Annotated in this window: 54 protein-coding genes; 10 read left to right on the top strand and 44 right to left on the bottom strand. The window is 65.9% G+C overall.

The annotated features are described in order from the left end of the window. From P0086_RS22270 to P0086_RS22315, 10 genes are all read right to left on the bottom strand, one after another. Positions 1 to 274, bottom strand: a 274-nt coding sequence (locus tag P0086_RS22270; RefSeq protein WP_275790057.1) for a hypothetical protein, incomplete at its 3' end; no start/stop codon positions are given. Positions 275 to 398: 124 nt separating this feature from the next. Continuing rightward, positions 399 to 2,018, bottom strand: coding sequence for a GMC family oxidoreductase N-terminal domain-containing protein (locus P0086_RS22275; protein WP_275790272.1), 1,620 nt, complete (start codon positions 2,016 to 2,018; stop codon positions 399 to 401). Between the two features lie 164 nt (positions 2,019 to 2,182). Then, on the bottom strand, positions 2,183 to 2,800 hold the full coding sequence (locus tag P0086_RS22280) for a TerC family protein (protein ID WP_112598421.1): 618 nt from the start codon (positions 2,798 to 2,800) through the stop codon (positions 2,183 to 2,185). 257 nt (positions 2,801 to 3,057) lie between these two features. Further along, positions 3,058 to 4,095 carry an amidohydrolase family protein gene (locus tag P0086_RS22285; RefSeq protein ID WP_112615692.1) on the bottom strand — a complete coding sequence of 346 codons (1,038 nt, stop codon included), beginning with the start codon at positions 4,093 to 4,095 and terminating at the stop codon, positions 3,058 to 3,060. A 32-nt stretch (positions 4,096 to 4,127) separates the two neighbouring features. After that, the gene (locus tag P0086_RS22290; RefSeq protein WP_112598398.1) at positions 4,128 to 4,955 is read right to left on the bottom strand and encodes an ABC transporter permease; all 828 of its coding nucleotides are present in this window, start codon (positions 4,953 to 4,955) and stop codon (positions 4,128 to 4,130) included. Positions 4,956 to 4,981: 26 nt separating this feature from the next. After that, complete coding sequence (locus P0086_RS22295; RefSeq protein ID WP_275790062.1) at positions 4,982 to 5,824, bottom strand: ABC transporter ATP-binding protein; 843 nt, start codon at positions 5,822 to 5,824, stop codon at positions 4,982 to 4,984. Beyond that, positions 5,821 to 6,720, bottom strand: a complete 900-nt coding sequence (locus P0086_RS22300) for a phosphate ABC transporter substrate-binding protein (RefSeq protein WP_275790065.1) — start codon at positions 6,718 to 6,720, stop codon at positions 5,821 to 5,823. Before P0086_RS22300 ends, P0086_RS22295 begins: the two co-directional genes overlap by 4 nt. Continuing rightward, a complete protein-coding gene (locus tag P0086_RS22305; RefSeq protein WP_148188927.1) occupies positions 6,713 to 7,594 on the bottom strand; it encodes an amidohydrolase family protein in 882 nt (293 codons plus the stop codon). Before P0086_RS22305 ends, P0086_RS22300 begins: the two co-directional genes overlap by 8 nt. 44 nt (positions 7,595 to 7,638) lie before the next feature. Continuing rightward, positions 7,639 to 8,628, bottom strand: a complete 990-nt coding sequence (locus tag P0086_RS22310) for an ABC transporter substrate-binding protein (RefSeq protein ID WP_112615684.1) — start codon at positions 8,626 to 8,628, stop codon at positions 7,639 to 7,641. Further along, positions 8,628 to 9,674, bottom strand: coding sequence for an ABC transporter substrate-binding protein (locus P0086_RS22315; protein ID WP_162702503.1), 1,047 nt, complete (start codon positions 9,672 to 9,674; stop codon positions 8,628 to 8,630). Before P0086_RS22315 ends, P0086_RS22310 begins: the two co-directional genes overlap by 1 nt. A gap of 228 nt (positions 9,675 to 9,902) precedes the next feature. Here P0086_RS22315 and P0086_RS22320 point away from each other — a divergent pair, with 228 nt between their 5' ends. Both P0086_RS22320 and P0086_RS22325 read left to right on the top strand, forming a co-directional pair. Continuing rightward, positions 9,903 to 11,126, top strand: a complete 1,224-nt coding sequence (locus P0086_RS22320) for a LysR family transcriptional regulator (protein ID WP_112604495.1) — start codon at positions 9,903 to 9,905, stop codon at positions 11,124 to 11,126. Positions 11,127 to 11,156: 30 nt separating this feature from the next. Beyond that, positions 11,157 to 11,402: a hypothetical protein gene (locus tag P0086_RS22325; RefSeq protein WP_275790073.1), complete on the top strand. Its 246-nt coding sequence runs from the start codon at positions 11,157 to 11,159 to the stop codon at positions 11,400 to 11,402. 33 nt (positions 11,403 to 11,435) lie between these two features. On the opposite strand, the gene P0086_RS22330 is transcribed toward P0086_RS22325, so the two are convergent. Both P0086_RS22330 and P0086_RS22335 read right to left on the bottom strand, forming a co-directional pair. After that, positions 11,436 to 11,621 (bottom strand): hypothetical protein, encoded by a 186-nt coding sequence (locus P0086_RS22330; RefSeq protein ID WP_112604498.1) that lies wholly within the window; start codon positions 11,619 to 11,621, stop codon positions 11,436 to 11,438. Between the two features lie 88 nt (positions 11,622 to 11,709). Then, entirely contained in the window at positions 11,710 to 11,838 is a 129-nt protein-coding gene (locus P0086_RS22335) for a hypothetical protein (protein WP_275790076.1), read from the bottom strand. 268 nt (positions 11,839 to 12,106) lie between these two features. On the opposite strand from P0086_RS22335, the gene P0086_RS22340 reads away from it, so the two are divergent. From P0086_RS22340 to ppk2, 3 genes are all read left to right on the top strand, one after another. Continuing rightward, a complete protein-coding gene (locus P0086_RS22340; protein WP_148180134.1) occupies positions 12,107 to 12,454 on the top strand; it encodes a DUF3302 domain-containing protein in 348 nt (115 codons plus the stop codon). After that, positions 12,454 to 13,611 carry an HlyD family secretion protein gene (locus P0086_RS22345; RefSeq protein ID WP_275790080.1) on the top strand — a complete coding sequence of 386 codons (1,158 nt, stop codon included), beginning with the start codon at positions 12,454 to 12,456 and terminating at the stop codon, positions 13,609 to 13,611. The genes P0086_RS22340 and P0086_RS22345 overlap by 1 nt, the downstream gene beginning before the upstream one ends. A 116-nt stretch (positions 13,612 to 13,727) precedes the next feature. Further along, a complete protein-coding gene (gene ppk2, locus P0086_RS22350) occupies positions 13,728 to 14,552 on the top strand; it encodes a polyphosphate kinase 2 (RefSeq protein ID WP_112615674.1) in 825 nt (274 codons plus the stop codon). A gap of 134 nt (positions 14,553 to 14,686) precedes the next feature. Here ppk2 and arcC read toward each other — a convergent pair whose 3' ends face one another. Genes arcC through arcD form a run of 4 tightly spaced genes read right to left on the bottom strand, consistent with a single transcriptional unit; the run spans position 14,687 to position 19,425 of the window. Beyond that, positions 14,687 to 15,622, bottom strand: a complete 936-nt coding sequence (gene arcC, locus P0086_RS22355; RefSeq protein ID WP_112598380.1) for a carbamate kinase — start codon at positions 15,620 to 15,622, stop codon at positions 14,687 to 14,689. A gap of 2 nt (positions 15,623 to 15,624) precedes the next feature. Then, positions 15,625 to 16,629, bottom strand: coding sequence for an ornithine carbamoyltransferase (locus P0086_RS22360; protein WP_112598379.1), 1,005 nt, complete (start codon positions 16,627 to 16,629; stop codon positions 15,625 to 15,627). Between the two features lie 44 nt (positions 16,630 to 16,673). Then, a complete protein-coding gene (gene arcA / locus P0086_RS22365) occupies positions 16,674 to 17,900 on the bottom strand; it encodes an arginine deiminase (protein ID WP_112598377.1) in 1,227 nt (408 codons plus the stop codon). 52 nt (positions 17,901 to 17,952) lie between these two features. Continuing rightward, complete coding sequence (gene arcD, locus P0086_RS22370) at positions 17,953 to 19,425, bottom strand: arginine-ornithine antiporter (protein ID WP_275790085.1); 1,473 nt, start codon at positions 19,423 to 19,425, stop codon at positions 17,953 to 17,955. A 339-nt stretch (positions 19,426 to 19,764) separates the two neighbouring features. On the opposite strand from arcD, the gene P0086_RS22375 reads away from it, so the two are divergent. Further along, a complete protein-coding gene (locus P0086_RS22375) occupies positions 19,765 to 20,232 on the top strand; it encodes a hypothetical protein (RefSeq protein WP_275790087.1) in 468 nt (155 codons plus the stop codon). An 81-nt stretch (positions 20,233 to 20,313) separates the two neighbouring features. Here P0086_RS22375 and P0086_RS22380 read toward each other — a convergent pair whose 3' ends face one another. Beyond that, on the bottom strand, positions 20,314 to 22,566 hold the full coding sequence (locus P0086_RS22380) for a methyl-accepting chemotaxis protein (protein ID WP_275790089.1): 2,253 nt from the start codon (positions 22,564 to 22,566) through the stop codon (positions 20,314 to 20,316). Positions 22,567 to 22,745: 179 nt separating this feature from the next. After that, complete coding sequence (locus P0086_RS22385) at positions 22,746 to 24,581, bottom strand: hypothetical protein (protein WP_275790092.1); 1,836 nt, start codon at positions 24,579 to 24,581, stop codon at positions 22,746 to 22,748. 297 nt (positions 24,582 to 24,878) lie between these two features. Between P0086_RS22385 and P0086_RS22390 the strand changes: the two genes are divergently transcribed. Then, the gene (locus P0086_RS22390) at positions 24,879 to 25,184 is read left to right on the top strand and encodes a hypothetical protein (protein WP_275790095.1); all 306 of its coding nucleotides are present in this window, start codon (positions 24,879 to 24,881) and stop codon (positions 25,182 to 25,184) included. 179 nt (positions 25,185 to 25,363) lie between these two features. Here P0086_RS22390 and P0086_RS22395 read toward each other — a convergent pair whose 3' ends face one another. The 16 genes from P0086_RS22395 to P0086_RS22470 all read right to left on the bottom strand — a co-directional run bounded on the left by P0086_RS22395 (position 25,364) and on the right by P0086_RS22470 (position 42,940). Continuing rightward, the gene (locus P0086_RS22395; RefSeq protein WP_275790097.1) at positions 25,364 to 26,518 is read right to left on the bottom strand and encodes a fumarylacetoacetate hydrolase family protein; all 1,155 of its coding nucleotides are present in this window, start codon (positions 26,516 to 26,518) and stop codon (positions 25,364 to 25,366) included. A 3-nt stretch (positions 26,519 to 26,521) separates the two neighbouring features. Beyond that, on the bottom strand, positions 26,522 to 28,057 hold the full coding sequence (locus P0086_RS22400; protein WP_275790100.1) for a sugar ABC transporter ATP-binding protein: 1,536 nt from the start codon (positions 28,055 to 28,057) through the stop codon (positions 26,522 to 26,524). Continuing rightward, positions 28,044 to 29,015, bottom strand: coding sequence for a sugar ABC transporter substrate-binding protein (locus P0086_RS22405; protein WP_275790102.1), 972 nt, complete (start codon positions 29,013 to 29,015; stop codon positions 28,044 to 28,046). The genes P0086_RS22400 and P0086_RS22405 overlap by 14 nt, the downstream gene beginning before the upstream one ends. Positions 29,016 to 29,040: 25 nt before the next feature. After that, on the bottom strand, positions 29,041 to 29,997 hold the full coding sequence (locus tag P0086_RS22410; RefSeq protein WP_275790104.1) for an ABC transporter permease: 957 nt from the start codon (positions 29,995 to 29,997) through the stop codon (positions 29,041 to 29,043). A gap of 4 nt (positions 29,998 to 30,001) precedes the next feature. After that, positions 30,002 to 30,772: an enoyl-CoA hydratase/isomerase family protein gene (locus P0086_RS22415; RefSeq protein ID WP_148151012.1), complete on the bottom strand. Its 771-nt coding sequence runs from the start codon at positions 30,770 to 30,772 to the stop codon at positions 30,002 to 30,004. A 5-nt stretch (positions 30,773 to 30,777) separates the two neighbouring features. Then, a complete protein-coding gene (locus P0086_RS22420) occupies positions 30,778 to 31,926 on the bottom strand; it encodes a carbohydrate ABC transporter substrate-binding protein (RefSeq protein ID WP_275790107.1) in 1,149 nt (382 codons plus the stop codon). 2 nt (positions 31,927 to 31,928) lie between these two features. Beyond that, complete coding sequence (locus tag P0086_RS22425) at positions 31,929 to 33,122, bottom strand: CoA transferase (protein WP_112598362.1); 1,194 nt, start codon at positions 33,120 to 33,122, stop codon at positions 31,929 to 31,931. Between the two features lie 30 nt (positions 33,123 to 33,152). Continuing rightward, positions 33,153 to 33,905: an SDR family oxidoreductase gene (locus tag P0086_RS22430; protein ID WP_275790110.1), complete on the bottom strand. Its 753-nt coding sequence runs from the start codon at positions 33,903 to 33,905 to the stop codon at positions 33,153 to 33,155. Positions 33,906 to 33,946: 41 nt separating this feature from the next. Then, positions 33,947 to 35,125, bottom strand: a complete 1,179-nt coding sequence (locus P0086_RS22435; protein WP_275790113.1) for an aldose 1-epimerase family protein — start codon at positions 35,123 to 35,125, stop codon at positions 33,947 to 33,949. 89 nt (positions 35,126 to 35,214) lie between these two features. Next, a complete protein-coding gene (locus tag P0086_RS22440; protein ID WP_275790116.1) occupies positions 35,215 to 36,129 on the bottom strand; it encodes a sugar phosphate isomerase/epimerase in 915 nt (304 codons plus the stop codon). A 22-nt stretch (positions 36,130 to 36,151) separates the two neighbouring features. Beyond that, positions 36,152 to 37,243, bottom strand: a complete 1,092-nt coding sequence (locus P0086_RS22445; protein WP_275790118.1) for a Gfo/Idh/MocA family oxidoreductase — start codon at positions 37,241 to 37,243, stop codon at positions 36,152 to 36,154. Between the two features lie 26 nt (positions 37,244 to 37,269). Further along, positions 37,270 to 38,328, bottom strand: a complete 1,059-nt coding sequence (locus P0086_RS22450) for an ABC transporter ATP-binding protein (RefSeq protein ID WP_275790120.1) — start codon at positions 38,326 to 38,328, stop codon at positions 37,270 to 37,272. A gap of 2 nt (positions 38,329 to 38,330) precedes the next feature. Next, on the bottom strand, positions 38,331 to 39,425 hold the full coding sequence (locus tag P0086_RS22455) for an ABC transporter ATP-binding protein (protein ID WP_275790123.1): 1,095 nt from the start codon (positions 39,423 to 39,425) through the stop codon (positions 38,331 to 38,333). A gap of 4 nt (positions 39,426 to 39,429) precedes the next feature. Continuing rightward, on the bottom strand, positions 39,430 to 40,353 hold the full coding sequence (locus P0086_RS22460) for a sugar ABC transporter permease (protein WP_275790274.1): 924 nt from the start codon (positions 40,351 to 40,353) through the stop codon (positions 39,430 to 39,432). 29 nt (positions 40,354 to 40,382) lie between these two features. Further along, positions 40,383 to 41,243, bottom strand: coding sequence for a carbohydrate ABC transporter permease (locus P0086_RS22465; protein ID WP_112598351.1), 861 nt, complete (start codon positions 41,241 to 41,243; stop codon positions 40,383 to 40,385). A gap of 80 nt (positions 41,244 to 41,323) precedes the next feature. After that, on the bottom strand, positions 41,324 to 42,940 hold the full coding sequence (locus P0086_RS22470; RefSeq protein ID WP_275790125.1) for an extracellular solute-binding protein: 1,617 nt from the start codon (positions 42,938 to 42,940) through the stop codon (positions 41,324 to 41,326). Positions 42,941 to 43,240: 300 nt separating this feature from the next. Between P0086_RS22470 and P0086_RS22475 the strand changes: the two genes are divergently transcribed. Further along, positions 43,241 to 44,257, top strand: coding sequence for a LacI family DNA-binding transcriptional regulator (locus P0086_RS22475; RefSeq protein WP_112615642.1), 1,017 nt, complete (start codon positions 43,241 to 43,243; stop codon positions 44,255 to 44,257). 274 nt (positions 44,258 to 44,531) lie between these two features. Continuing rightward, the gene (locus P0086_RS22480) at positions 44,532 to 44,903 is read left to right on the top strand and encodes a response regulator (protein WP_275790128.1); all 372 of its coding nucleotides are present in this window, start codon (positions 44,532 to 44,534) and stop codon (positions 44,901 to 44,903) included. Positions 44,904 to 44,928: 25 nt separating this feature from the next. Here P0086_RS22480 and P0086_RS22485 read toward each other — a convergent pair whose 3' ends face one another. The 10 genes from P0086_RS22485 to hlyD all read right to left on the bottom strand — a co-directional run bounded on the left by P0086_RS22485 (position 44,929) and on the right by hlyD (position 55,264). Beyond that, positions 44,929 to 45,567 (bottom strand): response regulator, encoded by a 639-nt coding sequence (locus P0086_RS22485; protein WP_275790131.1) that lies wholly within the window; start codon positions 45,565 to 45,567, stop codon positions 44,929 to 44,931. Positions 45,568 to 45,786: 219 nt separating this feature from the next. Then, on the bottom strand, positions 45,787 to 46,545 hold the full coding sequence (locus tag P0086_RS22490; protein WP_112615636.1) for an SDR family oxidoreductase: 759 nt from the start codon (positions 46,543 to 46,545) through the stop codon (positions 45,787 to 45,789). A gap of 94 nt (positions 46,546 to 46,639) precedes the next feature. Beyond that, positions 46,640 to 47,050, bottom strand: a complete 411-nt coding sequence (locus P0086_RS22495; RefSeq protein ID WP_275790132.1) for a cupin domain-containing protein — start codon at positions 47,048 to 47,050, stop codon at positions 46,640 to 46,642. A gap of 106 nt (positions 47,051 to 47,156) precedes the next feature. Next, entirely contained in the window at positions 47,157 to 47,795 is a 639-nt protein-coding gene (locus tag P0086_RS22500) for a response regulator (protein WP_112615634.1), read from the bottom strand. Between the two features lie 214 nt (positions 47,796 to 48,009). Continuing rightward, positions 48,010 to 49,338 carry an ATP-binding protein gene (locus P0086_RS22505; RefSeq protein ID WP_275790134.1) on the bottom strand — a complete coding sequence of 443 codons (1,329 nt, stop codon included), beginning with the start codon at positions 49,336 to 49,338 and terminating at the stop codon, positions 48,010 to 48,012. 164 nt (positions 49,339 to 49,502) lie between these two features. Next, positions 49,503 to 50,090 (bottom strand): TetR/AcrR family transcriptional regulator, encoded by a 588-nt coding sequence (locus tag P0086_RS22510; RefSeq protein WP_275790136.1) that lies wholly within the window; start codon positions 50,088 to 50,090, stop codon positions 49,503 to 49,505. 168 nt (positions 50,091 to 50,258) lie between these two features. Then, positions 50,259 to 51,371 (bottom strand): ABC transporter permease, encoded by a 1,113-nt coding sequence (locus P0086_RS22515; protein WP_112604576.1) that lies wholly within the window; start codon positions 51,369 to 51,371, stop codon positions 50,259 to 50,261. 1 nt (position 51,372) lies between these two features. Beyond that, entirely contained in the window at positions 51,373 to 52,518 is a 1,146-nt protein-coding gene (locus P0086_RS22520) for an ABC transporter permease (protein WP_275790137.1), read from the bottom strand. Further along, the gene (locus P0086_RS22525) at positions 52,515 to 54,257 is read right to left on the bottom strand and encodes an ATP-binding cassette domain-containing protein (protein WP_112598331.1); all 1,743 of its coding nucleotides are present in this window, start codon (positions 54,255 to 54,257) and stop codon (positions 52,515 to 52,517) included. Before P0086_RS22525 ends, P0086_RS22520 begins: the two co-directional genes overlap by 4 nt. Beyond that, positions 54,254 to 55,264 (bottom strand): secretion protein HlyD, encoded by a 1,011-nt coding sequence (hlyD, locus tag P0086_RS22530; RefSeq protein WP_112598329.1) that lies wholly within the window; start codon positions 55,262 to 55,264, stop codon positions 54,254 to 54,256. Before hlyD ends, P0086_RS22525 begins: the two co-directional genes overlap by 4 nt. Before the next feature lie 359 nt (positions 55,265 to 55,623). On the opposite strand from hlyD, the gene P0086_RS22535 reads away from it, so the two are divergent. Next, positions 55,624 to 56,055: an EF-hand domain-containing protein gene (locus tag P0086_RS22535; RefSeq protein ID WP_275790140.1), complete on the top strand. Its 432-nt coding sequence runs from the start codon at positions 55,624 to 55,626 to the stop codon at positions 56,053 to 56,055. Positions 56,056 to 56,065 lie beyond the last annotated feature (10 nt).

Raw genomic sequence — 56,065 nt, forward strand, 5'->3', positions numbered from 1 at the left:
GCTCCGATATTTCCATCGGGCCGGTGTAGGTCTCAAGCGCGGCACCGTCCGGAACGCCGGCGGTGGCGGCATCCGGGAAGCCGGTGGCGGCAGCGGCATCCCCGACCAGGATCACCCCGGGCGCGGGCCCCTCGCCGGCGCCGCCGGCCTGCGCGACCGGGCGCCAGGGTTGTGCAACTGCCGCCGGGCCAGGGACCGCAGTCACCAGGACCGCGGCCACGGCCCCGAAGGCTTTCGCAAGGCGTATCGCGGCAAGGCTGCACGACATCGGCATGAGCTTTCCCCTTCCCCCTGGAAAGCCCGATTGTGTCGCATCTCCGGGCCGGAGGAAAGCCGGCAGGCGCGCCGTGCTCGTCGGCACCGGAACGAGGACGCCGGACGGGCTTTCCGGGTTCCCGCTAACGCGATGCCAGGATGGCCTCGGAGGCCTTCTCCGCGATCATGATCACCGGGGAATTGGTGTTGCCGGAGACGATCCGCGGCATGATCGATGCGTCGACGACGCGCAACCTGCCGATCCCGTGCACGCGCAGTTTCGAATCCACGACCGCCAGCGGATCGTTGCCCATCTTGCAGGTGCCGACGGGGTGGAAGATCGTCGTGGCGATATCGCCGGCGCGGCGGATCAGTTCGTCGTCGCTCTGATACTCCCGGCCGGGCACCACCTCCTCCGGGCGAAACCGGGCGATCGCCCGCGTCTGCATGAGGCTGCGGGCATGGCGGATGGACCTGGCGGCGAGCAGCCGGTCGCCGGCCGTCGAAAGGTAGTTCGGCCGGATCTCCGGCGGCAAGCTCGCATCGCGCGCGGTCATGTGCACCGTGCCGCGACTTTCCGGCCGCAGGTTGCAGACCGAGACGGTGACCGCGGGGTAGCGGTGCAGGGGTTCGCCGAGCCGGTCGGTGCTCAGCGGCTGCACGTGGTATTCGAGATCGGCGGTGGCGACCGCCGGATCGCTCTTGGCAAAGATGCCGAGCTGGCTCGGCGCCATCGAGAGCGGCCCGGACCGCCTGAAGGCATATTGCAGCCCCATGCCGGCCCGGCTGAGGAGATTGTGGTAGAGCTGGTTCAGCGTGCGTGCGCCCTCGATCCTGAAGACCGTGCGGATCTGCAGGTGGTCCTGCAGGTTCTCACCGACGCCCGCAAGCGCGTGACGAACGGGCAGCTCCAGCGCCGAGAGCACCTCCGGCCGACCGATGCCGGAGAGCTCGAGGATCTTCGGTGAGTTGATCGCGCCCGCCGACAGCACCACTTCGCCGAGGGCACGGGCGACGCAGAGCCGCCCGCCGTGGCGGAAGCGCACGCCGGATGCGACCTTGCCGTCGAATTCCAACCGTTCGGTCTCCGCACCGGTCAGCACCCGCAGGTTCCTGCGCTTCATCGCCGGCCGCAGGAAGGCCTTGGTGGTGTTCCAGCGCAGGCCGCCCTTCTGGTTGACCTCGAAATAGCCCGAGCCCTCGTTGTCGCCGCCGTTGAAATCGTCGGTCTTGGCAATGCCGATCTCCTCGGCCGCATCCCGGAAGGCGTCGAGGATCGGCCAGGACAGGCGCTGGCGCTCGACCCGCCACTCGCCGCCGGCCTTGTGCAGGGCGGTGTTGCCGCGGTGGCTGTCCTCCGACTTCAGGAAGTAGGGCAGGACGTCGTCCCAGCCCCATCCCTCGTTGCCGGCCTGCCGCCAGCCGTCGTAGTCGGCCGCCTGCCCGCGCATGTAGATCATGCCGTTGATCGACGAGCAGCCGCCCAGCACCTTTCCGCGCGGATAGTTCAGCACGCGGCCGTTGAGGCCCGGCTCGGCAGCGGTCTTCATCATCCAGTCGGTGCGCGGATTGCCCATGCAATAGAGATAGCCGATCGGCACATGGACCCAGTGGTAGCGGTCCGTGCCGCCTGCCTCCAGGAGCAGGACCCGGTTCCTCGGATCGGCCGAGAGCCGGTTGGCAAGCACGCAGCCGGCGGAACCGGCGCCGACGACGATGAAATCGTAGCTGCCCTCGTCCAGGGGCACTTCATCGCCAAGCATGGTCACGCCGCACCTCCACGTTGTCACAGGCCCGACTGCCGCAAGCGCCGCCGCTGGCGGCGTCATCGCTTCGTTGGGGTCCCCTGGAGGTCGTAGCGCCGCGCGCGATGCGCCGCAAGGGTGCCCCCCGCCGGACCCGGGGAGGCACCGCCTGCGGCTGCAGGTTACATCGCCGCGAGCACGTGCGGCCAGACCTCGACCGAGCCCCGGTAGATCATGTGCAGGGCCACGTAGAGGATGAGCGCCAGACCGACATAGGCGATCCAGTGGTAGCGGTTGAGGAGACGGGCGATGTAGTTGGCGGCGATACCCATCATCGCGATCGAAAGGATCAGCCCGATCACGAGAACCGTGGGATGGTCCCGAGAGGCGCCGGCGACCGCCAGCACGTTGTCGAGCGACATCGAAACGTCGGCGATGACGATCTGGGTGGCGGCCTGGAGAAAGGTCTTCTTGTGGGTGACCGCGCCGTTGTCTTCCTGCTCGTCCGCGCCCGCGGCGGCACGAAGCTCGCGCCACATCTTCCAGCACACCCAGAGCAGGAGGACGCCACCGGCGAGCAGCAGGCCGATGATTTCGAGCAGCTGGACGGTGACGCTGGCCAGGGCGATGCGGAGAACGGTCGCGGCGAGGATGCCGACGAGAATGGCCTTCCTGCGCTGCTCCAGCGGCAGGCCGGCCGCCGCAAGGCCGATGACGACCGCGTTGTCTCCGGCGAGTACCAGGTCGATCATGATGACCTGCAGCAGAGCCAGGAAGCCGGACGATGTGAATATTTCCATGATTCGCGCCTCGAGATAGAATTCGGGATGCCGTGCAATAAGGGCGCCGCCGGGCGTGCGCAAGTGCGGCTCTGCAACGCTTGCGCAGCGATGAGGCCATGATCGCCGCGATCGCCGGCAAGCACGTCCCGACGGTGCGATCACAGGTGGTCCATCAGCCGGCCGAGCCCCCGGCGATGCCGCGCGTTTTCAAGCGCCTGCACACGCCTCCTTCAGGACCGTGATCGGGCCGAAGGTCCGCGGCGCGGCACATGTCATCAAGCGGCGCTATCGGCCGCGCGTGCGGAAAGGCGCCGGTCGAGCCGTGGATAGACCCGCCGCGCATTGCCTTCGAAGATCTTGTAGCGTTGCTCGGCATCCAGGAAGGCCAGCGCGTCGATGTAGCGCTTGGTGTCGTCGTAGTGGTGGCCGGTCTCCGGATCGATGCCCTTGACCGCGCCGAGCATTTCCGAGGCGAACAGGATGTTGTCGGTCGGAATGACCTTGGCCAGCAGTTCCATGCCCGGAAGATGGTAGACGCAGGTGTCGAAGAACACGTTGCCGAGGAGATGTTCGGCGAGAAGCGGCCGCTTCAGCTCCTGCGCCAGCCCCCGGTAGCGCCCCCAGTGATAGGGCACCGCGCCGCCGCCGTGCGGTATGACGAACTTCAGCGTCGGGAAATCCTTGAAGAGGTCGCCCTGGATGAGCTGCATGAAGGCGGTCGTGTCGGCGTTGATGTAGTGGGCGCCGGTGGCGTGGAAGTTGTGGTTGCAGGACGACGACACGTGGATCATCGCCGGCACGTCCAGTTCGCACATGACCTCGTAGAGCGGATACCAGGACCGGTCCGTGATCGGCTCGCCGGACCAGTGGCCGCCGGAGGGATCGGGATTGAGGTTCACGCCGACGAAGCCCAGCTCTTCGACGATCCGCCGCAGTTCCGGTATGCATTCCGAAGGCGCGCGCCCGGGAAACTGCGGAAGCTGGCCGACGGGCGCGAAGTTCTGCGGCAGCAGCGTGCAAACGCGATGAATGAGGTCGTTGCAGACCGACGTCCACACGGCGGAGATGTCCGCCGATCCGACGTGATGCGCCATGCCGGACGCCCGCGGGGAGAAGATCGTCAGATCGCCGCCGCGCTCCTGCTGCTTCTTGATCTGCGGCTGCACGCTTTCGATCAGCTCCTCGTCGCTGATCTTCAGGGAGCCGGGCGACGGCCGTCTCGCGGCATCCGCCAGGCCCGCCAGCTGCCTGTCGCGGAACAGGCCGAGCGCTGCCGGTTCGGTCGTATAGTGTCCATGAATGTCGATGATCATCGTTCAATCTCCTGGCCGGATGGGAAGCCGGCTTACTCGTCGTCGGTGAAGCGCCAGGGCGCGACCCAGTGTTCGAAGCGAAGGGCGATCGTGGTGTAGACGACGCCCATCAGCATCAGGCAGAGGATCGGCACGAACATCGCCGCCGTCTCGAACTGGTTGCCGTACTTGATGATCAGCGCGCCGAGGCCGTTGATCGCGGTGAAGAACTCCGCCACGACCATGCCGATGATGGCCCGGCCGATACCGAGGCGGATGCCCGTCATCATGAAGGGGAGTGCGGCCGGCAGGATGATCTTGCCGAAGATCTGCCGCTCGGTGGCGGCGAACGCGGTGCCGACGTCGATCAGCTGGCTTGCCACGTTGCGAACGCCGCTCGCCGTGTTGATGAGCACCGGGAACACCGCCAGAATGAAGACGATGAAGAGCTTTGCCGGAAAGCCGAGGCCGAACCAGAGGATGACGAGCGGCGTGATGGCCACGAGCGGCGTCGCATAGAGCGCGTTCACCAGCCAGTCCGTCGCCGCATCGACATACCTGTAGCGGCCGATCAGCAGGCCGAGGGCGACGCCTGCGACGCAGGCAAGGATGAAGCCGAGCGTCAGTGTCTTCATGCTGTCCAGGAATGCGGCCAGCAGCTCGCCGCTGGCGATCATCCGGTAGGCCGCGTGGACGATGTCGCTGGGATAGGCCATGAACAAGGGGTTGACCTGTCGTCCTGCGACCTCCCAGATCGCGAGGACCGCGACGATGGACACAAGCCGGACAAGCCAGTAGCGCTTCACCGGGGCACCGGGCTCGAGATCCTCGATGAGATCGTCCGCCGCGACTGCGCCGCCGATCAACGTGTTGCTGGTCATCTCTTCAATCCTCCCGTTCGATTTCGTCAGCTGTTCGCAGGCGCGCTGCGGATCAGGTCCCAGATGTGCGCGCGGATGGCCTGGAACTCGGGGTCGCCGCGCATGACCGGCAGCTCCGGACGCTCGCCCGCGAACGGCAGCGTGATGACCTCCTTCACCCGGCCCGGCTTCGCGGCCAGAACGATGATGCGGTGCGAAAGGTAGATCGCTTCATCGAGGTCGTGCGTCACGAAGAGGATGGTTTTGCGCGTCTGCGCCTGGATGCGCAGCAGCTCCTTCTGCAGCACCTCCCGGGTCTGTGCATCCAGCGCGCTGAAGGGTTCGTCCATCAGCAGGATGGTCGGATCGATGGCCAGTGCGCGGGCAAGGCCGATGCGCTGCTGCATGCCGCCGGACAACTGATGCGGGAACTGTTCCGCCGCATGACCGAGCCCCACGAGCGCAAGCAGCTTCCTCGCCCGCTCCGCCCGCTCGCCCGCGGCCATGCCCTGGAGCTCCAGGCCGAATTCGACGTTCTCCCGGGCCGTACGCCACGGCAGCAGGCTCGGTTGCTGAAAGACGAAGCCGCGGTCGCGGCCGGCGCTCTTGACCTCCTGGCCGTCGACCTTGATGGTCCCGGAATCGTGACGGATCAGCCCCTGGATCGTCCGCAGCAAGGTGGTCTTGCCACAGCCGCTCTCGCCGATCAGCGAGACGACCTCGTTCTCGTAGACGTCGAAGCCGACGTCGCGCAGGACGGGCAGGAACAAGCTTTGCTGCCCGTTGGCATTGCGGATGCGGAAGGTCTTGCAGATGCCGGAGACCGCGAGCTTCACCTTCTGGGCAGGATTGGCGTTCATCACATCCTCTTTCAGGACTATCTGGTTCATCGTCCGAGTTCCCTTGTCTTGTCGTGAAACAGTTCGTCTACGGAGAGGCGGTGATCGATCAGTTTCTGCTCCAGGCAGTGCTCGATGACCGTCTCCAGCGAGTGACGCAGGGCGTCGATGCCGATGGGGTTGATGTCGATCCCGTCCTCGGTGCTGCCGTGGCCGGCGGCCTTGCTGGCCACGAGCATGTCGAAGAACTGCCGGACAGCCTCGGGCCGCCGTTCGATCAGGTCCTGCGATGCCACGACCATGTGGTTGATCGGAATGACCCTGTTCCGCGCGTAGCCCCGCCGGGCATCGCCCTTGGGATCCTCGATCACGGTGATCAGCCGCGGATCGTCCTTGGGCAGGTCGTTGCCCATGATGCCGGCGTCGATCTCGCCGGCCTGCAGCATTTCGGCGACGCTGCGGCCCTCGGGGGCGCGGCGGGCATTCGCCGGGGCGGCATATTCCGCAAGGTGTCCGTCCTCGAAGGTCAGCCAGTCGATCTTGTTCAGGTCGACGCCATACTCGGCCGACAGGATCCCGCGGGCCCACATGACGGTCGTCTGCGAGTAGGAGCGGACGCCCACCGTCCTGCCTTCGAGGTCCTTCGGCCGGAGCTTCGAAAAGTCGGCGTTGCAGACGATGGTCTTGTGCTGGAAGCGCGCCAGCAGCGTGACCGGCAGAAGCCAGATCGGCTTGTTGTAGGCACGCGCCTGCAGATAGGTGACGATCGCCATTTCCGAAATGTCGTAGGCACCCCGCCGGATCATCGGCTTGAACGCCTTGGTGATCGGCACGATGTCCTCGAAGTGGAAGCGTCCCACGGTCCCGGCCGTCGCGTTCTTCTTGACGGGCAGGGTGATCGGATAGTCGCCGAGCGCGACGCGGACGGTGTCGCTCGCATCAGCCATGGCGCGCCTCCGCCCCGGATGTCTCGGAAAGCACCGGATAGAGCCGCTGCGCCGTGCCGCCGAATATCCAGGCCCGGTCTTCGGCGCTCACGTCGGAAAGGGCCGCCCTGGCGCGGTCGAGCAGCGACTTCAGTCCGCCCGGCGAGGCCGGATGGTTGGAGCCCCAGGCGATCTGCGACGCCCCGATGCGCGAGACCAGGAGCGGGAAGAAGTCGGATGCCGACGCGTTCGCCTTCTCCAGCGCCTCCAGCGCACGCACCGTCAGCTTGAAGTAGATGTTCGGATTTTCCGCCAGTTCGAACAACCGCGCCGCATTCGGGAAATCCTTGCCGCCCGAGAGATCCGGCCGCGCAAGATGATCGAGCACGATGCGGATCTTCGGAAAGCGCCTGATGATCGCCTGCAGGTCGTCGATGCCGTCCTGGGTCATCTGCATGCAGACCGGCAGTCCGATCTGCTCCGCGTGCGCCCAGGCGGGATAGGTCTTCGGATCGGTGAACCAGGTCGCCTGTCCGGGCATGGTGCTACCCGTCGTGAACAACCGCAGGCCCGTCAGTCCCCGGGCGATCCACGCGTTGATCTTCTGCACGGCGTCGTCGGCGAGGATGTCGACCGAGCCGACGGCGGTGAACTTGTCCGGCCGGGCGGCGACGGCGTCGATGACGTAGCTGTTGTCATGGCCGTAGCAGGTGGACGCCTGGACGATCGCGGCCTTGTCGACACCGGCCTCGGCCATGTCGGCCAGGAGCTGTTCGTAGGACACCGGCCGTTCGGCCGACCAGTCCGACTGATGCCCGCCGAGCGGCGCCCGCGGATACCGGGCGGTGTCCGTCGAGATAACGTGGGGATGGATATCAATGACGCTGGGACGCATTGTTGCAACTTTCCTGAAGTGTCTGGGGTACGGATCGGGCCGGCTCAAGCGGCGCGCGCCTTGCGGACGTCGAGGAACAGCTCCTCGATCGGCACACGGCGCGGAATTAGCTTCTGCTGGAAGGCATAGGTGACGAGCGCCTCGATCGTCGCACGGTTGGCCTCCAGCCCGTTCGGCAGCGGGTCGTCGCCCACGAACGGCATGATGTCGGCATACTTGTCGCGATCGAGCACGTCGGTCGCCCCGCCATGCAGCTTCGTCAACCACTGCTGCTTGGCCTGCTCGAAGGCATCGAACAGCGCCCCCGCCAGCAACGGATATCTGGCGAGCACGTCGTTGCGCACGACGATGCAGCCGTGGACGGGATAGACGCCGGTCCGCCTGTACCACGCCGCTTCCAGTTCGAGGGCGTTGTCGAACAGCTCCCGGTACACCGGCGCATCCTTGTTGGCCGCTTCCCAGCCCGCGGTCGGCGCGCCGGTGCGGCCGATGCCGGCACGGCTTGCAAAGCCCGCCTGGATTTCGCCGCTCGCCATCATCGAAGCCAGCGACTTTCCCTCCGGCGCCGGCGTGACGTTGGCCGGCAACTTCAGCGAGGAGACGTGCTCCTCGTCATCGACGATCCACTGGATCCTGTCGTTGTCGACCCCGTATTCGTTCATCAGCACGCCGCGCGTCCACACCCCCGTGGTCACCGAATAGGCGCGCACGCCGACCTTCTTGCCCTCCAGGTCCTTCGGCGTCGCGATGCCGGCATCGTCCCGCACCTGGAAGCCGGAGTGATGAAAGCGACGGCTGAGAAAGATCGGCAGCGCCGTGATCGGCACGCCCGCCGCCTTGGCGATGACGTAGGTGGTCGGCGCCAGTTCGCAGATGTCGAACGCGAGATCCCGGACCATGCGGCGGAAGGCGGCGATGATCGGCGAGACCTCGATCTGGTTGATCGCGACGCCGTCGACGGGAATTTCGCCGCTCTTGATCGCCGCCGTGCATCCGTAAGTGGCGACGGCCATCGAAAGTGTGGGAATGCTCATCAATTTGCCTCGAGTAGTTTGGTTGCTTCTTTCGCGAGAGACAGGTCGACGACCGTGTCGAAGGCGAGCTTCTCCTTCTGGATTCCGAACTCGAGGTTCAGACCCTGCATGTAGTCGATCTGCTTTTCGGTCAGGATCAGGTCGGGGCTGTAGGTCCTGTTCTCGCGGGTGAACTTGATCATCATCCGGCCCTGCGCCTCCTCGGAGGCGCCGATGGCGGTCTTGTAGGCCTGCATGAACGCTTCCTCGGCATTGGGATCGTCCATCATGAAGCGGTACATCTTGCAGTAGGCCGCCAGCACGCGGATCAGCCCTTCGCGCTTCTCGTTGATGGCCGTCTGCGAGGCATAGGATCCCTGGTAGGGATACTCCGGAAGATCCGTCCAGAAGTCGGCGACCGCATGCACACCGTATTTCTCCTGCTGGTCGTAGACGTCCGTCATCGCGGGCCCCGCGTCCACCTTGCCGGCGACCACCGACTTGAAGACCGCCGCACTGCTGCCGATGTTGACGAACTGCACCTCGGACGGATCGACGCCGTGCTTGCGCAGCAGCGCCACGACCATCTGGTGCAGAAGCGCCCCCAGCGCGCCGGTCCCGACCGTCTTGCCCTTCAGGTCCTCCACGGTCCTGATCTCGGGGTTGCTGCTGTACAGCGCCTGCGCAATGAGCTGGTTGGCAGCGGCGACGATCTTCAGTTCGGCGCCCTTTTCGATCGCCGGCAGGACCTGCGAGAACCCGGACAGGAGGCAGATATCGCTCTGCGTGCTGATCAGGCTGCCCATCAGCTTCGTGCCGTCCGCCACGTTCGTCGTCGTCGCGTTGACGTTGAATTCCTTCAGGTAGCCGAGCTGGTCGAGCAACGCCTGCAGGACCAGGGTGGCGTTGGAACTCGTGTTGACGATGTTGACGGTGTAGGGCAGGTCGGCAAGGTTCGCCGGCGCGGCCATCAGCGCGGAAAAAGGCGCCGATCCTGCCAGCGCCATGATGCCGCCGCCGAGGCGAAGGACGTTTCTGCGCGAGATATTCAGGCCATCAGTTTTCATATCGCTCCTCCCGATACATAGATTGAGCAGAGGCTTGGGGCCTCGAGATTGCATGCAATCACGGATGTTTTCTCAGCCTGCCGTTGCGGCTCTCCTCAAAGCCGAATGCGGCGGTTTGCCCGGTCAGGCTGCAGCTCCTAGAGGGGAAATGTGGACGAAAAAGACGGGCTTGCAAAATTAAATGGCTGCCCGCAGTTATAAGTTTTGGTTACATGCAGGATTGACGCGATGCCCTCGTCCCAGCCCAATATTCGCCAGCTGCGCGCCTTCGATGCGGCTGCGGAGCACCAGGGCATCAGCCGCGCCGCCGAACGGCTGAACCTCTCCCAGTCAGCGATCAGCCAGTCGATCGCCCAGCTCGAGGCGACGCTCGGAACGACGCTGTTCCAGCGCCGCGCCAATGGCAGCTTCCTCACCCGCGAAGGCGAGGTGTTCCGCATCCGCGTCGCCCGCGCGCTGAGACGCGCCGAGCTGGCGCTGTCGAATGCCGCAGAGTTCAGTCGCGCCGGCAGGGGCACCGGCGAGCCGATGCCGGGCAACGTCACCTCCGTGCAGATATCCGCGCTGATCGCGATCGACGAGCACGGCTCCTATTCGGCGGCCGCGACGGCACTCGGCATCTCCCGGCCGGCGCTGAACAGGCATGCGCGCGACATCGAGACGATCCTGCGACGGCCGCTGTTTTCGCGAACGCCGCGCGGCAAGGCGACGACGAAGACAGGGCACGAGCTCGCCCGCGAACTGCGGCTGTCGATGAAGGAGGTTCACTACGGAATAGAGGAGATCGCGGCCATCAAGGGCGAGAGCCACGGAACGATCGTCATCGGAATCCTGCCGCTCGGCGCATCCCTGCTGGTCTCGCAGGCGCTCGGCCAGTTGTCCCGGGAATATCCGAAGATGAAGGCGAGGATCGTCGAAAGCCCCTTCGAGGCGCTGCTGAACTGGCTGCAGACGGGCGTGATCGACATCATCATCGGCACGCTGCGGCCGACGCCGCTGACCGGCGACATCAACGAGAGCCCGCTGTTTCCCGACCCCTACTGCCTCGTCGCCCGGAAGGATCATCCCCTCTGCGGCCTGAACCAGGTTCGGGAGGAGGATCTGGTCCGGTACGAGTGGATCCTGCCGCGCCAGGACACGCCGCGGCGTGTCGCCGTCGATTCACTTTTCCAGAGTTTTGCCGTGCCGCCGACGACGGTGGTCGAAACGAGCTCGATGGCGCTGACCCGTGACCTGCTGATCTCCGGCGACCGGCTGACCCTGCTGTCGCGCGATCAGATCGTCTTCGAGGACAAGCTGGGGCTGCTGGCCGTCGTGCCCTTCCCGCTTCCCAGTCCGATGCGGGTCCTTGGCACCATCACCCGGTCGGAATGGCTGCCCACCGACCTGCAGAAGAATTTTCTCTCGATCCTGAATACGCTGGCGGAAAAGACCGTGTCGGCGATGGCCTGAGCCCGACCGGCCGGCAATGCGCATCAGGCCATGCAGCGCCTGCGCACGCTCGATCCGGCCCTGCGGCTTTCCACCCTCAACGCCTGGCCGCCGATCCATTGCCCGCAGGATCCGGCACGGTTCGCCGACGGACTGCGGCTGGCCGGCCTGGCTGCGTGGCGCCGGTATTGCGCACAACTCGTCCACGCCGCCGCGCGGCTGGTCTTCGCTGGATTGAGGGGAAAGAAGACGACACCCCGGCGCAAGGGGGGGGATCAGCGCGGCCGCGCGGGCTGAAGTGCCCGATGCCCGGCCGCGCCCGTTCGTGATCTACTGCTTGACCAGTTCCTCGAGTTCCTCCCGAGACAGGCACCGATCCTGCCGATCACCGGCTTGGGTCTGGCAGAACCTGAACTCGGACAAATGGGGCAAATTCAATGCCTGCTTGACGGTGAGCAATCCCAGCGGCACCCGGCCGCCGGCAACCACCGCCGATACTTCAATGACTTGACGCATTTTTTCCCTCCCTGGGCTTGCGAGAGCATATGCCTGACCTTAGCGGCAACTTGATGGCACTGGCTTGCGCAGTGTCTAGGGTCAGGACCTAGTTCCCCATCGCCGCCAGCACGATCGCTGTCGGAATGCCGACGGTGATCAGGGTGCCGGCCACCACCGAAGCAAGCTTCCACATGCGCTCTCGCGCCGCCTGTCTCTGGTCCCACTCATAAGCCATTGCGTCCTCCTCACCTTGCGGCAGGGAAGCAGTTGCCGGTCGCGGAGTCGAGTCGGATGCCCCGGCGGATGGCCGCCGTTCCGATACCCTCTCAGATTGCCGCCCCTTTTCGGGCAGGATCCCGGCCGAAAGCCGCCCCCGTTCACCCTGCCGGGCGGCGCAAATCCGGCTTTCACCGATAGAGACTACGCGATGCTACGGGTTATTCGCCGCGCGGCGGACTAGGATCATCCCGATCGCTGCGCACTCGCTGGACCCGAGGATTGACATGTTCCTGGACTATTTCGCTTTGGGCGTCCTGTTCTTCATGGTGTTCACGCTCTTCTACGGCATCATCGCCATTCACGACATTCCCCATCTGATGGCAAAGGCGCGCAATCATCCCCACCAGGACGCGATCCACGTGGCCGGCTGGGTCAGCCTGTTCACACTGCACGCCATCTGGCCCTTCCTGTTCATCTGGGCGACGGTCTACCGGGAGGATCGCGGCTGGGGCATCCGGACCGACGGCAAGCTCCAGGCGGAGAAGGAAGCCAATGCCGAGGTTGCGGTCCTCCAGGCCCGCGTACAGGAACTCGAAGAGCAACTGCGACTGAAGACGGGGAGCGCCTCCTGATGGACCTGCTTCTGATCCTGACCTACACGGCCATCTGCATTGCCGTCTTCAAGATCTTCCGGATCCCGGTGAACCAGTGGACGGTGTCGACGGCGGTTCTCGGCGGCATCTTCCTCATCTCCGCGCTGATCCTGCTGATGAGCTACAACCACCCCTATTCCGGCGACGGGCGCATCTACTTCACCTCCGCACCGGTCATCCCCGCCGTCGGCGGCATCGTCGTGGAGGTGCCCGTCGTCCCGAACACGCCGCTGAAGAAGGGCGACGTGCTGTTTCGCATCGATCCCCGCCCCTATCAGTTCACGGTCGACCAGAAGCGGGCGGCGCTGGCCGAGGCGGAGCAGACCGTTCGCCAATTGAAGTCGGCGATGGATGCCGCCGATTCCGTCGTGGAAGGGGCCGTGGCCGACAGCGACCGGGCAAAGCAGAGCTTCGAGAGCTATCTCGAGATCTTCGAGACCTCCCGGGCCCGCACCGGCGGAACGGCGGTCTCCGAGCTCGAGGTCGAAAACCGGCGCGGCCTCTATCTTGCTGCGGTTGCGGCGGTCGGGACGGCGAAGGCGCAGGCCATGCAGGCGCGGCTTGCCTATGAATCGCAGATCAACGGCGTCAACCCCGCCGTCGCGCGGCTGACGGCGGAGTTGCGCAATGCGGAATTTGAACTCGACCAGACGACGGTCCGCGCGGCGAGCGATGGCTATGTGGCCCAGGTCTTCCTGCGCCCCGGCATGATGGCTAACCCCCTGCCGTTGCGCCCGGTCATGGTCTTCATCAACAGCGAAGACCGCATGCTGGCCGCCGCCTTCATCCAGAATTCGTTGCAGCGCGTGCGCGTCGGCGACGAGGCCGAAGTGTCCTTCAAGGCCGTTCCCGGCAAGATCTTCAAGGCCAGGGTCGCCGCGATCATCGATGTGATGGCGCAGGGCCAGTTGCAGCCGACGGGCGCGCTGATCGACCCGCAGGCGCCCGAACGCCTGCAGCCGGGCCAGACGCTCGCGAGAATAGACATCCTCGAGGACACCAGCGCCTACCAGCTGCCGGGCGGCGTCGTCGCGGACGTCGCCGTCTACACCCACCACTGGCACCACGTCGCGATCCTGCGCAAGGTCCTGCTCCGGATGAGCGCCTGGATGAACTACGTGTTCCTGGAGCATTGAGATCGGCGATTGCCGACGCCTGGATGAGGCATTGCAGGCCTCACGCATATTGGAGACCGCCAATCGCGGGCGGACGAGCAACGAAGCGCCGTCTGGGGCCATTGGGAGATAGGGCGATGAACAAGAAGGCTGACAGGAACGAGGCGGCCCGGCAGGACGCCAAGGAAAACGGCAAGGTGCGGGACTACGACAAGCAGATGGAGAAACTGCAGGAGGAGATCGCGTACCTGCAGGCCTGGGTCAAGAAATCCGGCGCGCGCATCGTCATCATCTTCGAGGGCCGCGACGCTGCCGGCAAGGGCGGGGTCATAAAGCGCCTCACCGAACGCGTCAGCCCGCGCGTGTTCCGCATCGCCGCCCTGCCCGCGCCGAGCGACCGGGAGAAGACGCAGATGTACATGCAGCGCTACATCGCCCATCTGCCGGCGGGCGGCGAGGTCGTGATCTTCGACCGCAGCTGGTACAATCGCGCCGGGGTCGACCGCGTCATGGGCTTTTGCAGCGACAAGAAGGCCCGGCGCTTCCTGGAGCTCGCGCCGCGCTTCGAAGCCGCGATCATCGAAAGCGGCACGATCCTCCTGAAATACTTCCTGACGGTGAGCGAGGAAGAGCAGGAGCGGCGCTTCCGCCGCCGCATCGACGATCCCGTCCGGCAGTGGAAGCTCAGCCCCATGGACGTCGAATCCTATCGCAAGTGGTGGGACTATTCGCGCGCCTATGACGAGATGCTGCGCATGACCGACACCGACTACGCGCCCTGGTGGATCGTGCCTTCCGAGGACAAGAAGCGGGCCCGCATCAACTGCATCTCGCATATCCTGAAATCAATTCCCTACGAGCGGGTGAAATTCGATGCGCCCGATCTCGGCAAGCGGCAGAAGAAGCCGGGCGACTATGTCGAGGACACCGGTCCGCGTCGCCTCGTGCCGGACGTGGCATGAACGACGACCTCTGGCGGGACGATGGCAGCGCTGCGCTGCCGTCGTCAGGCGGTAGCACGTGAACGAACGCCGGAGATGCCGTCCCCGGCACCGTCCTGGCCCGCACCCTGTCAGGCGCCCCGTTCAGGCGCCCTTCAGTGCCACGCCATGCCCGAGAAGGTCGAGTTCACGATCGTTCCCCGCTCGCCGCGCACGATCTGCTCGATGTCGGCCAGAGCGCCGATCGCGGCGGTCTTTCCGGTCCGCTGGGCGAAGCGGCAGGCCGCATCGACCTTCGGTCCCATCGATCCGGCCGGGAACGGGTATTTCCGGATCGCCTCCGGATTGGCGCGATGGATCGCCTTCTGCTCCGGCTTGCCCCAGTCGGTGAAGACGGCATCGGCATCGGTCGCCATGATGAACAGGTCGGCCTCGAGTTCGCGGGCGAGCAGCTCCGAGCAGAAATCCTTGTCGATGACGGCCTCGATGCCCGTCAGCGAGCGTTCCTTGCCCTTCTCGTACATGGTGGGAATGCCGCCGCCGCCGGCACAGATGACGATCGTCCCCTTGTCGAGCAGCCATTTCACCGGCCGGATCTCGAAGATGCGCTTGGGCATGGGCGACGGGACGACCCGCCGCCATTTCTCGCCATCCTGCTTGAAGACCCATCCCTTCTCGCCGGCCATCCGGTCGGCATCGGCCTTCTCGTAGACCGGCCCCACGAACTTGGTCGGGTTCTGGAATCCGGGGTCGTCCGCATCGACCTCGACCATGGTGAGCAGGGTGGCGAACGGGACCTCGAAGGGCAGGAGGTTGCCGAGTTCCTGTTCCAGCATGTAGCCGATCATCCCTTCGGTCTCCGCGCCGAGCACGTCGAGCGGATAGGCCTCCTCTGGCTTGTAGGATGCCCCCTGCAGCGCCAGCAGGCCCACCTGCGGCCCGTTGCCGTGGGTGATCACCACCTGGTGCTCCGTGGTGATCGGCGCGATGGCGACGGCGGCAGTATGGATGTTGTGCCGCTGCACCTCCGCCGTCATCGGTTCGCCGCGCTTCAACAGCGCATTTCCGCCCAATGCGATCACGATGCGCATGGTCAGTCTCCCAGCGTGGCCACGAGAAGGGCCTTGATCGAGTGAAGCCGGTTCTCCGCCTGCTCGAAGGCGATGTTCGCCTCGGACTCGAAGACGTCGTTCGTCACCTCCAGACCGTTCGTCATGCCGTAGTCGTCGGCAATCTGCTTGCCGAGCACCGTCTCGGTGTCATGGAAGGCGGGCAGGCAGTGCATGAACTTGACCTGGGCGTTGCCGCTAGCCTTCATCAGCGCCTTGTTGACCTGGTAGGGCGTGAGAAGCTTGATCCGCTCCTTCCAGACCTCCTTCGGCTCGCCCATCGACACCCAGACGTCGGTGTGGATGAAGTCGACGCCCTTCACGGCGGCCTTCGGATCGTCGGTGACGGTCAGGCGCGCGCCCGATCTCTCCGCCAGTTCGTCCGCGATCTTGCGGTATTCGTCGGCCGGCCAGAGCGATTTCGGGCCGCAGATGCGCACGTCCATGCCCATCAGGCAGCCGACGATCAGCAGGGAATGGCCCATGTTGGAGCGCGTGTCGCCGACATAGGCATATTTGATCTCGCTGATCGGCCGGTCGGCGTGCTCGCGCATCGTCATCACGTCGGCGAGCATCTGGGTCGGGTGATATTCGTCGGTCAGGCCGTTGTAGACCGGCACGCCGGCATATTTCGCAAGCGTCTCGACACCCGTCTGCGCCGACCCGCGATACTCGATCGCGTCGTACATGCGCCCGAGCACCCGCGCGGTGTCCTTGAACGATTCCTTGTGGCCGATCTGCGAGCCGGCGGGGTCGAGGTAGGTGACGTTCGCCCCCTGGTCGGAGCAGGCGACCTCGAAGGCGCACCGCGTGCGCGTCGAGGTCTTCTCGAAGATGAGGCAGATCTCCTTGCCCTTGAGGTGCTGTTGCTCGGTGCGGGCATATTTGGCGCGCTTCAGGTCGCGGGCCAGATCGAGAAGGAAGCGGAACTCGCGCGGCGTATAGTCCTGTACCGTCAGAAGCGAACGATTGCGAAGGTTGAGGCTCATGGTGCAGCTCCAGCAGTGTTGGCTTTTCGGATGGCTCGGAAGCGTCAGGCCGGATCGCGCCAGATCGGGCAGGTCATGCAGTGCCCGCCGCCGCGACCGCGGCCGAGCTCGGAACCGCGAATGGTGATGACCTCGACGCCGGCCTTGCGCAGCAGCGTGTTGGTATGGGTGTTGCGGTCGTAGGCGACCACCACGCCCGGCTCCAGCGCGACCACGTTGTTGCCGTCGTCCCATTGTTCGCGCTCGGCCTCGTAGGCGTTGCCGCCGGTGGCGACGGTGCGCAGCTTCTTGACGCCGAGCGCCTCTGCGACGACCTCCAGCATCGGCCTCTTCTCCGGATGCACCTGATAGGCGCCGTCGTCGCCGCTCGGATGGACGCTGTAGCAACGGATCTGATCGACGACGTCGGCAAAGAGCGTCACGAGGTCGCGATCGCAGAAGCTGAACACCGTATCGAGGTGCATGGCGGCCCGGCTCTTCGGCATCAGGCAGCCGATGACGCGCGTGGCGGCCTTGGCCCTGAACAGCGCCTGCGCCACCTGGCCGACGGCCTGGTAGGTCGTGCGTTCGCCCATGCCGATCAGGACGACGCCGTTGCCGATCGGCATGACATCGCCGCCCTCCATCGTGGCGTTGGCGAACGGCTCGTCGGAATCCCCCCACCAGATCCGGAAATCGCCGCCCTTGAAGGACGGATGGAACTTGTAGACCGCCCGCTGCAGCAGAGTCTCGGCCCGGCGCGCGGGCCAGTACATCGGATTGCAGGTGACGCCGCCGTAGATCCAGCAGGAGGGATCGCGCTGGAACAGCGTGTTGGGGATCGGCGGGATGACGAACTCGGGAGCGCCGAGCGCCTCGAGCATGAGATCCTTTCCGCGGATGTCCGGCAGGTCGGAGACCGCGATGCCGCCGATCAGAAAGGCCGCGAGCTGCTTGTCCGGCATCTCGTCCAGCCAGGGGCGAATGGCGTCCGCCACCTGCACGCCGAGCACGTTGGGGACGATCCGGCGGTCGAGCACGAAATCGCGCGCTTCTGCGTCGGCGAGCGTCTCGGCGAGCAGATCGTGAAGCTCCAGCACTTCGACGCCGCGTTCCTGCATCTTCAGCACGAAGTCGTAGTGGTCCTTCTGCGCCTCGTGGACCCAGATCACGTCGTCGAACAGAAGGTCGTGGCAGTTGCCCGGCGTCAGCCTCTGATGCGCGAGCGATGGCCTGCAGACCATGACGGTTCTCAGCTTGCCGACTTCCGAATGGACACCGAAATTGCGCATTGTGGCTCCTCCACCGCAAGGAATGCTTCGAGATTGGGCGCACCGCTCGCGACTAGAAGGGACTGATCCTTCCGGTCCACATCAGGTAGAGGGCGAGCAGCGCCAGAACGCCGATGCCGATCGCAATGGGCAGTTCCTTGCCGACGAAGGCGGGCTCGCCATGCTCCCTGCGCGCCCGCGCATAGACGAGGATGCCGGGTGCGAAGAGCACGGCGCACATGAGCAGGTAGGTGAGCCCCGCCGCATAGACGAGCCAGACCCCGTAGAGGGTGGCGATCAGCCCCACGATCATGTCGCGCCTGCGCGCCTTGTCGCCGGGGCCGTAGGTCTCGCCCGTCATCGCGAGCTTCAGCGCATAGGCGCCGGAGAAGACATAGGGCGGAAGGATCGCGACCGAGGCGATGAAATAGAAGAACTGGTAGGCGCTCTTGGAGAAGAAGCTGAGCACGAGGAACACCTGGATCAGGATATTCGTCGCCCAGAGCGCGTTGACCGGCGAGCCGTTGGCGTTCTCGGCGGCGAACCATTTCGGAAACGTGCCGTCGCGGCCGCAGGTATAGGGGATTTCGGCGCACAGCAGCGTCCACGACAGGAACGCGCCGCCGACGGAGATCATCAGGCCGATATTGACGAGCGAGGCGCCCCAGCGCCCCACCAAGGGCTCCAGCACGCCGGCCATGGAGGGCACCTTGAGACCGGCGAGCTCGGGCTGGCTCAGCATGCCGGTCGAAAGCATCGACACGAGGACGTAGATCCCGAGCGCGCCGAGAAAGCCGATCACCGTCGCCCGCCCGACGTCGGACCGCCTGGCGGCCCGGGCGGAATAGACGCTGGCGCCCTCGATGCCGATGAACACCCACAGCGTCACCAGCATCGTGCTCTTGACCTGATCCATGATGCTGCCGAGCCCGGCGCCCTCGCCCGTGGCGGCCCGCCCCCAGAAATCGAAGGTGAACCGGTCCCAGTTGAACGCGACGATCGCAATCAGGATGAACAGGAACAGCGGAACGAGCTTGGCGACCGTCGTGACGATGTTGACGAAGGCGGCCTGCTTGATGCCGTTCAGCACCAGCGCATGGATCAGCCACAGGCAGACCGAGGCGCCCAGGATCGAGATCAGGTTGTTGCCGTCGCCGAAGGCGGGAATGAAGAACGACAGCGCCGAGAAGATCGCCACCGCATAGGCGACGTTGCCGAGAAACGCGCTCAGCCAGTAGCCCCAGGCGCTGTTGAAGCCGATGAACGGCCCGAAGCCGGCCCTGGCATAGGCATAGGGGCCGGCGTTCAGGTCGGGCTTGCGGTTGGCCAGCGACTGGTAGACGAGGGCGAGCATGAGCATGCCGAGCCCGGTGATGATCCAGCCGATCAGGATGGCGCCCGGCGAAGCGCCCCGGGACATGTCGGACGGCAGGTTGAAGACGCCGCCTCCGATCATCGAGCCGACGACGAGCGCCGTGAGCGGCAGGAGCGTCAGCTTGTCCGACGGCTGTTCTGCTACGACTACATGATCGTGGGTGACTGCCATGACATTCTCCGGGTGCAGGAACGAGGCACGTCGGCAGGTCGATGCGTGGAGGAGACTGTATCGTTTTCAGGCCGGACTTGGACGTATCTTACCGGAGCATACTGACCGCAGACATGTATTGCCGGCCCTGGGCTTGCCGCCGGTTTTCTCAGGTTGAGCGGTTCGCCCGTCGCCGCCGTCGTCGGTGGCGCGATGACGCCCGCAGCCGCGTCGGGAGAGGTGTCCGAACCCGTGCTGCCGTCCGATGGACGACGTACTAGCGATGTTCACGTATATTACTTCAGGCCGCGCCTGCCCGGGCCTAGTCTCGACGGAACGCAACAATCCGGAGCCGCCGACATGTCGCAGACCCCTGTCGATCCCAATGCCGCCGTCGTCAGTGCCGAGGAGCTGCGCAAGCAGATGCTGGAAAAGCAGCTCGCCGAGATGGAGCGCGAAGACAAGCTCAGGGACCTCAAGCGCGAGGAGCTTTCGAAATTTGCCGACGACTTCTTCCACAAGCATGTCGGCGAACAGGAGCGTGCCATCATCCGCAACGTCGTGGCGCGGGCGGTGAAGGACGGCAAGATGGAAGCCCTCGTCTACAGCTTCCCCTCCGACTTCTGCACCGACAGCGGCCGGGCGATCAACAATGCCGACCCGGACTGGCCGAATACCCTGCAGGGCAAGGCGAAGGAACTCTACGACCGCTTCAAGGACGTGGCGCAGCCGCAGGGCTATCGCCTGAAGGCCATGGTCATCAGCTTTCCCGGCGGCGTGCCGGGCGATATCGGCTTCTATCTGAACTGGGAGCCGCCGGTCGCCTGAGGCAGCGGCGGCAGGCTCAAATTGAAAAGGCGGACGGGAGCCCTCCCGTCCGCCTTTGTCCGATCACTTGCGTCCAGGTGCTCAGAACTCTTCCCAGCTGTCGTTCTTGACTGCGACGGCCGCCGAGCCGTTCGAGGCGAACGCGCTGGCGAGGCGGTTCATCATGCCGCGGGCGGGCGAGCTCGAAGGAGCGCTCTGGGCGCTGGCCGCAGCAGGCACGGCCGGGCACGCCGGAGATGCCGAGGATGCCGCCGGCCTGTCGTAGCCCAGCTGGAACTGTCCGACCAGTTCGCGCAGCCGCGTGGCCTCCGTTGCCAGCGTCGCGCCTGCGGCATTGGCTTCCTCCACCATCGCTGCATTCTGCTGGGTCACCTGGTCCATCTGGTTGACGGCGGTGTTGACCTCGGCGAGCCCGATCGACTGTTCCCGCGACGAGGTCGCGATCGCATCCATGTGCTGGTTGATCGAGACGATATAGCTTTCGATCGCCCGCAACGCCTCGCCCGTCTGGCTCACCAGCTGCACGCCGTTTCCGACCTCGACCGAAGAGTTGCTGATCAGCCCCTTGATCTCCTTGGCGGCGGTGGCGGAACGCTGCGCAAGCTCGCGGACCTCCTGCGCGACGACGGCAAAGCCCTTGCCGGCCTCGCCTGCACGCGCGGCCTCGACGCCCGCGTTGAGCGCCAGAAGGTTCGTCTGGAACGCGATGTCGTCGATCACGCCGATGATGTTGGAGATCTGGTTGGAGGACTGCTCGATCTTGCCCATCGCGTCGACCGCGTTCGCGACCACCTCGCCCGACTGCCGGGCGCTCTTGTTGGCCTGGATGGCCACCGAGCGGGCTTCCTCCACGCGATTGGAGGAGTTGGCGACGTTCGTCGTGATCTGGTCGAGGGCTGCGGCGGTCTCCTCGAGCGAGGCGGCCTGCTGCTCGGTGCGCTTGGACAGGTCGTCGGCGCTCTGGCTGATCTCGCGCGAGCCGCTGTCGATGGAGCCGGTTGCCGCAGCAACGGCGGCCATCGTCTCGCGCAGCTGCGCGACCGCGCGGTTGAAGTCGCTGCGCAGGCTCTCGAACTCCTCGGAGAACGGCTGGGTCAGCTGGACGCCGAGATCGCCGGAGGCAAGCTGCTGCAGCCCCGAAGCCAGGCCGTTGGTCGCCTGCGCCATCGCTTCCGCGCGGGCCCGGTCCTGTTCGGCGGCAAGACGGCGCTGCTCCTCGGAACTGGTCCTTTGGGCTTCCGTCTCGCGCTCCAGTTCGCGTGTCTTCAACGCATTGTCCTTGAAGACCTTCACCGCACGCGCCATCGCGCCGACCTCGTCGGGACGGTTGTCGCCTTCGATCACGGCCGCAAGGTCGCCACCCGCCACGCTCGTCATCGTGCCCGTCAGCCGGGCGATCGTGCCGCCCAGCGAGCGGGCGAAGAAGAAGAAGCCCAGGAGCGACAGGATCGCCACCACCACGGTGCCGATGATCGTCATCCAAAGCGCCGTCCTGCCGTCGTTCACGACCGAGCTGACGTCGGAGGCGATCTCCAGGATGCCGATCTTGGTGCCGGAGTAGTTGTTGAAGGGAACGGCCTTGACGACGAAGGTCGTGTCGTCGAGCGTGACCTGCTTCTGAATGTCGGCGCCGTCGAAGGCGGCCTTCAGGTCATCGGCCGACAGAAGCGGCGTCTCCAGGGTCGAGGCCTGCTTCTCCAGCTTGCCGTCGACGAGGATGTGGACCGCCACGTCGCCGCCGATGCGCTGCGCCAGCGGCTCGAAATAGGCATTCGTCAGGCTCGTGCCGACGTCGACGACGCCGACCGTCTGGCCGTTGTCGATGACCGGGGCGGAGGCGAACATGCTGACGGCCGTGCGCCCGGGCTCGATGCCGGCCACCAGCTTGCCGCTGGAGAGGGCCTCGACAACGGTCTTGCGGCGGCCGGTGATGTCGTCGCCGAACTTGTCCGGCGTGTGGATGCGGGCGACGGCTTCACCCTTCGCGCTGATGAACGTCATCAGCTGCAGGCCGCCGTCACGCACGACCCCCGGCAATGCGGACGCATGCCGGGCGATGATCTCCTCGCGGGCATTGTTCTTGATCAGCGCGGCCACCTCGGGCTCCGCGGCCAGCGTCAGCGCAAGCGCGGAGGCGGCCTTCCGCTGCGCCGCCATGTCGGTCTCGATCAGGGCGAGGTCGCTGGAGACCTCCCGCTGCAAGGCATCGCGGGTCGCGATCGACTGCCGGTACCACGCCGTGCCCCCGATCGCGATGCTGGAAAAGAGAACGGCCGCAAAGCCGCAGGCCGTTATCGTCATCCACAACGGACGTTTGATTGCAATTTCAGACATTGATCCCCACCCTGACAGAACTTCAAGCTGTCTCACAGATGAGGAGAAACCTTCAATTTTAAGTAAATCCGAATAGGGCGCCTCATCCCTAATTCTGCTAGTTGCGCGCCTTGCGATCGCGCCCCCATCGCCCTCAGGATCGAGCTTGTCCCCTACGTCACGGGTCGCACGTCGCGCCCCTAGCCCGGCGAAACCGGCGGTGCCGCGGCAGGCGCTTCGGACTTGAGCGCCGGCGGCAAGGCGGTGCCGGCAGGGGCGACGTTGAGGCCTGCCTTGCGCAGTCCCTCGATGAAGTGGTTCTGGTCCTCGGCCCGCAGGATCCGCGTCGCCACTTCCTTCCGCGGATCGACTAGATACGCGGGCGCATGGCGCTCCAGCCACTCCTTTTCAAGGCGGGCCTCGGCCATCTTGCCCCTCTGGCCATAGATCGCCGCCAGGATCATGTGGAAGATCGGATTGTCCTTCAGGTTGGAGGCCCGCGCCCACCGCTCGGCCTCCTGATAGTCTCCGCTCATGTAGGAGCAGACGGAAAGCGCGGATTGGAAATAGTCCATCGGCCCCGGATTGCGCGCGACGCTGCTGGCGACCATGCGGCAGCCGCGGTCCCATTGCCCGGCAAGCGCCAGGCGGAAGCCGAACTCGCCCGCGAATTCGCTGTCGTTGGGGTTGATCGCAAAGGCCCGCTCGCCGACGGCCAGCGCATTGCGTACGTCGCCGTTGAAATAGTAGGCGAGCATTTCCGCCTGCAGCGCCCGCACGTTGCCGGGGTCGAGCCCGACCGCCCGCTCGGCGGCCTCGATCGCGAGTTCCAGGGGAGGCAGGTCTTCCGGACGATCCGGCCCCTCGAGGCGATAGCGAAACCGCAGTTCGTCGAGATAGGTCAGCGACAGGAGCGCCCAGGCCGTGGCATAGCTCGGGAACGCGACGACGACGTCCTTCAGGCAGTCCTGCACCGCGGCATGGGTCTGCCGCTTCAGGTCGGCCCGGTATCCGTAGTACGACAGCGCGCAGGCATAGGCCTTCGCATCCTTCGTCGGGGCATCGGCGAGTGCGGAGGCATCCGCCTGAAAGATGACGCCGTAGGGCTGGGCGAGCGACACGGCGATGTCGCTCGCGATGTCGGTTTCGATGTCGAGAAGCTCGCGCGCGCCGATCTGCGCATCATAGGTCCTTGTCCAGATGACCGCGCCGTCGCGCTGGTTGACGAGACGCGCGGACAGGCGGAACCGGTCCTGGTCGAGCCGGACCCGGCCCTCCAGCCCGTAGCGCGGCAGGGCGGAAACCGCAGCCGGCTCGTCGAGCCGGGCCGGCGACGTTCCGGCCACCACCTTGATTTCCTTGAACCGCGCCATCCGGCCGATCACCTCGTCGGTGAGACCGCGGGCGAGAAGCGATGACCCGGGCAGCCCGGAGATGTCCTCGAACGGTGCCACGACGACGTTCGGCATCTCGGGCACCGTGTTCCCGCCCGCGCCGCCCCCGGCGGCCACGAGGCGCTCGAGTGTCGGGCCGTTGAGAGCAGCCCAGCCGGCCACGCCGAGAAGAAGGATGGCGGCAGCGAACAGCCCCAGCTTCCGGACACTGGCTTTCGGCCGGGGCCCCTGCCCGGGCAGGTCCCGCGTCACTCTCGGCAGTTCTGCATTGAGCTGGGTGAAGGTCGGGACATATCCCCCCTTCGGGATGGTGATCAGGATCGGGTCGTCCTGCCCGGCGATGAGATAGTAGTGCTCGAGCGCGCGCCGCACCCGCCCGGCCTCGATGCGGACGACCGGATCGTTCTGGGCATCGAACGACGCATCCCGGCCGAACACCTCGAGCGCCACCGAATAGGCCTTGATGCGGTCGGACCGGCCCTGCAGGGCCTCCTCGACCACGTAGGACAGGAATTTCTGCGCACGATCCGGCGCGTCGAATGCCGGGCTGGACCGGATCCTCGCCAGTTGGTCTCTGATGTCCTGATCCATGGGCGGCGCCAGAGCATCCGCCGGAACAACTCCCGGGCGTGCAAAGCTCATTTTCTCCCCCACCGAGGCGATTTCAGGGGCTGCGGCCCCGCACATCCTGGTACGCACGAGCATCCTACGCGCAAATACGTGTCACGCAACGACAATCTGTCGCAGGCGCCGGATCGCTCCCCTCGCCGCCGGCGACGATCGGGCGGTTACCGGAGCGAACGCGACCGCCCGGGGGGATGGGCATGGCGGCCGCCGAAAATGCCCGTATCCTCAAGTATGTTACGTCAAGGCGCGCCAAAGACCGTCTAGTCTGACAGCTCGCAGCACCGGATGAGGTTGTATCTGCGGAGGTGGGCCATGACGGAAGGGACCGGCTTCGAGACGGGCGATGGAGGACTGGCCTCGGTCCTCAGGCGGTTCCCGACGCACGCAGCCCAGATCCACGCGCTGATGGAGCGAAGCGAGAACTTCCGGACGATGTGCGAAGACCTCGCCCTGGTCGAGCAGGCCCTGCTCACGGTCGATCAGATGCCGCCGGACATCCGCGACGACCGCCGCCGCGAATTCGCCGAACTCGTCGACGGCCTCACCGCCGAGATCGCCCGCGCCCTGAGCGACGCCAAGGTCGTTTCGATAACCGGCAAGAACACGCCGCCGCGGTGACGGGCGTTCCTTGACCATCAGCGGTCGCGCCAGGGAACCGGAGACGACTTGTGGCCCGTTCCCATCGCGAGCCGCCGACGACGGCGTGGTGGCGTGGATAGCCTCACGCCGTCGCTGAAATCAGTCCAGGGCGCCACGAAAGAGTCATCCTCCTGGCAACGCCGCCGCCCGCGCCATTGTCAGAGAAGCTGCCGCTGCGACAGGTTGCGCATCAGGTGGGAGATGCCGAAATCCCAGGGCGGGCACTCGGTCGAAAGCCGCACGCGGTTCGTCAGCGCCCCGAGCCGGTCGTTGGCGATCGTGACGATGTCGCCGATCTTGTGGGTGAACCCCTGCCCGGGTGAATCGCGGTCCTCGGTCGGCGCAAACAGCGTGCCCATGAACAGCATGAAGCCGTCCGGATACTGGTGATGGCGGCCCAGCGTCTGGGCGACCAGCTCGAGCGGGTCGCGGCTGATCTCCTTCATCGAGCTGCTGCCGTTCAGCACGAAGCCATCCTCGCCTTCGACCCTGAGCGACAGCTCGGCATTGCGCACGTCGTCGATTGCATAGGTGGGATCGAAGAGGCGGATGAACGGGCCGATCGCGCAGGACGCATTGTTGTCCTTCGCCTTCCCGAGAAGCAGGGCCGAGCGCCCCTCGACGTCGCGCAGGTTGACGTCGTTGCCGAGCGTGGCCCCCTGCACGACGCCGCGCGAATTGACGGCAAGCACGATTTCCGGTTCCGGATTGTTCCACCGCGAGATCGGGTGCAGGCCGACATCGGCGGCATGGCCGACGGATGAAAGCACCTGCCCCTTGGTGAAGACCTCCGCGTCCGGGCCGATGCCGACCTCGAGATACTGCGACCAGACGCCCTCCTCGATCAGCGCCTGCTTGACCCTGGCGGCCGCCGGCGATCCGGCCTTCAGGTTGCGCAGGCTGTCGCCGATGAGCGCGGTCACCTTCTCGCGCATCTTCTGGGCCAGGTCCGGGTTCCCGGCGGCCCGCTCCTCGATCACCCGCTCGATCATCGAGCGCGCGAAGGTGACCCCGCAAGCCTTGACCGCCTGCAGGTCGCACGGCGCCAGGAGATGGAGGGTCCGGCTGCTCCCGCTCCCGACGGAAAGGCTCAGCAGTTCATCCAGCCCTGCGACCACCGTGCCTTCGGCGCGCGCCGCGTAGGCGGCGGCGTCGTCGCGTTCCAGCAGGTCGCGAATCGTGGGCACCGCCTTCGAGGTGATGTCGACGACGGCGCCGCCCCTGACCACGACGAGGCTCGGCCCCTGCACCCGCGGATCCCAGATGCGGCCCACGAAGGTGCCGGTCGCGAAGATATCCTTGCTGCTGTCCACGTTTCAGTGCTCCTTGAATGCCATGGTCAAAATGCGGTCCTCGGTCATGTCGGCCCGTTCGAGAATACCGGCCAGCCGCCCCTTCGACAGGACCGCGACGCGGTCGCAGACGGCCAGGATCTCCGGGACCTCCGAAGAGGCGATGACGACCGTCAGCCCCTTGTCCGCCTCCCGCGTCACGATGGCGTAGAGATCCGCCTTGGCCCCGACATCGACCCCATGCGTCGGCTCGTCGAGAAGCAGGATGCGGGGCTCGGCCATCAGGGCGCGGGCAAAGATGACCTTCTGCTGGTTGCCGCCCGACAGCGTGGAGATCGCCTGCCGGTCGCTCGCCATGCGGATGCCGAGGCTCTGGCGATAGGCTTCCGTGCGTCCGTGATCGCCGCCGCGGTCCGAGAACGGTCCCCTGGCAAAGCGCCGGAGGCTGCTGATCGCGGCGTTATCGCGAACCGCGTGCTGCGGCAGGATGCCGGCCGTCTTGCGCCCTTCCGGCACCAGCGCGATCCCGGCGCGGACGGCCTCGCTCGGATCGCGAAGCGCCACCGGCTCTCCGAACAGCGCGATCGTTCCCGCGGTCGCAGGATGGACGCCGTGGATCACGTCGAGCAGTTCGGTCCGCCCGGCGCCGACCAGACCGAACAGGCCGAAGACCTCGCCCTTCCGGACGTCGAGGTCGATGCCCTGCAGCAGGCGGCCGTCGCAGACGCCGCGCAGCGACAGGGCGATCGCACCCTCGTCGACGGCGCGCGGCCGGTATGCGTAGATCGACGGCTTGCCGGTCATGTCGGCGATGAGCTGCCCGCGGGTGGTTTCTGCGGGGCGTCGCTCGCTGACGACGGCGCCGTTCCGCAGGACGACGACGCGGTCGCAAAGCGCCATCGCCTCCTCCAGCCGGTGGGTGATGAAGATGATGGCCGCACCCGCCGCCCGCGCCTCGCGGACATAGGAGAAGAAGCCGCCGACCTCGTGCGGGGTGAGCGACGACGTCGGCTCGTCGAGGATCAGGAGGCGCGGCTTTCGCCCGGCTGCCTTGGCGATCTCGACCAGCTGCTGCTCGCCCGCGCGCAGGCTGCCCGCCTCGCGGCGCGGGTCGATATGGCCTGCGCCGACGCGCGCCAGGAGGGCGCGGGAAGCATGCCGCATCAGCCCGAAATCGACCAGGCCGGCCCTTGTCTTCGCCATCCGCCCGAGATGAAGGTTCTCGGCGACGGAAAGCGCGCCGACCACCGACAGTTCCTGATGGACGAAGCTGACGCCGGCATCGATGCCCTCGCCGACCGAGGCGAAGCGGACCGGCGCCCCGTCCATCTCGATCGTGCCGTCGTCCGCCCGCAGGCCGCCCGACAGGATATGCATCAGGGTCGACTTGCCCGCCCCGTTCTCGCCCAGCAGTCCGACGACTTCGCCGGCATGCAGGTCGAGATCGACGGAACGGAGCACGGCATTAGCGGAGAAGCTCTTGGCGATGCCCCGGGCGCGGACGAGAGGCGGGGCCGCGGCAGGCGCGGCGGCCCCTGTTTCGACGTTACTCTGCATCATCGGGGGTGAGGAGCTTTCCGGTCACGGGAATGACCTTGGCCGGAGGTTCCTGGCCGGCGACGAGGTAGTTGTAGAGCATCACGCTGGAATCGAGCGCCTGCTGGTAGGGCGCCTGGTCGAGCAGGCCGACCATCTCGCCGCTCTTCAGGTACTGCATGTTGTCCGGCGTGTGGTCGAAGCCGACGACACCCACCTTGCCGGTCAGCTTGAGGTCCTTGACCGCCTTCGCCGCGCCGAAGGGGCCGCCGGCGGTGACGTAGACCATCGACAGGTCCGGATTGGCGGTGACCATGTCCTGCACCAGCGAATAGGCCGTCTCCGCCTTGTCCTTGTTCTCGAACAGGCCGATGATCTGGATGTCCGGGAAATTGGCCTTGATGTAGTCGAGCGCGCCGTTCATCCGCTGGGTGTGCTGGGTGGCGCCGAAGTAGCCGGTGATGACGCCGAGCTTGCCCTTGCCGTCCATCTTGCCGGCGATGTACTCGCCGATCTGCTTGCCGGCGGACGTCGCGTCCTGACCGATGAAGGCGAGGCGCTTCGATTCCGTCGCCCCTTCGGCGATGATGTTGAAGACCGGCACGCCTTCGTCGGTCGCCTCGTTGATGATGCGGGCCGTGCCGTCGAAGATCGGAACCACGACGATGCCGTCGTACTTCTTGGCCAGCGCGCCCTCGATGCCGGCCACGACCGCTTCTGCGGAGAGTTCGTCGCCGAGATCGACGAAGTCGACCGTGGCGTCGAATTTCGACAGATAGTCGTTGGCCGCCTTGGCGCCTTCCGTCACCGGCGTCCAGAAGGGATTGTTCTGGAACGAAAGGAAGGCGATCCGCACCGGGCCCTTGGTGTTTTCGACGGCGGCGACGCTGCCGCCCTCCGGCGGCTCGGCCGCAAGGGCGGGAAGGGCGATTGCGGCGGCAGCCACTGCCGCCAGTGCCATGGTCCTGATTGTCTTGAGCATGTGTCTATCTCCTCCAGAAACAAGATCAGTCGTCGTCGCCGCCGCGCTGGAGCCCGTCCAGGCCGACGGCGAAGATGATTACGAGGCCCTTCGTCACCACCTGCCAGTAGGCGGAGATGCCGAGCAGGACGAAGGCGTTGTTGAGAAGCGCCATGAGCAGCGCGCCGATGACCACCCCGAGGATGGAGCCGCGACCGCCGCTCAGCGCCGTGCCGCCGAGGATCACCGCGGCGATGACATCGAGCTCGTAGCCCATGCCGAGGTTCGGGTCGGCGCTTGCGAGGTTGCCGGCCAGAATCAGGCCGCCCAGCCCGGCCAGAAGGCCGCAGAGGGCAAAGACGAACACGCGGATCGCGCGCAGGTTGACGCCGGCCAGGCGCGAGGCCTTCGGATTGTCGCCGATCGCATAGATCTCCCGGCCGACGACGGTGCGGCTTGCGAAGACGTGGACGACGACGGCGAGCGCGATCATCAAGAGGAAGGACACGGGGATGTCGAAGATGCGCCCGGCGCCGACGAACTCGGCGAAGCCTCCGAACGGCACGGGAATGCCGCCGGTCATCAGCAGCGCGATGCCGCGCGCGATCGAGAGCGTGCCGAGCGTGGCGATGAACGGATTGATGCGGAACCGGGTGTAGAGCACCCCGTTGACGAGGCCGCAGGCAAGGCCGGTCAGAAGCCCCGCGACAAGCCCGATCGTCTCGCTGCCCGTATCGCGCATCAGGACGGCGGCGACGACCGCGGACAGTCCGATGACCGAGCCCACCGACAGATCGATGCCGCGCGCGATGATCACGAGCGCCTGGCCGAGCGCGACGATGGCGACGACGGAGGCCTGCCGGCCGACGTTCAGCAGGTTGCGCGGCTCGAGGAAGTAGTCGCTGGCGAGTGACAGGTAGATCGCGACGATCGCCAGCATGGCAAGGACCGAGGCCTCGCGGTGCCGGCCGAGGCCGCGCACGAATGTCAGGGTCTGCTGCATGCCATCACCTCCGACGGAACACCGGTGGACGCTTCTCCTTGAAGGCGGCACGTCCCTCGGCCGCGTCCGCGGTGGCGAAGCAGATCGTCTGCAGGTCGCGCTCGTATTCGATCGCCTTGTCGATCGGCATCGAGACCGCCGCCTTGAGATTGGCCTTGGCGGTCTCGGCCGCAATCGGCGCGCGCGAGGCGATCGTCTCGGCAATGGCGCGCGCGCGGGACAAAAGTTCCGCCTGCGGCACGACCTCGCTGACCAGCCCCCAGGCAAGCGCCTTGTCCGCGGGGATCGCGTCACCCGTCATCAGCATCAGCGCCGCGTTGGAGGCACCGATCGAGTGCATCAGATGCGCCGCCATGCCGCCGCCGCCGATCCAGCCGAGCTTGATCTCGGGCGCGGCGAACTGGGCGTTTTCGGAAGCGATGCGGATATCGCACGACATCGCCGTCTCCAGCCCGCCGCCGAGCGCATAGCCGTTGACCGCGCAGATCGTCGGCTTCAGCAGGGCCCGGAAGGCATCGCAGTAGTCGGGGCGGTTGCGGAACTGCCAGGGCGTTTCGTAGGTGTCGAGCTCGCGGATGTCGGAGCCGGCGCAGAAGGCCCGCTCCCCTGCCCCCGTCAGGATGACGCAACGGATCGTGTCGCTGTCGTTGCACGCTTCGACGGCGGCGACGATCGCGTCCGCCATTTCCGGCGTCACGGCGTTGAGCTTCTGGGGGCGGTTGAGGGTGATCGTGGCGATCGCGCCGTCCACGGCAAAGAGAATGTCTTCCGTCATTTTTCCTACCTTTCGCCACCGGCCACGCGGTGGCTTGCATAGAGAGCCTGCAGGGCGTCGAGCACACTGCCGGCGGGTGAGCGCGCCTCCAGCGCCTCGCGCAAGAGCGCCGAGGCCTTGCCCTGGAAGGCGATGTAGCCATCGTGGCGCGGGCGCACGTAGGCCTGCTCCAGCGTCTCGGCCGTGTTCTTGTAGAAGTTGCCCCAGCGGGCGTTCACCCCGGCATCATGCCAGGCTTCGCGGCGTGACGGCTGGCCGTCGTGGCCGGGGATGAAGCCGACCTGCGCCTCCCGCCCCATCAGCCAGAGCAGATGCTGCTTCAGTGCCGGCGTGACCGCGCACCGCCGTGAGATGCCGATGCCCGTGCCGCCGAGCGTCGAGCCCGGCCGGCCGCCGGCGATGCGCCGTGGCGCGTCGTGGAAGGCGATCGGGCGCCCGCCTGCAGGGGCGGCATAGTTCACATAGCCGTAGATCAGCGGGCAGAGGACGACGTCGTCGTTCGCGGCCATGTGGCCGAGGATGCCGATCGGGTTCTTGTCCCTGACCGATGGCGGGCTGCGCGAAAAAAGGTCGGACATCAGGTCGTAGACGCGCTTTCCGGTCTCGGCCGAGACCAGCACGTCGGGATCTCTTTCCGCCGGCGGTTCACCGTATGCGGCGGCGATCGACAGGAAGGAGAGCGCTGCGTGCGGGCCTGCGAGCGAGAGCGCCACCTTCCCGGTCTGCCGCGACAGGGACACGACGTCCTCCCACAGGACCGGCACCGGCCCGGGCAGCAGCTCCTGCCGTGCGGCAAGCACCTGCGTCGCCGCATCGAGCGGCAGCGCCCTGTGCGACCCGGCGAAGCGATAGCTTCTGAGCGACGGCCCGATGCTGTCGGCCTCGAGCGCTGCGACGGTCGCGGCGTCGAACACCGCCTCCAGGGGCTGCAGGCAATCCCCGGCCACGGCCTCGCCCACATGCGGATGGTCGAGCACGACGAGGTCGTAGCGGGCGCAGAGATCGGCGATCGGATGGGATTCGAAGCCTTCGAGCGGCTGTTTTTCCCACGCGATGGAAAGGCCGCTTTCGGCAAGCTCGGCGCGCCGCGCCGCAGCGGCGAGCGCATTGTAGCCGCGCGGATGATCCCAGGTCAGCCCTTTCAGGCGTTGCATGCTCACGCCTCCCCCACGGCGATGGCGCCGGCCCGCGCGAGGCTTTCGATCCGGGCGTCGTCATATCCCGCGTCCTTCAGGATCTCGCGGGTGTGCTGGCCGACGGTCGGCGCGCCCCGATCGATCGTCGACGGAGTCTTGGAGAACTTGATCGGGAAGCCGGGCGTCTTGACCCGCCCCTCGGTCGGATGGTCGTACTCGACGAAGGTTCCGTTGTGCTTGATCTGCTCGTCCTCGACGAGCTCGGCATAGCCGTAGACGGGACCGCACCAGATGTCGGCGGCGCGCATGCGCTCCAGCCATTCGGCGGAAGTCCGCGTCTTGAGCCGCTCGCGCGTCTTGGCGAAGATCTCGTCGCGCCTCGCCCAGCTGTCGACCTCGTCCTCCATCGTCAGGAAACTCTCCTCGCCGATCACCTCGCCCAGCGTCTTCAGCTTCGGGAAGGCGACGATGATGAAGCCGTCACGGGTGGCAAAGGCGCCGTAGGGCGCCCGGATGTAGACATGCGCATGCGGCTCGGCCGAACGCGCCTGCGGCTTGTTGCCGATCGTGAAGACCGACAGCTCCTGCATCTGGATCGTGGTGATCGCGTCGAGCATGTTGACCTGGACGAGCTGGCCCTCGCCCGTCCGCTCCCGGTGGAACAGCGCGGCCAAGGCGCCCTCGAAGGCGTTGTAGGCGGTGATCGCATCGACGAGATACTGGCCCGCGGCGGTCGGCGCCTCGTCGGCCCGGCCGGCCGAGAGCATCGCGCCCGACATGCCCTGGAGCACCAGGTCCTGGCCGGGGCGGTTGATGTAGGGGCCGTCCTCGCCGTAGCCCGACATCGACACGTAGACGAGGCGCGGATTGATCTTCGACAGGGTCTCGTAGTCGACGCCGAGGCGCTTTGCGACGCCCGGCCGGTAGTTCTGCAGGAACACGTCCGCCGTCTTCACCATGTCGAGCAGCACCTGCTTGCCCTCGGGCGACTTCAGGTCGACGGCGAGCGAGCGCTTGTTGCGGTTGAGCGACAGGAAGGAGACGTTGATCTTGTTGCCCCCCGCCCCGCCGGCCGAGACGTGCCGCTGCCATTCGCCGGTCACCGGCTCGACCTTGATGACGTCGGCCCCGAGATCGCCGAGCCTTTGCGCGGCGAAGGGCCCGGCCATGGCGATCGAGCAGTCGAGGACGCGAAACCCGCTAAGAATTCCCATTTCTTTCAAATCCTTGTGTGTAGACAAAACTCAGTGCATCACCCAGCCGCCGTCGACGTTCAGCGTCTGGCCGGTGATGAAGCCTGCGGCATCGGAGATCAGGAAGGTCAGGGCGGCGGCGATGTCGGCCGGGCTGCCGCGCCGCTTGACGGCCTGGTGTTCCAGCACGAAGCGCGTGTAGCCGTCCGGATCCGGATGGATCTTCTCGGCATCCGTCGGGAAGGCGCCGGGCGCCACCGCATTGACGGTGATGCCGTAGGCGCCGAATTCGCGCGCCCAGGCCCGCGTCAGCCCGACGAGCGCCCCCTTCGACTGGACGTAGGGCGAAAGGTTCGCCCAGCCGCCGTAGACGGTGACGCTGGCGATGTTGACGATCCGCCCCCAGCCCTGTTTGCGCATGTGCGCCAGGGCCGCCTGGACGCAGACGATGCCGGCATCGACATTTACCCGCTGCACCGCCTGGAAGTCCTCGATGCTGTAGTCTTCGAAGGGCTTCGACGGGTAGATGGCGGCGTTGTTGATGACCACGTCGAAGCCGCCGACCTCACCGGAAATGCTGTCGAGTTCGGCCCGCAGACCGGCAAGGTCGGAAAGGTCGATTGCCCGGACCGTCAGGCCCTTCAGGCCCTCCTTCGCCACCGCATCGACCAGCGCGGCGGTCTTGCGCGGGTCGTTGTCGATCGCGACCACCCTTGCGCCGGCGCGCAGGAAGCTCAGCGTGGTCTCGGCGCCGAGGCCGCCGGCCGCCCCCGTGTAGAGAATGACCTTGCCCGAAATCGACATGGCGGCGTTCGTCTCCTTGGCTGGGGAAAACGGGGCGTTCATCACCGGCCCTCGATCGCCGCGTGATGGCCGCTCGGCGCCGGGAAATCCTCGGCCGGCTGCCCGGAAAGGCTGCGGATCCTGCGTTCGCTGGCCGCGATGGCATCGGCATCGGGCAGGATGCGGAAGATCGTGTCGTAGCGGCGCTCCTCGGCGTGCTCGAGCCAGATCAGCTCGCCACGCTCGCGCGCGGCGGTATGGCCGAGCACGTGATTGGTCGAGGGCTCGATCCCGAGCGCGTACTGACCCGCCTGCAGGTTCTGCCACTCGTACATGCAGGGAAACTGGTCCTTGCGGGTGACGACCTCGAAGCCGATGCCGAGCGCGTCGTTGACGAGGGCGACCGGCACCTCGCCGTTGCCGTCGGCGACCATCTCGTGCTGCCAGACCTGTTCGTGGAAATTCAGCTGCGGCGCCGGCATGGTGCGGTAGCCGACGTCCTGCCTGCGGTAGTCGGCACCCGCATGGGCGGCCCACACGACGTCCCTGATCGGCGCGAGATAGCGAGACTTCTCGGCCAGCACCGGATGGCCGACATTGATGTGGTAGCAGTACATGTGCGGCGTGCGGTAGAAGCCGCGGTTGACGACCCGGTCGGTCAGCCGGATGTCGTTCGTGCCCGCCTTGATCTCGATGCGGCGGACGAGTTCCAGGTGCTCTCCGAACACCGTTCCCTGCGTCACCACGCCCTCGCACCAGAGCACGCAGTCGTCGCCCTGCCAGTCTTCGCCATATCCGGTGAGTTTGCCGGGGATGGTGCCGATGCGCCCGTGCAGCGAATGGCTGATCGTCTTGCGCGGGCCGTAGACGTAGCTGTCCCCGGGCTCGTCGTTCATGAACAGGATGTGGTCGAGCCCGCAGGTCACCATCAGCCCCGAGAAGGAGCGCAGCCACGCCAGCCCGCCCTCGCCCTCATATTCGGCAAGGCCCGGATGCTTGAAACCGGCCGGCGAGTTCCAGCCGATCGCCATGCCGCGATAATCGCAGTCGGCGATGTCGAAGGCGCGATCGATCAGCACCGTGAAGCGCAGGCCCGTGCCGCTGCGGAACTCCAGCATGCGGATGCCGCGCTCGACGCCGTCTCCGAGCGTCATCAGGCGCACCCCGGCAAATTGCGAAAACGATCCGGCGTTGGCGGCGATGTCGCGTCGCGACATCGCCCTCCCATAGAGTTCGACCATGTGAGTATTCCTGTTGTGAGCCCGGGTTGTGCGGACTTTCCTGTCTGGAGTTGGGGTGGCCGGACAGGAGCCCGGCCGCCGGGTTGGCGTTAGAGCCCGTTCGCGCGAAGCTTCCCGTCGAGGAACTTCTTGGCGCGCGGAACGTCGCTCTCGTCGAGGTGTTCGATGATGATCGGAATGTTCGGATGCTTCTTCGAAAGCCGCTGCAGGTAGAGATCGTAGTTCAGCGACCCGAGCCCCGGCGCCGGCAGCTCGATCTCGCCGACGCCGCGGAAGGTGTGGCTTTCCAGCGCATCCGCGTCGCCGATGTCGGCATGCTTTTCCGTCTTGTCGTCGCCCGACCGCTTCACGTCCTTGGCATGGGCGATCTTGATCTTGTCGGAGAGCGTGTCGAACACCTGGTTGAGGATCGCGTCCATGCGGTCGATGTTGTGGGATTCGAAATAGTTCGTCGGATCCATCAGGAGCCCCAGCCCGGGATGATCGACCTGGGCGAACATCTTCACCGTCTCCTCCACCGAGCCGACCACGTTGTTGACGTAGGTCTCGAGCAGGAACACCGCGCCGTGGTCGTAGGCATGCTGCGACAGGTCGGCGATGACCCTGCGGCACTCCTCGAAGCCCTCCTCGGTCTTGTTCTTCGGATGGTGCACCCAGTCGGATTCGGTGTTGAACGTGCCGGTCTCGGAAATGACGTAGGGTGTGCCGAGATGCTGGGCGTAGCGGATGATTTCCTTCAGGTAGCCGACCCGGCGCTCGCGCTCGGCCTTGTCGGGATGGATGATGTTCGTGTAGCCCGAGATGCAGCAGATCGGCAGGTTGTGGTCACGGAAGGTCTCGCGGATGCGGACGCATTTGTCCTTGGTGATCTGGCCCGCGGACAGGTCCATGTCCTTGAAGTGCATGTCGAGCTGGACGGTGTTGAAGCCGAGCCCCCTGATCTTCTGCGCCGTCTCCTCGAGGCCGTAGGGGAAATAGCCGGAGAAAATGCCGGTTTGCATCATGGTGAAAATCCTCCCTTGGAATTCAGTTGATTGCGATTTCTGAAAGCCTGACCGTCCGCCCCTCCTCGATGGAGCGGTAGCCCGCCTCGACGAGCGCGACGGTCTTGACGTTGTCGGCGACGGAGAGCGCCGGCGGCTCGCCGGACTTCACCGCGTATTGCAGCTGCTCCATCACGCCGATGAAGGCGTGCGGGAACCACATCGTCTCCCATTTCGGCGAGACCCATTTGCCGCCGGTGGTCCTCTTCGAGGCGTAGGAAAGGGTGGACGGCGACCCGTCCGGCCAGCCGATCGTGCCCTGGGCGACGCCGTCGGTGCCCTCGACCCGCCACTTGATGTAGATGTCGCTGTCGAACCCCTCCTCGCGCGGCCCCGACCAGACGTCCTCCATGGAGACGGCGAGCACGCCGCCCGGGAACGTCAGCGTCGACACGGTGATGCCGTCCTTGTGGGCAAACTGCGTGCGCGGATCCGTGCGCGTCACCGTGGTGATCGCCTCGGGATCGCCGAACAGGAAGCGCAGCACGTCGAGGTGGTGCACGCTCATGTTCGACAGGGTCAGCCGGTCATAGTCCTCGAGGAACGTCTGCCAGTGCGGAATGGCGCGCATCTCGATCGTCGCCATGACGGCGGTGCCGAGTTCGCCCCTGTCGAGGATCTGCTTCAGCACGCGCATCGACTGGTCGTAGCGCATGTTCTGGTTGACCGAGAGGATCTTGCCGGCCTTCGCCGCCTCGTCGCGCAGCGCCCTGGCGTCCTCGAGCGTCAGCGCCAGCGGCTTCTGCGCCAGGATCGCCTTGATGTGCGGCTGCTTCAGCGCCTGCAGGATCAGGTCCGGCTGCTGGTCCGGCGGATAGGCGATGTCGAGGATCTCGATGCTCGGATCGGCAATCAGCGCCGGGGGCGTGTCGTGCACGGTCGGAATGCCCCAGCGCTCGGCGACGGCCTTCACCTTGGCCGTCGTGCGCGAAGCGATGGCTGCGACCGGAAAGCCCGCTTGTCTGTAGGCGGCCAGATGGCACTCGGCCATGATCATGCCGGCGCCGATGCAGCCGATCCGGTAGTCCTTCACCCGCACCGGCGGATCCGGCACGAAGCCATGTGTGTCGCTCATTCGCTCCTCCCATTTCATCGCATTGTTCATGGACGCAGCGCCTCTCCCGCCGCGCCGAAGAAGTGCACCCGCTCGGGGTTGCAGCTCAGCGCCACCCTGCTGTCGATGCGGATATCCGGCTGGCCGCGCAGGAGTGCCCTGAGCTTCTGGCTGCCGGTATCGAGCGTGACGACGGTGTAGCCGCCGAGCGGCTCGACCTCGTAGACCGTGGCCGGCCGGCCCGCGTGACTTGCGGCCCAGGGCTCCACCTTGAGGTCTTCCGGCCGGATGCCGACCCCGGCGACGTTGCCCGGCATCCGCTCCGCCGGCAGCAGGATCGTCCCCTCCCCCGTCTCCGGCCGCCCGGATGGGCCGGCCGCCAGAATGTTCATCATCGGCGCGCCGAGAAGCTGGGCGACGTAGCGGCTGGCGGGCCGGTCGTAGATGTCGACCGGCGCACCGATCTGCCGGATCTCGCCGTGCTCCAGGATCGCCATGCGATCCGCCACCGACATCGCCTCTTCCTGGTCGTGGGTCACGTAGATCAGGGTCTGGCCGAGCTCGCGCTGGATGCGCTTGAGCTCGACGCGCGTCTCCTCGCGCAGCCGTGCGTCGAGCGCCGAGATGGGGTCGTCCATCAGGTAGGCGACCGGGTCCCGCACCAGCGCCCGGGCGATCGCCACGCGCTGGCGCTCGCCGCCCGACAGGTGCGCCGGCAGCTTGTGCAGGAGATGCGCGATATGCAGCTTCGCGGCGACCGCATCGACGCGGGCCCTGATCGTCGCCTCCGGCACCTTCCTTTCGACGAGAGGAAAGCGAACGTTCTCCGCCGCCGTCATGTGCGGAAAAAGCGCGAGATTCTGGAACACCATCGCAACGTTGCGGTGTCCCGGCGAGATGTGGTTCACCGGCCGGCCGTCGATCAGGACCTCGCCCTCGTCCGGCGTCTCGAGCCCGAGCATCAGCTTCAGGATCGTCGACTTGCCGGAAAGCGGCGGGCCGAAGAAGCAGAAGAACTCGCCCGGCTGGATATCGAAGCTTGCGTTCTGCACCGCAACGGTCTTGCCATAGCGCTTGCTGACATTGCGGAAGGAAATCCCGGCCATCCTCACGCCCCCCTGATGGCGATGCCCGTTCCGGCATCGAAAAGCCGCACCGACGCGGGCTCGATTGCGATGGAGACGGCAGCGCCGCTCGCAACGGCCACGTCGTTGTCGAACACGGCCTTCACCCGCTGCTCGCCGGCGCCGAGATGGACGACGGTGCGCGCGCCGATGCGTTCGACGAAGGTCACCGGCAGCGGCATGCCCTCGGCGGTCCCGGACAGCGACACGCGCTCCGGGCGGAACCCATAGACGACCTCCCGGCTGCCGCGCTGCCGCACGGCGCTCGCCAGTTCCGGGTCGAGCGGCTGGCTTCGCCCCAGTTCGCCGAGATCGACGACGAGCCCGCGGTCGCTGTCGGCGAGACTGCCCTTCAGAAGGTTCATGCCCGGCGAACCGATGAAGCCGGCGACGAACAGGTTGGCGGGATTGTTGTAGACCTCCAGCGGCGTGCCGACCTGCTGCAGCACGCCGTGATCCATCACCGCGATCCGGTCGGCCATGGTCATCGCCTCGAGCTGGTCGTGGGTGACGTAGACCATCGTCTGGCGGAACTGGCGCTGCAGGTGCTTCAGCTCCGTGCGCATCACCGCACGGAAGGCGGCATCGACGTTCGACAGCGGCTCGTCGAGCAGGAAGATCGCCGGCTCGACGATGGCGGAGCGGCCGATCGCCAGCCGCTGCAGGATATTGACCGACAGCTTGGCGGACGGCTGCTTCAGAAGGGGCGTCAGCTGCAGGAATTCGGCGATCGCCTTGACCCGGCTGTCGACCTCGCGTTCCGGCAACTTCCGGACCCGCAGGCCGTAGGCGAGGTTGTCGTAGACGTTCATGTGGGTGAAGATCGCATAGTTCTGGAAGACGAAGCCGACGCCGCGCCGTCCCATCGCCACGCCGTTCATGTCCTTGTCGTCGAACAGGATCCGGCCTTCGGACGGGGTCTCCATGCCGGCGATCATGTTCATCGTCGTCGACTTGCCGCAGCCGGACGGCCCGAGCAGCGCCATGAACTCGCCGTTGCGGATCTCGAGATCCATCGTCTTCAGCGCCGTGAAGGCTCCGAAGCGCTTGACCAGGTTTTCAAGACGAATGGCCGTCATCGGATCACGCCTCCTTGCCGGCGTTCATGCGGCTGATCGCCAGCGAGACGAGGATGGAAAGCGCGACGAGGATGACGAGCGCGATTGCGGCGACATAGCCCCAGATCAGGTCCTGCTGCGTCACCTTGTAGATGTAGACGGAGATGGTTTCGGTCGCGACACCCGGCCCGCCGCCGGTCATGATGTAGAGCGTGTCGAAGATCTTGAAGTTCTCGATAACTCGGATGGCGAGCGCGATGATGATGATCGTCTTCATCTTCGGCAGCACGATGGTGCGGAACCGCTGCCACCAAGAGGCGCCGAGCAAGGTCGCCGCGCGCACCTGGTCCTCCGGGACGCCGACGAGACCGGCCAGCAGGATGAGGAACATCAGCGGCGTCCACTGCCAGATGTCGGCGATCATGACGGCGACCAGGGCCGTGGTCGGATCGGACAGCCAGGCGATGGAGACGTTCATGCCGGTCAGGCCGGACAGGATGTCGTTCACCGGCCCGCCGGACTGGAACAGCATGAAGAACATGTAGCCGGCGACCGCAGGCACCACCATCATCGGGATCAGCATGATCGAATAGAACACGCGCCTGCCGGCGAAATCGTCCATGAACAGGATGGCGAGGCCGAGACCGAGCAGGAATTCGGCCGGCACGCAGATCAGCATCACCAGCGCCGTCCGCCCGAGCGCGCTCCAGAAGCGGCCGTCCGCCATCAGGTCGGTATAGTTGGCAAAGCCGTTCCACAGCTCATGGGCCTGCCACCAGCCGATGCCGTCGAGCGGCGACCAGTCGGTCAGGCTGATATAGAGCTGCATGAGCAGCGGAAAGACGGCAATGAAGAGCACCAGCACCTGCGCCGGCAGCGTCAGGGCAAGGCCGAGCCGGCGGCCGCCATCTTCCGACCGGGCGTCGTGATCGAGAGCCGCGTCGACCATGGATATCTTCTCCGGGGTTGCGAGGCTGCTCATTGCTTCAGGGCTCCGAAGGTCAGGCCGCGCACGAGATGGCGCTGGATGGCGATGCCCATGATCACCGGCGGCACCGCCGCGATGAGCCCGAGCGCCGCCTTGGCGCCATAGAGCTGGCCGGTCATCGAGGATGACAGCGACGCCATGTAGACCGGGATCGTCACCCACTCGCGGGTCGTCAGCAGCAGCGCGATCAGGTAGTCGGACCAGTTGAGAATGAAGACGAAGAGCGCCGAGCTTGCAAGCGCCGGCCGCATCATCGGCAGCGTGATCTTCAGGAAGACCCGGCCGCGCGAGCACCCTTCGACGAGCGCGGCATCCTCGATCTCGCGCGGCATGTCGTCGAAGAAGGTCTTCATCAGCCAGAAGGCAAACGGCAGCGTGACGATGCCGTAGATCAGCGCCAGGCCCCACCAGCTGTCGACCATGCCGAGAAAGGCCCACATGATCATCACCGGGATCATCACGGCCATCGGCGGAAACAGCCTGAGCTGGATCAGGGCCAGGGGCAGGTTCTGGCCGGAGCCGAAGCGCGACAGCCCGTAGGCGGCCGCAGTCCCGCACCCCATGGCGATCAGCGTGCCGAAGACGGCCGACAGCAGCGACGACAGGATCGGCTTGCCGGCGGTGCGGTCGAGCGCGACGATGAGGTCGCTGGTCGAGGTGCCGAAGATGAAGCGGAAATTGTCGAGCGTCGGGTTCTTCGGCCACCAGGTCAGGTCGGCGCCCGCGGCCGACCATTCGGCGATCGGCTTGAAGGCCATCGAGGCCATCCACAGCGTCGGGATCAGCGTGATCGCGAGCGCCAGGGTGATGACCGAATAGCGGAAAATTTCGAAGGGCAGGGAGCGGTTCATGGCGTCAACTGCAGCATCTGCGCGCAAGCGGAACGGAAAGAGGCGATCGCGCCCGCCCCGTTCCGTCGGTCCTCCGGCGATCAGCCGGTGACCGGATCGAGCACGGTCGGCCACGCCTCCTTGTTGGATTTGATGGCGGACACGAGCTTGTCCTCGCCGATGCGCCGCGCGATGCGGTTCCACTGGCGCTCGGTATCGGCCATCGCATCTTCCGGGCTCTTGGTCTTCGTCAGCGCCGCGACGAGGTTTTCGTCCAGCGCGTTGTGGAAGGCGGTGGCGCCCGGATAGTTGATGGTCGGCACGGTGCGCGCCACCGTCTCGCGGACGATGTCCATGTGATAGTCGTGGTAGGTCTGGCGCACGAGCGGATCGGCGAAGTTCGACAGCTGGAACGGGTCGAAATAGCCGCCCGGATTGGCCGTCATCCAGGAATAGATGCGGCTGGACCCCAGCCACTGCAGCAGCAGGTAGCAGGCTTCCGGATGCTTGCTCTGCGCGGACACGGAGGCGGACAGGTTGAGCCACAGCACCGAGCGGCGGACGAGCTGGCCGTCGACCGCGCGGCCGGGGGGCAGCATGGAGCCGACCTTGCCGGTGACCTTCGAGCCGGAATTGGCGGCGTTGTCGAGGAACTTCGGCAGGTTCGAGAAAGCACAGGTCATGGCGGCACCGCCGCCGGCGAAGTTGCCGTACTGCTCCGGCCAGCCCCAGGAGATCGCATCCGGCGAGTGATAGGACAGCGAGGCGATGTATTCCCGGGTCGCCTTGAATCCGGCTTCGCCGTTGATCAGCGGCTTGCCGTCGTCGTCGAACAGGAACTGGTTCGGCGCGGCCATCGAGACGAAGCGCTGGTACCAGTTGGTGTAGCCCCAGCCCTGGTTGCGCAGGTCCGTGCAGCCGAACAGCCCCTTGTCCGGGCGATGGAAGAAGGCTGCGACCTCGTCGAGCTGCTTCCAGGTCGAAGGCGGCGCCAGCGCGTAGCCGTGCTGGTCGGCGAAGGCCTTCTTCTCGGCCTCGTCATCAAACAGGTCGGTGCGGAAATTCCAGGTCTGGAAGTCGCCGTCGAGCGACACCCCGTAGGTCGAGCCGCGATACTGGTTGAGCAGCGACACGCCCTTCTTTCCGTTGACGTAGCCGCGCTCGGCATCGTCCCATTCCGGCTTGTGCTGGGCGACATAGTCATCGAGGGCGACGATGCCGCCGGTCTCGGCGAGGTCGCCCAGCCGGTTCCATTCGACGGCATAGATGTCGAAGGCGCCGCCCTTGGTGGAGATGTCCTGCATCGTCTTGGTGAATTCCTGACCGTTCGGCACGCCGACGATGTCGAGCGTGATGCCGGTCTCCTTCTCCCACAGCGCCTTGATGGAGGGCGCACCGGCCGGGAACGGCTGGGTCAGCTGGCCGATCGATCCGTCGGACAGGCCGAGCACGATGCGGTCCGGCGCCTTGCCGGCGCCCTTCAGCGCCTTGACCGCCTCGATGGCCCGCCCCTCGGGCGTATCCGGGCCATACTGGTAGCGCTCCGCGCCATCGAAACCGGTCGGGCCGCCGATCATGCCGGGGGCCAGCGCATCCGCGGCGTAGGCACGCCCCGGTCGAATGAATTGCGGCGCGATGCCGACGGCAGCCGAAAGCGCGATGGCCTTGCCGCTGCCTGCCAGAAACCGGCGCCGGGACGTCCGATAGATATCTGCCATGATGATCCTCCCCAACTCGGCAGACTTACTCCTCCGCTACCGAATTGAGGCGATACTGGCGCGCACCCCCATCGAAGTCAACATCATTTTTGATCATTTTTCATCAATTCATCATCTGTCATTGAGGCGAGATTGCCGATCACATCCCTCAATTTGATGATTTGTTTTGACATTTGGCCGTTCGAAAGACGGCATTTTGGCGTGAAATGCGGATTTGCGCTGGAAACAGCACGAAGGGGCTTGCAAAATGGCTGAAGAAATTTACATCATTTCACATCATTTTCGAAAGAAGGATTCGCTGTGCGATCGACCCTGATTGACATCGCCCGGGAAGCTGGCGTCTCCAGCGCCACCGTCGATCGCGTGCTGAACAACCGCAACGGCGTGAAGGATCGCACGCGCGAGATCGTCATGGATGCGGCGCGCCGCCTCGGCTATGTCGGCACGGGCTCTCCGCCCGCCGTGGCCGACAGCCGCGTCCGCCTCGACTTCGTGCTGCCGGCGGGCACCAACACGTTCATCGCCAACCTTCTCGAGCAGTTGGAGAGCCAGTCGGCGAAACGCTCCGACCTCGACGTCCGCATCCATTCGATCGAGGGCTTCAACCCGGACACGCTGGCCGAGACGCTGCACGGCCTGCACGGCCAGACGATGGGCGTCGGCGTCATCGCGCTCGATCACCCGACGGTGCGCGAGGCGATGCGCTCGCTCGCCTCTTCCGGCGTCCCCATCGTCACCCTCGTTTCCGACATCCTGCACGTCCCCCGCTTCGGCTATATCGGCATCGACAACCGGGCGGCGGGAAGGCTCGGCGGATACCTGCTCGGCCGCTTCCTCGGCCACGGCGTCAGGCGCAAGGTCGCGCTGTTTGCGGGCTCCCTCTCCTATCGCGGCCACGAGGAACGCGAGATGGGCTTTCGTCACATCATCGCCGACGAGTTCCCCGACCTCGAGGTCGTGGAACTGCGGGAGGTCCGCGACGACCGCGACCGCGCCTTCGAGGAGGCGACCGCCCTCTTCCGCCGGCATCCCGACCTGGCCGGCATCTACAACATCGGCGCCGGAAATTCCGGCATCGGCCGGGCGCTCGTCGAAAGCCGGATGGCGCCGGGCATCATCTTCGTCGGCCACGAGCTGACGGAGCATACCAAGCGCCTGCTGCTGAACGGCGTCATGGACGCCGTCATCGACCAGAACCCGCGCGTCGAGGCGCGCGAGGCGCTGTCCATGCTCAGCCGCGCCGCCCGCGCCCAGCCGAACGACTATCACCCGCCGCGGCTGCAGGTGATCTTCCGCGAAAACATCCCGGAGTCCTGAGCCGACCCCGAACGCCGAGGGTCGCATCGCTTCCCGCCCCTTGGAGGCCCGAACTTCGCTACGCGAAGGTTAGGCAAGGGGCACCATTGCCGCTGGCAAACCTTGGTTTGCATTGACGCACACATGCCCGCAGGCCGATGATCGGATGGACGTCAATGCGTGGGGATGCTCTTCTCTGGAAGCGCGATTCTTTTCCCCAATTCGTGCCTGCAATCGAGCCACAGTTCAAACGAGTAGAGAAGCCTGTCAGGCAGCTCTCATGGAAATGCTTCCAATGCTGATTGCCATAGTCGACGATGATGAATCGGTCCGGGTATCCTTGCTCGATCTTCTGGAAGTCTCTGGATACTCTGTCGAGACGTTCGCATCCGCGCCGGAATTTCTGAACTCGCCGCGGATCACGGACATGCGATGCCTTCTCCTCGACATTTCAATGCCTGGAATGTCGGGCGTCGATCTCTATCGGGAACTGACGCGCCAGGCGATCAGGATACCGGTGGTGTTCATGACCGGCCACGCCGAGGAAACCCTCGTCCGCGAAGCCAGGCGTGCCGGATCGTGCCTGTTCAAACCGTTCGCCGGCGGGGAGCTTCGGGCGGCTATCGAGAAGGCGGTCGGGACAGAGCGTGGCCAGGGCCCCGGGTGACGCGCCGGCATCCGAAATCCCAAGATCAGCTCTTCTGCAGCTTTTCGACCTTCCGGACCAGGTCCGCCAGCGATCGGCTCTGCATCTTTCGCATGACGCTCATGCGATGCAGCTTCACCGTCATTTCGCTGATCCCGAGCTGATAGGCGACCTGCTTGTTCATCAGCCCGGCGACGACGCCGACCATCACTTCGTGTTCCCGTGGCGTCAGCGTGTCGGCCAGCGCACGGATGTGATTGCGCTCGGCGTCGCGCTTGCGCCGCTCGGCATCGGTTCGGATCGCGTTGTCGACGGCGGCCAGCAGGTCGTGCGAGACGAACGGCTTGGTGAGGAAGTCGGCAGCGCCGGCCTTCATCGCCTTGACGCTGGCTGGAACATCGGCGTGGGCCGTCAGGAAGATGACGGGGATCCGGCTTCCGATCGAGATCAATTCGCTCTGCAGGTCGAGGCCGGTGCCTCCAGGCATGCGAAGGTCGACGACGACGCAGCCGGGCCCGGTCGTATCGGCCGTGGTCAGGAATTCGGTTCCGCTGGAGTAGGCGGACGCGCGCAGGTTGGTGACGAGGAAAAGATCGAGCAGGGCGTCCCGCACGTGCTTGTCGTCGTCGATGACGTGGACGACGGGCTCGCCAGAACGCTCGGTTCCCAGTTCCATGCTTTCCATGGCCGTTCCTCCACATCCTCCCCCGACCTCGCAGCCTTCGGGGATGTCGGAATCTATCACGGGCCCGGTGTGCCTGGCTGGTAGACGTTCGTTTACTTCACCTATCTCGTGGGACTGGAGAACTGGCTTTTCGATCGAGCGACCTTGCCGGAAGGGTGAGCCGGGCGGCAAGGGCCGCCCGGTGTGATTGGGAGGGAACGCCTGCTTGGCGACGATCGCTCAGGCCGCGGTCTGGTTGCGTTGCATGAACCAGGCCTTGGCGGTCAGCTTGCCGAGCTTGGCCGGGCCGAGCGGCACCAGCGACTGGTCGTCGACGAGCGAGCCGAAATAGCGGGCGTTCTTGTCCGCGACCACGGTGCGCGCATCATGCGTGGCGGCCAGGTAGCCGGCGAGGAAATCGCTCATCGGCTTCTTCTCGGGGCCAGCGATCTCGATGGTCTGGTTGATCGGTGCCGAGACGGCGGCCTCCGCGACGAAACCCGCGACATCGTCGGCCGCAATCGGCTGGAACGCGCCGGGGGACGCATGAACCGTCTGGCCGGCGGTCGCGCTGTCGGCAATCCCGCCCATGAACTCCATGAACTGGGTCGACCGGATGATCGTGTACGGCACGCCGCCCTTCTTCACGACGCTCTCCTGGATCACCTTGCCCGGGAAATAGCCGTTTTCGGGCGACCGTTCGATGCCGACGATCGAAAGCGCCACGTGATGGCGAACGCCGGCCGCCTTTTCCGCCGCGATCAGATTGGACGTCGACTGCTCGAAGAAGGACAGGACCGCGGCCGGCTCGAAGGACGGCGAATTGGCCAGGTCCACGACGGCCTCGGCACCGGCGAGCGCCGCGGACAATCCCTCGCCCGTCAGCGTGTTGACGCCGGTGGCCGGCGAGGCCTGCACGACATCGTGCCCCTGGCCCCTCAGGAGTGCGGCAACCTTGGTTCCGATGAGGCCCGTGCCGCCGATGATAACAATCTTCATGACCAAACTCCTTGTGTTGGGAGACCGGCAGGGTCATCCCGCATGCGTGGAAAGATGTGACGGCGGATGCCCACCGTCGCCCGTGTCGCCCTTCTCACTTGTCGAAGGTCGTCAGCTCCGTTTCGTCCGTGTCGACCACGAAGACCGCCAGCAGCTTTGCCGGCTCCGTCTCGCTGGCATTCGCGCTCACCCGGTGATGATCGCCGGGCACCTCGATCCAGTTCTCGCCGGTCTTGTAGACCTGCACGGCGCCGTCGTTGATCTGGCTCTTGATGCTGCCTTCGATCACGGTCGCGCTGATGAATGCGCTCTTGGGGTGGGTGTGCGAGGGGTTGTGCCCGCCCGGTCCGTACTCGACCAGAACCCCGCGCACGCTCTTGCCGGGGACGTTCGGCAGCACGTGGTCGAACACCACGGTGACCTTGGCATTGTAGGGCTTGTCCGCAGCCGCCGCGGGGAGCGCGAACATCGCCGCACTCAGCAAGCCGGTCGCCAGCATTCGCATGATATCTCCTCCATGAGCTGATTGACTACGCCGCCAATGCTATACGGCGCCCGTCGCGCCGGCATAGGTATACGTAGGGTTATGCGGCCGGCCGCCGGCGCGGAGGTCACGGATCCGGCCGGTCCACCTCGTCGAAGATGCGCACGACGTCGGCGACCGATCGCGCATCCAGCTTCTTCATCATCCGCCCGCGGTGCAGCTTGACCATGATCTCGCTGATCTTCATCTCGTGAGCGATCTGCTTGTTCATCAGGCCCCTGGACACATGTCCGAACACTTCCGCCTCGCGCGGGGTGAGCCTCTCCACCCGCGCCCTCATCTGGAGCGCAATCGTGGTCCGGGCGCGCAGCTCGGCGTTGCGTCCGAACGCCTGCTCCGTCGCCCTGATCAGGCTTTCCGAGCGAAACGGCTTCACCAGATAGTCGAATGCTCCCGCCTTCATGGCGGAAACGCTCGTTGCCACGCTGGCGTTTCCCGTGATGAAGATGATCGGCAGCGGATATCCAAGCCCGGCCAGCTTCGCCTGGAGCTCGAGCCCGGTCATGCCCGGCATCCCGATGTCGAGGAGGACGCAGCCGGGCTGCGAGAGATCGGCATGCTCGAGGAAAGCGCCCGCGCTTTCGAACGCCGCCGCCCGCATGCCGACGGACTCGAAGAAGCCGAGGAGCGCGATCCGAAGGCCGGCGTCATCGTCGATGATATGAACCGTCGGGATCGGCGGCTGCGGCTCCGCGACCTCACCCATTGGGCCCTCCCAACTCTGCATAAGGGTCATGATAGCACCAAACTGCCAGCAATGACGGACCTGCACCCGTCAGGAACGGAAAACGGCCGGGCTCCCGGCGGCGTGAGGATCCCTGCAAGGGCCATGCGATGAGATCGGGCGCACCGAGGCGGACTGTTGGTCGGCACCGGCTCCGGGTTGCACGGAGCATAGCCGGCAACGGCGTCCGGAACCATCAAACGAAGGTTTGACCCGCAGCGCCGGCCGCAGGTTCGGGCGCAATCGGGAGCGTGACCAGGAAGGTCGCGCCGGCACCCGGCGCATTTTCGACGCTGATCGTTCCTTCGTGATCGGCCACGATGGACCGGCATATGGCCAGGCCGATCCCGATGCCGTCCGTCTTCGTCGAGAAGAACCCGTCAAAGATCCGCTCCAGGTGTTCGGCCGGGATGCCCCCGCCCGTGTCGCAAACGCGCAACGTGATCGCACCGCGCGCATCGCACGACGTCTGCACGGTGATCTCACGCCGCTCCGCCCCGGCAATCGAGATCGCCTGAATGGCGTTCAGCAGAAGATTCACGACCACCTGCTGAAGCTGGATGCGATCACCCAGGACGAGGGGAAGGTCGTCGTCGAGCCGGGTCGAGACGGCGACGGCATGGTTGCGGGCTTCGGTCGAGACGAAGGCGGTCGCCTCCTCGACAACCGCGTTGATGTCGACCGGTGCTCGCAACGGGTCGCGCTTGACGGTCATGTCCTGCACCCGGCTGATCACCTGGTTGGCGCGGTGCGCGTTTTCCATCACCCGCGTCATCAGGGCCTTGGCCTTGTCGAGGTTCGGTTCCTCCCGCTCCAGCCATCGGGTCGCGGTGTCGGCGTCGGTCGCGATCACCGAAAGAGGCTGGCGCACCTCGTGGGCGATCGTGGCGACGAGCTCTCCGAGGGCGGAGACGCGCGACGCATGGGCGAAATCCGCCTGCACCCTTCGAAGCTGCTGTTCGGTTCTCCGCTGCGCGGTGACGTCGACCATCATGATCAGCGCAAGATCGGCGCAGTCGGGCGTCTGGGGAAAGGTGGCGAAGAGCAGGACGTCGAGAAGCTGGCCGTCAAAGGCACGCACCTTCATCTCCTCGATGTGATTGCGCGCCCCGGCCAGTCGCGCCCGGACGATCCGCACGGCCGTGTCCGGGCTGGCGGCGAACAGGTACCCCACCGGTCCGAGGAGCGTTTCCCGGTCGGCGGCACGCAGCAGGCGGGCGGCGCTGTCATTGGCCCCGGTCACGACCACCGACTCGCTGGTCAGCCTCAGGACCTCGGAGGTGTCGGTGCGGGCCTCGATGGGTTCGCCACCAGACGACTGCGCCCCTTCGAACGCCCTCGTCATGATCCGGGCATCGACCTGCCAGAGCGGAAGCGGCACGTTGTTGATGAGGTTGCGGTAGCGGGCCTCGCTCGCCTGCACGTCCCGATGGATCTCGGGCGCCACCCAGGCAGCGGGATTTCCGTCGGCGGTCTCCGCATCCAGCGGACGGGCACGCTCGACGATGCTGGCAGTTTGATTCATCGCGTCTCTCGATCTGTTCGGCGGGCATGTCCAGGCCGCCCGCCCGCTCCAAGGCAGGTCTCTCCGCGCATAATACGGTACGTTACCGTACCAGTCAAACGCCCGATCGTTCCCGCCCCCGGACGGTCACGCGGCAACCGCTCCACCAGCCGCCGTCGAGATCGTCAAGGATCGTTGCGAACGCTGCCGAGGACACCATGCAGGAAGGTCTCGACCGCTTGCCGGACCGCGGTCTCGATGTCGCCCTCGCCCGGAGCCTTGCCGCCGCCCAGCAATGCGACGAAATGGATCTGTCCCCGGACGAGCGCCAGAAACTGCTCCGCAGCCAGACGGGGACGGCTGATCGTCGCCTGCGATGCGCGCCGGTTCTGCTCTTCGAAATAGTCCGCCAGCAGCTGCGCGACGCGGTTCGTCGCGACATCGAGAAACCGCTGCCCCACCTGCGGCAAGTGGGGCGCTTCCGCGCTGACGCTGCGGAAAAGCGCAAGGCCGTCCGGCGAAAGCACCGTGCGCAGGTAGCTCGTCCCGAACCGGGTCAGCGTCTCCGGCAGATCGCGCTCAGGCTCCAGCGCCAGTCCCTCCATCGTGCGATCGGCAACGGAGGTCACGACCGCGGAGAACAGCTCCTCCTTGCTCGGGAAATATTTGTAGAGCGTCCGCTTGGATCCGCCGACGATTGCGATCACGTCGTCCATCGAGGTCCGGGAAAAACCCTTCTCGAAGAACACCGTTGCCGCGGCTGCAACGATCACGTTCTTTCTGGCTTCCTGTTTCGGAGAGGTTTCATGGTCCATGGCGGATCGCAAGGGGGCACTTTCTGATAGGACTGATGGTACTCTACGGTACCGCCTCGCGCGCATCAATCGGGCAAGCCCGTCCGATCGTCGGCCGTCAGCCGCCGAAGCCCGAAAGGTCCGGCCTCACTCGAGGCGGCGTCGGAAGAGCCAGGACGCTGCTCCGAGCGTCACCGTCGCGATCACGAGCAGCGGGGCCGTCTGGCGCAGGACCTCGCTGATCGGAATGTCCTTCAGGAAGATGCCCTTCACGATGACCAGGAAATAGCGCAGCGGGTTGATGGCGGTGACCGGCTGCAGCCAGGACGGCATGTTCTCGATCGGCGTCGCGAAACCGGACAGGAGCGTCGCCGGCACCAGGAAGAGAAAGGCGCCGAGGATCGCCTGCTGCTGCGTCATCGACAGCGCCGAGATGAAGAGCCCCACCCCGGCGATGGAAGCGAGATAGAAGAGCGAACTCGCATAGAGCAGGAACAGGGAACCGCGCAGCGGAACCGCGAAGACGAAGACCGCGGCCAGCACGTAGACGGTCATGTGGAAGAGCCCGATCAGGATCGGCGGGGTGAGCTTGCCGATCAGGATCTCGTGCGTGCGCAGCGGCGACACCATCAGCTGGTCGAAGGTGCCGAGCTCGCGTTCGCGGGCGATGGACAGGGCGGTGACGATCAGCCCGATCAGGAGCGCGATGTTCGCGATCAGGTTCGGCACCATGAACCATTGATAGATCAGGTTGGGGTTGAACCAGTAGCGCGGCACGGTCTCGATCGCGGTCGCGACCTTTCGCGCACCCGCCGGCGTCTCGGCGGCCAGTCCGAGCACGATCTGGTTGATGTAGCCGGCAACGATCTGGGCCGCGTTGGACCGGCGCCCGTCCAAGAGGATCTGCAGGTCCGCGGGCTTGCCGGCCTCGATGTTTCGGGAAAACTCCGTGCCGACCGTGATCGCGGCGGTCACCTTCTGGCGGTCGATCGCCTCGCGCGCCGCCTGCGGATTGTCCGTCAGCATGACATGCCGGAACCGCGGCGAGCCGGCGATGCGGGCGGTCAGCTCTTCGCCCCAGTGCCCCGCATCGCGGTTGAGCAGCATGACGTCGACATTGCGCACTTCGAGCGTCGCCGCATAGGAGAAGACGACGAGCTGCACGATCGGCGGCCCGATCAGGATGGTCCGGCCCCTGGGGTCGCGCAGCACCGTCAGCAGCTCTTTCAGCACGAGAGCGATCAGTCTCGACCACCACATCTCAGGCAATCCTTTTGCGCGTGCTGCGGGCAGCAAGGGTGAAGAACACGGCGCCGATCAGGAACATGGCGCCGATGGAACGCAGGAACATCGGCCAGATGTCCCCGGCGAGAAAGACGCTCTGGAGGCAGGGGATCAGGTAGCGCGTCGGCACCACGAAGGTGATCCACTGGATGATTTCCGGCATCGAATTGATCTCGAACAGAAATCCGGACAACAGGAAGGACGGCAGAAAGGCCGTGATCAGCGCCATCTGCGAGGCGAGGAACTGGTTCTTGGTCGCAGCCGAGATCAGCAGCCCCTGCCCCAGCGCCGGAACCAGGAAGACGGCCGACAGCAGGTAGAGCGCCACGACCGAGCCGCGGAACGGGACGTCGAACACGAAGACGGCGAGGACTACGCAGAGCGTCATCGATGCGAGCGCGAGGATGAAATACGGCAGGACCTTGCCGGCGAGAAGCTCGATCGCGGTGACGGGCGTCGCCATGATCGCCTCCATGGTGCCGCGCTCCCACTCGCGGGCGACGACGAGCGAGGTCAGCAGCGTTCCGACGAGCGTCATGATGATCGCGATCGAGCCGGGCACGAGGAAGGAGCGGCTCGTCAGTTCCGGATTGAACCAGAAGCGCTGCTCGACCCGTATCGGCGGGCCCATCGCGGCGGTCTCCGACTTGCGGAGCTGCTGCCAGGTGGCCACCGCGCCCTGCACGTAGTTCTGGACGAAGTTGGCGGTGTTGGGATCCGAGCCGTCGACGATGACCTGGACCTGCGGGTGGGTTCCGGCGGTGTATCTTTCCATGAAGTCCGCCGGGATGACGACGATGCCGCGAACGCGGGCGAGGACCAGATCCTCCTCGAATTCGCGCCGGTCCCGTCCCGTGACCACGGAGAAGTAGCGCGAGGCCTGGAAGCTCGCGGCAAGATCGCTCGTGACCGGCGTGACATCCTCGATGACGACGCCCACGCGCGTATCCGTCGTATCCAGCGAAATGCCGTATCCGAACAGGAAGAGCAGGATCAACGGCAGCACGAAGGCTATCAGGATGCTGCTCGGATCGCGCGCGACCTGCAGGCTTTCCTTGCGGACCAGGGCCAGAAACCGCAGGCCGCGGCCGCCCTCGCGCGATCTAAGCTTGGGATCGGTCATGGGGCACCTTCCACATCCGAGCCTTGCACGAGCGCGATGAAGGCGTCTTCCATCGTCGGGTCGGGGTTTTCGTCGGTGGCCACGCTGGCCTTGAGCTCGTCCGGCGAGCCGAGCGCGATCGAGCGGCCGCGATAGATCAGCGAGATGCGGTCGCAGTATTCGGCCTCCTCCATGAAATGGGTCGTGACGAGGACGGTGACGCCCTTCTCCACCAGGCCATTGATATGCGTCCAGAATTCGCGCCGCGTGATCGGGTCGACGCCCGAGGTGGGCTCGTCGAGAAACAGCGCCTGGGGTTCGTGCATCACCGCGCAGGCGAGCGCCAGCCGCTGCTTCAGTCCGAGCGGAAGGTCCTTCGCCGACATCGACAGGCGCGGCCCGAAATCGAAGATCGACGTCATCAGTTCGATGCGTTCGCGCTTCCTGGCGCCGGAAAGACCGTAGACCCCGGCAAAGAACTGAAGGTTCTGCTGCACGCTCAGATCGCCGTACAGCGAGAACTTCTGCGCCATGTAGCCGAGGCGGTTGCGCGCCTGGGCCGCATCCCGGCGCAGATCGAAGCCGGCCACACGCCCCTCGCCTTCCGTCGGCTTCAACAGGCCGCAGAGCATCTTGAAGGTGGTCGACTTGCCGGCGCCGTTGGGGCCAAGCAGCCCGAAGATCTCGCCGCTCGGAATATCGAAGGTGATGTTGTCGGCGGCCGTGAAGTCGCCGAAGCGCTTGACCAGCCGTCTGGCCTCGATGACCGGACCGTCCTGCCGGGCGGCAAGGGACGCCTGGGCCTCGGCGAGCCTCGAGCGCCCGCCCGGCCCTCCGCCGAGCATGTCCACGAAGGCGTCTTCGAAGCGCGGCTCGGCGACGCTCACCCGCGCCTCGCCGCTGGCGGCAAACCGGGCCTCGCGGCCGGGCGTCGTCACCAGTCTGATCGCCTCGCCCTGGATGCCGCCGTCCACGATGCCGTCCTCGTCGAGGAGCTTCGAAAGCGTCGAGCGCCTCCGCCCGGACACCCCCGTCACCCGGTACACCCGGTCCTTCACCCGCGCGGTCAATTCCTGCGGCTTGCCCGAGAAGAGCAGCTTGCCCTCGTTCAGCAGCAGCACGCGGTCGCAGGCTTCGGCCTCGTCGAGATAGGCGGTCGACCAGACGACGCCGACGCCCTCCCGGATCAGGACCTCGACCATCGCCCAGAGATCGCGTCGGGAAATGGGATCGACGCCGACACCCGGCTCGTCGAGGAGCAGCAGCCGCGGCTTCTTCAGGAGCGCGCAGGCGAGACCGAGCTTTTGCTTCATGCCCCCGGACAGCTTACCGGACAGGCGCGTGGCAAAGCGCTTGAGATCGGTGAAGGTCAGCAGTTCGTCGAAAATCGCCGGCCGGTCCGGCTTCGCAAGCCCGCGCAGGTCGGCGTAGAGTTCGAGGTTCTCCTGCACCGACAGATCCTCATAGAGGCCGAAGCGCTGCGGCATGTAGCCGATCGCCGCCTGGATGGCGGCAGCACCCTTGCGCGTATCGAAACCGAGGACGTCGACCGTGCCGCCGTCCGGCAGCATCAGGCCGGTCATCAGGCGGATCAGCGTCGTCTTTCCAGCCCCGTCCGGCCCCACCAGTCCGGTGATCTCGCCGCCGCGAATGCGGCCCGAAACCTGATCCAGCGCCGGCTTTCCCGTCTCGAAACGCTTGGTCACGCCGTCGAGGCATACGAGATCCGCTGTGGTGGCGGTTTCGGCCGCGCGGTTCATTTCTCTGCCGCCTCTTGATCCGGAAGGTGCAGCGTCACCGGCATCCCCTGGCGAAGGTCCTGGCCGGGAGCGGCGATGACGACACGAATGCGATAGACGAGATCGGTCCGCAGTTCGGGCGTTTCGACGGACTTCGGCGTGAACTCCGCGACTGGCGAAATGAAGCCGATCGTTCCTTCGTAGCGTTTCGCGGGGTTCGTGTCGGAGGCGATCATCACCCTCATGCCCGGATAGATCCGCCCGAGGTCGACCTCACCGATGTAGCTCCGCACCCAGACGGGCGCAGTGAGCGACAGGACGTAGACGGGATCGGACGACGACACGATCGCGCCGGGCTCCTTGATCCGGGACAGGATCACGCCGTCGTTCGGCGCGCGCAAGTCCGTGTCGGACAGCGAAGTGCGCGCGGTCAGCAGCGCCGCCTCGGCGGCCTTCACCTGCGCAGCCGCCGTGGCGATGTCTTCCGCACGGCTTCCCTCCTCGAGAAAGGCAAGCGCCTCCTTCGTCATGTTCGAGCGTGCTGCAGCCATGGCCCGCGCCGCGGTCGCCTCGTCCACGCCGGCTTCGGAGACCGTTCCGCGCGAGCGCAGCAGTTGCGCCCGGTCATAGGCAAGCCGGGCTTTCTCGAGGTCGGCGACGCTGGCCTCGTGCGTGGCTCTCGCCTGGGCGATCTCGGTCTGCCGCGGGCCGGTGACCAGCTTCTCGTGCGTCGCACGCAGCGCCGCAACGTTCGCCTCCGCGGAAATCACCGCGTGTTCGTAGGTATCCCTGTCGAGGCGGGCGAGAAGGTCTCCGCGCTTGACCACGTCGCCTTCGTCGACCAGAGCCTCCATGATGCGGCCGTTCACGCGGAAGGCGAGCGAGACCTGGCGGATGTCGATATTGCCGTAGAGCACCATCTCGTTGTCTGTGTCACGCGCAATACCCAAGGCGGCGAGAACATCGTATTTCCAGCCGACGACGCCCAGGGCGGCCAACACGATCACGATAGGGATTGCCTTGTTCATTTCCATCTCCTGCTCGGGAACCCGCTGAAACAAACGGAGTTGACGGGCTGGCTGCTGCCAGTCCGGTCATCCAGATCCTGGATTTCGAGAACCCGCTGCGCGCTATCACGCAACGCCACTTTCCTTGGACTCCGGCACACGGGGCCCAATGCACACTAAGCAACCGAACGGGCCCCTTCCGCTAGGCCAACGTTGGTATGCGTTGACGCTGCTGGCGGCACGGAAGACGGATGGGCGGTCGGCAACGGAGCGAATCTCCGGAGCGACAAGGACATGGGGCGCAACGGGACCGCACACGGGCGGGAGGTCCGAAGCGCATTGCCTTCCACCGCCCGCGCGCAGCAGTCCGAGGAGACTTCATGAAAATCGACAGTTCGATCTTTAACCTGTTTGCCCAGCGGCCGCGCAAGGCACCGGTCACCGAGACCTCGCCCGGGGCCACGACGCCGCCGCAGCCGCGGCCACCGTCGCTTCGATCCGATGCGCAGCGCGTCGACGACTTCCACGCGAGAATGGCGAAGCAGCAGCTGGATTGGGCGGATGCGAACAAGGACGGCAGCCTCACGAAAGCCGAGTACATGGACGGCCAGAAGCGGCTCGCCGAAGCCAATGACCGGACGTTCGACAGCGAGGCCAGCAGCGAGCGCTGGGCAAAACTCGATCCTGCCGGCAAAGGCGCGCTCGATGCCAACGCGCTTCAGGAGGGCCTAGAGACGCTTCTGCCGGTCAAGGTCGGCCATCTGGACGGCAACGTCGCCGACCGCCTTCGCTCACGGCTGACGTCGGACTGATCGGACCGCG

This window comes from Mycoplana sp. MJR14 (assembly GCF_029210525.1).
GTDB lineage: Bacteria > Pseudomonadota > Alphaproteobacteria > Rhizobiales > Rhizobiaceae > Mycoplana.

What these genes read in the sequence shown, in the direction of transcription:
- P0086_RS22295 (WP_275790062.1), bottom strand. Translation starts at nt 5,824, where the DNA reads ATGAACCAGATAGTCCTGAAAGAGGATGTGATGAACGCCAATCCTGCC.
- P0086_RS22480 (WP_275790128.1), top strand. Translation starts at nt 44,532, where the DNA reads ATGCTGATTGCCATAGTCGACGATGATGAATCGGTCCGGGTATCCTTG.
- P0086_RS22420 (WP_275790107.1), bottom strand. Translation starts at nt 31,926, where the DNA reads ATGCAACGCCTGAAAGGGCTGACCTGGGATCATCCGCGCGGCTACAAT.
- P0086_RS22470 (WP_275790125.1), bottom strand. Translation starts at nt 42,940, where the DNA reads ATGGCAGATATCTATCGGACGTCCCGGCGCCGGTTTCTGGCAGGCAGC.
- P0086_RS22440 (WP_275790116.1), bottom strand. Translation starts at nt 36,129, where the DNA reads ATGATGCAAACCGGCATTTTCTCCGGCTATTTCCCCTACGGCCTCGAG.
- P0086_RS22315 (WP_162702503.1), bottom strand. Translation starts at nt 9,674, where the DNA reads ATGAAAACTGATGGCCTGAATATCTCGCGCAGAAACGTCCTTCGCCTC.
- P0086_RS22290 (WP_112598398.1), bottom strand. Translation starts at nt 4,955, where the DNA reads ATGACCAGCAACACGTTGATCGGCGGCGCAGTCGCGGCGGACGATCTC.
- P0086_RS22505 (WP_275790134.1), bottom strand. Translation starts at nt 49,338, where the DNA reads ATGAATCAAACTGCCAGCATCGTCGAGCGTGCCCGTCCGCTGGATGCG.
- P0086_RS22500 (WP_112615634.1), bottom strand. Translation starts at nt 47,795, where the DNA reads ATGGGTGAGGTCGCGGAGCCGCAGCCGCCGATCCCGACGGTTCATATC.
- P0086_RS22330 (WP_112604498.1), bottom strand. Translation starts at nt 11,621, where the DNA reads ATGCGTCAAGTCATTGAAGTATCGGCGGTGGTTGCCGGCGGCCGGGTG.
- P0086_RS22425 (WP_112598362.1), bottom strand. Translation starts at nt 33,122, where the DNA reads ATGGGAATTCTTAGCGGGTTTCGCGTCCTCGACTGCTCGATCGCCATG.
- P0086_RS22485 (WP_275790131.1), bottom strand. Translation starts at nt 45,567, where the DNA reads ATGGAAAGCATGGAACTGGGAACCGAGCGTTCTGGCGAGCCCGTCGTC.
- P0086_RS22340 (WP_148180134.1), top strand. Translation starts at nt 12,107, where the DNA reads ATGTTCCTGGACTATTTCGCTTTGGGCGTCCTGTTCTTCATGGTGTTC.
- P0086_RS22430 (WP_275790110.1), bottom strand. Translation starts at nt 33,905, where the DNA reads ATGTCGATTTCGGGCAAGGTCATTCTCTACACGGGGGCGGCCGGCGGC.
- P0086_RS22445 (WP_275790118.1), bottom strand. Translation starts at nt 37,243, where the DNA reads ATGAGCGACACACATGGCTTCGTGCCGGATCCGCCGGTGCGGGTGAAG.
- P0086_RS22515 (WP_112604576.1), bottom strand. Translation starts at nt 51,371, where the DNA reads ATGTGGTGGTCGAGACTGATCGCTCTCGTGCTGAAAGAGCTGCTGACG.
- P0086_RS22525 (WP_112598331.1), bottom strand. Translation starts at nt 54,257, where the DNA reads ATGAACCGCGCGGCCGAAACCGCCACCACAGCGGATCTCGTATGCCTC.
- P0086_RS22375 (WP_275790087.1), top strand. Translation starts at nt 19,765, where the DNA reads ATGTCGCAGACCCCTGTCGATCCCAATGCCGCCGTCGTCAGTGCCGAG.
- P0086_RS22390 (WP_275790095.1), top strand. Translation starts at nt 24,879, where the DNA reads ATGACGGAAGGGACCGGCTTCGAGACGGGCGATGGAGGACTGGCCTCG.
- hlyD (WP_112598329.1), bottom strand. Translation starts at nt 55,264, where the DNA reads ATGAACAAGGCAATCCCTATCGTGATCGTGTTGGCCGCCCTGGGCGTC.
- arcD (WP_275790085.1), bottom strand. Translation starts at nt 19,425, where the DNA reads ATGGCAGTCACCCACGATCATGTAGTCGTAGCAGAACAGCCGTCGGAC.
- P0086_RS22310 (WP_112615684.1), bottom strand. Translation starts at nt 8,628, where the DNA reads ATGAGCATTCCCACACTTTCGATGGCCGTCGCCACTTACGGATGCACG.
- P0086_RS22325 (WP_275790073.1), top strand. Translation starts at nt 11,157, where the DNA reads ATGCAGCGCCTGCGCACGCTCGATCCGGCCCTGCGGCTTTCCACCCTC.
- P0086_RS22280 (WP_112598421.1), bottom strand. Translation starts at nt 2,800, where the DNA reads ATGGAAATATTCACATCGTCCGGCTTCCTGGCTCTGCTGCAGGTCATC.
- P0086_RS22465 (WP_112598351.1), bottom strand. Translation starts at nt 41,243, where the DNA reads ATGAACCGCTCCCTGCCCTTCGAAATTTTCCGCTATTCGGTCATCACC.
- P0086_RS22300 (WP_275790065.1), bottom strand. Translation starts at nt 6,720, where the DNA reads ATGGCTGATGCGAGCGACACCGTCCGCGTCGCGCTCGGCGACTATCCG.
- P0086_RS22435 (WP_275790113.1), bottom strand. Translation starts at nt 35,125, where the DNA reads ATGGTCGAACTCTATGGGAGGGCGATGTCGCGACGCGACATCGCCGCC.
- arcC (WP_112598380.1), bottom strand. Translation starts at nt 15,622, where the DNA reads ATGCGCATCGTGATCGCATTGGGCGGAAATGCGCTGTTGAAGCGCGGC.
- P0086_RS22405 (WP_275790102.1), bottom strand. Translation starts at nt 29,015, where the DNA reads ATGCTCAAGACAATCAGGACCATGGCACTGGCGGCAGTGGCTGCCGCC.
- P0086_RS22520 (WP_275790137.1), bottom strand. Translation starts at nt 52,518, where the DNA reads ATGACCGATCCCAAGCTTAGATCGCGCGAGGGCGGCCGCGGCCTGCGG.
- P0086_RS22400 (WP_275790100.1), bottom strand. Translation starts at nt 28,057, where the DNA reads ATGATGCAGAGTAACGTCGAAACAGGGGCCGCCGCGCCTGCCGCGGCC.
- ppk2 (WP_112615674.1), top strand. Translation starts at nt 13,728, where the DNA reads ATGAACAAGAAGGCTGACAGGAACGAGGCGGCCCGGCAGGACGCCAAG.
- P0086_RS22410 (WP_275790104.1), bottom strand. Translation starts at nt 29,997, where the DNA reads ATGCAGCAGACCCTGACATTCGTGCGCGGCCTCGGCCGGCACCGCGAG.
- arcA (WP_112598377.1), bottom strand. Translation starts at nt 17,900, where the DNA reads ATGCGCAATTTCGGTGTCCATTCGGAAGTCGGCAAGCTGAGAACCGTC.
- P0086_RS22455 (WP_275790123.1), bottom strand. Translation starts at nt 39,425, where the DNA reads ATGACGGCCATTCGTCTTGAAAACCTGGTCAAGCGCTTCGGAGCCTTC.
- P0086_RS22450 (WP_275790120.1), bottom strand. Translation starts at nt 38,328, where the DNA reads ATGGCCGGGATTTCCTTCCGCAATGTCAGCAAGCGCTATGGCAAGACC.
- P0086_RS22490 (WP_112615636.1), bottom strand. Translation starts at nt 46,545, where the DNA reads ATGAAGATTGTTATCATCGGCGGCACGGGCCTCATCGGAACCAAGGTT.
- P0086_RS22305 (WP_148188927.1), bottom strand. Translation starts at nt 7,594, where the DNA reads ATGCGTCCCAGCGTCATTGATATCCATCCCCACGTTATCTCGACGGAC.
- P0086_RS22495 (WP_275790132.1), bottom strand. Translation starts at nt 47,050, where the DNA reads ATGCGAATGCTGGCGACCGGCTTGCTGAGTGCGGCGATGTTCGCGCTC.
- P0086_RS22360 (WP_112598379.1), bottom strand. Translation starts at nt 16,629, where the DNA reads ATGAGCCTCAACCTTCGCAATCGTTCGCTTCTGACGGTACAGGACTAT.
- P0086_RS22335 (WP_275790076.1), bottom strand. Translation starts at nt 11,838, where the DNA reads ATGGCTTATGAGTGGGACCAGAGACAGGCGGCGCGAGAGCGCATGTGG.
- P0086_RS22320 (WP_112604495.1), top strand. Translation starts at nt 9,903, where the DNA reads ATGCCCTCGTCCCAGCCCAATATTCGCCAGCTGCGCGCCTTCGATGCG.
- P0086_RS22415 (WP_148151012.1), bottom strand. Translation starts at nt 30,772, where the DNA reads ATGACGGAAGACATTCTCTTTGCCGTGGACGGCGCGATCGCCACGATC.
- P0086_RS22385 (WP_275790092.1), bottom strand. Translation starts at nt 24,581, where the DNA reads ATGAGCTTTGCACGCCCGGGAGTTGTTCCGGCGGATGCTCTGGCGCCG.
- P0086_RS22460 (WP_275790274.1), bottom strand. Translation starts at nt 40,353, where the DNA reads ATGGTCGACGCGGCTCTCGATCACGACGCCCGGTCGGAAGATGGCGGC.
- P0086_RS22535 (WP_275790140.1), top strand. Translation starts at nt 55,624, where the DNA reads ATGAAAATCGACAGTTCGATCTTTAACCTGTTTGCCCAGCGGCCGCGC.
- P0086_RS22275 (WP_275790272.1), bottom strand. Translation starts at nt 2,018, where the DNA reads ATGCTTGGCGATGAAGTGCCCCTGGACGAGGGCAGCTACGATTTCATC.
- P0086_RS22345 (WP_275790080.1), top strand. Translation starts at nt 12,454, where the DNA reads ATGGACCTGCTTCTGATCCTGACCTACACGGCCATCTGCATTGCCGTC.
- P0086_RS22380 (WP_275790089.1), bottom strand. Translation starts at nt 22,566, where the DNA reads ATGTCTGAAATTGCAATCAAACGTCCGTTGTGGATGACGATAACGGCC.
- P0086_RS22285 (WP_112615692.1), bottom strand. Translation starts at nt 4,095, where the DNA reads ATGATCATCGACATTCATGGACACTATACGACCGAACCGGCAGCGCTC.